This window comes from Croceicoccus hydrothermalis, from assembly GCF_022378335.1.
GTDB lineage: Bacteria > Pseudomonadota > Alphaproteobacteria > Sphingomonadales > Sphingomonadaceae > Croceicoccus > Croceicoccus hydrothermalis.
In genome coordinates this window covers 229233-285523 of record NZ_JAIQCI010000006.1, presented here as the reverse complement: position 1 = coordinate 285523, position 56291 = coordinate 229233, and the positions used below count along the sequence as shown (strand labels likewise).

The 56291-nt window shown below is 64.6% G+C and carries 55 protein-coding genes, 1 pseudogene and 2 riboswitches (1 of these 58 only partly in view); of the genes and pseudogenes, 31 read left to right on the top strand and 25 right to left on the bottom strand.

Features of this window, described 5'->3' with window-relative positions; all coding sequences use genetic code 11:
* From K4G67_RS06775 to K4G67_RS06765, 3 genes are all read left to right on the top strand, one after another.
* Window positions 1-1527: the 3' portion of an alpha-amylase family glycosyl hydrolase gene (locus tag K4G67_RS06775; protein WP_239805612.1), read on the top strand. The gene continues 87 nt to the left of window position 1, outside the view; only the last 1527 of its 1614 coding nucleotides appear in the window; the start codon falls outside the window, past its left edge; its stop codon occupies window positions 1525-1527.
* Window positions 1524-3587, top strand: coding sequence for a glycoside hydrolase family 97 protein (locus K4G67_RS06770; RefSeq protein WP_420830001.1), 2064 nt, complete (start codon window positions 1524-1526; stop codon window positions 3585-3587). The genes K4G67_RS06775 and K4G67_RS06770 overlap by 4 nt, the downstream gene beginning before the upstream one ends.
* Window positions 3588-4058: 471 nt before the next feature.
* Window positions 4059-4334, top strand: a complete 276-nt coding sequence (locus K4G67_RS06765) for a hypothetical protein (protein ID WP_239805611.1) — start codon at window positions 4059-4061, stop codon at window positions 4332-4334.
* A 115-nt stretch (window positions 4335-4449) separates the two neighbouring features.
* On the opposite strand, the gene K4G67_RS06760 is transcribed toward K4G67_RS06765, so the two are convergent.
* Together K4G67_RS06760 and K4G67_RS06755 are read right to left on the bottom strand one after the other, a co-directional pair.
* The gene (locus tag K4G67_RS06760) at window positions 4450-5547 is read right to left on the bottom strand and encodes a copper resistance protein B (RefSeq protein ID WP_239805610.1); all 1098 of its coding nucleotides are present in this window, start codon (window positions 5545-5547) and stop codon (window positions 4450-4452) included.
* On the bottom strand, window positions 5547-7355 hold the full coding sequence (locus K4G67_RS06755; RefSeq protein WP_239805609.1) for a copper resistance system multicopper oxidase: 1809 nt from the start codon (window positions 7353-7355) through the stop codon (window positions 5547-5549). Before K4G67_RS06755 ends, K4G67_RS06760 begins: the two co-directional genes overlap by 1 nt.
* Before the next feature lie 94 nt (window positions 7356-7449).
* Between K4G67_RS06755 and K4G67_RS06750 the strand changes: the two genes are divergently transcribed.
* The 6 genes from K4G67_RS06750 to K4G67_RS06725 all read left to right on the top strand — a co-directional run bounded on the left by K4G67_RS06750 (window position 7450) and on the right by K4G67_RS06725 (window position 10871).
* Window positions 7450-7725 (top strand): metal-sensitive transcriptional regulator, encoded by a 276-nt coding sequence (locus tag K4G67_RS06750; RefSeq protein WP_239805608.1) that lies wholly within the window; start codon window positions 7450-7452, stop codon window positions 7723-7725.
* Between the two features lie 47 nt (window positions 7726-7772).
* Window positions 7773-8243, top strand: a complete 471-nt coding sequence (locus tag K4G67_RS06745; protein WP_239805607.1) for a DUF411 domain-containing protein — start codon at window positions 7773-7775, stop codon at window positions 8241-8243.
* Between the two features lie 41 nt (window positions 8244-8284).
* On the top strand, window positions 8285-9010 hold the full coding sequence (locus K4G67_RS06740) for a MauE/DoxX family redox-associated membrane protein (protein ID WP_239805704.1): 726 nt from the start codon (window positions 8285-8287) through the stop codon (window positions 9008-9010).
* A 114-nt stretch (window positions 9011-9124) separates the two neighbouring features.
* Window positions 9125-9619 (top strand): DUF305 domain-containing protein, encoded by a 495-nt coding sequence (locus tag K4G67_RS06735; protein ID WP_239805703.1) that lies wholly within the window; start codon window positions 9125-9127, stop codon window positions 9617-9619.
* Window positions 9616-10101: a DUF6692 family protein gene (locus K4G67_RS06730; protein ID WP_239805606.1), complete on the top strand. Its 486-nt coding sequence runs from the start codon at window positions 9616-9618 to the stop codon at window positions 10099-10101. Before K4G67_RS06735 ends, K4G67_RS06730 begins: the two co-directional genes overlap by 4 nt.
* A 338-nt stretch (window positions 10102-10439) precedes the next feature.
* Entirely contained in the window at window positions 10440-10871 is a 432-nt protein-coding gene (locus K4G67_RS06725) for a response regulator transcription factor (protein WP_239805605.1), read from the top strand.
* A gap of 98 nt (window positions 10872-10969) precedes the next feature.
* Here the strand turns inward: K4G67_RS06725 and K4G67_RS06720 are convergent, their stop codons facing one another.
* The gene (locus tag K4G67_RS06720) at window positions 10970-11626 is read right to left on the bottom strand and encodes an alpha/beta hydrolase (protein ID WP_202083912.1); all 657 of its coding nucleotides are present in this window, start codon (window positions 11624-11626) and stop codon (window positions 10970-10972) included.
* A gap of 169 nt (window positions 11627-11795) precedes the next feature.
* Between K4G67_RS06720 and K4G67_RS06715 the strand changes: the two genes are divergently transcribed.
* Genes K4G67_RS06715 through K4G67_RS06705 form a run of 3 tightly spaced genes read left to right on the top strand, consistent with a single transcriptional unit; the run spans window position 11796 to window position 14282 of the window.
* A complete protein-coding gene (locus K4G67_RS06715; protein ID WP_239805604.1) occupies window positions 11796-12857 on the top strand; it encodes a cysteine desulfurase family protein in 1062 nt (353 codons plus the stop codon).
* The gene (locus K4G67_RS06710; RefSeq protein ID WP_239805603.1) at window positions 12854-13942 is read left to right on the top strand and encodes a cysteine desulfurase family protein; all 1089 of its coding nucleotides are present in this window, start codon (window positions 12854-12856) and stop codon (window positions 13940-13942) included. Before K4G67_RS06715 ends, K4G67_RS06710 begins: the two co-directional genes overlap by 4 nt.
* 4 nt (window positions 13943-13946) lie before the next feature.
* Window positions 13947-14282 (top strand): 2Fe-2S iron-sulfur cluster-binding protein, encoded by a 336-nt coding sequence (locus tag K4G67_RS06705; RefSeq protein WP_239805602.1) that lies wholly within the window; start codon window positions 13947-13949, stop codon window positions 14280-14282.
* A gap of 83 nt (window positions 14283-14365) precedes the next feature.
* Here K4G67_RS06705 and K4G67_RS06700 read toward each other — a convergent pair whose 3' ends face one another.
* Complete coding sequence (locus K4G67_RS06700; RefSeq protein ID WP_239805601.1) at window positions 14366-14911, bottom strand: type 1 glutamine amidotransferase domain-containing protein; 546 nt, start codon at window positions 14909-14911, stop codon at window positions 14366-14368.
* Window positions 14912-15022: 111 nt separating this feature from the next.
* Here K4G67_RS06700 and parC point away from each other — a divergent pair, with 111 nt between their 5' ends.
* A complete protein-coding gene (gene parC, locus K4G67_RS06695) occupies window positions 15023-17317 on the top strand; it encodes a DNA topoisomerase IV subunit A (protein WP_239805600.1) in 2295 nt (764 codons plus the stop codon).
* A gap of 74 nt (window positions 17318-17391) precedes the next feature.
* Here parC and K4G67_RS06690 read toward each other — a convergent pair whose 3' ends face one another.
* The 7 genes from K4G67_RS06690 to K4G67_RS06660 form a co-directional block, all read right to left on the bottom strand.
* Window positions 17392-18810, bottom strand: a complete 1419-nt coding sequence (locus K4G67_RS06690) for a DEAD/DEAH box helicase (protein WP_239805599.1) — start codon at window positions 18808-18810, stop codon at window positions 17392-17394.
* Window positions 18811-19078: 268 nt separating this feature from the next.
* Window positions 19079-19753: a retropepsin-like aspartic protease family protein gene (locus tag K4G67_RS06685; protein WP_239805598.1), complete on the bottom strand. Its 675-nt coding sequence runs from the start codon at window positions 19751-19753 to the stop codon at window positions 19079-19081.
* Window positions 19754-19863: 110 nt separating this feature from the next.
* Window positions 19864-21033: a CCA tRNA nucleotidyltransferase gene (locus K4G67_RS06680; RefSeq protein ID WP_420830000.1), complete on the bottom strand. Its 1170-nt coding sequence runs from the start codon at window positions 21031-21033 to the stop codon at window positions 19864-19866.
* Window positions 21030-21629 (bottom strand): CoA pyrophosphatase, encoded by a 600-nt coding sequence (locus K4G67_RS06675; RefSeq protein ID WP_239805597.1) that lies wholly within the window; start codon window positions 21627-21629, stop codon window positions 21030-21032. The genes K4G67_RS06680 and K4G67_RS06675 overlap by 4 nt, the downstream gene beginning before the upstream one ends.
* Window positions 21626-22186 carry a DUF1285 domain-containing protein gene (locus K4G67_RS06670; protein WP_239805596.1) on the bottom strand — a complete coding sequence of 187 codons (561 nt, stop codon included), beginning with the start codon at window positions 22184-22186 and terminating at the stop codon, window positions 21626-21628. The genes K4G67_RS06675 and K4G67_RS06670 overlap by 4 nt, the downstream gene beginning before the upstream one ends.
* Before the next feature lie 66 nt (window positions 22187-22252).
* Window positions 22253-22795, bottom strand: a complete 543-nt coding sequence (locus tag K4G67_RS06665) for a GNAT family N-acetyltransferase (RefSeq protein WP_239805595.1) — start codon at window positions 22793-22795, stop codon at window positions 22253-22255.
* A 109-nt stretch (window positions 22796-22904) separates the two neighbouring features.
* Complete coding sequence (locus K4G67_RS06660; protein WP_239805594.1) at window positions 22905-24098, bottom strand: PQQ-dependent sugar dehydrogenase; 1194 nt, start codon at window positions 24096-24098, stop codon at window positions 22905-22907.
* 45 nt (window positions 24099-24143) lie between these two features.
* Between K4G67_RS06660 and K4G67_RS06655 the strand changes: the two genes are divergently transcribed.
* The 4 genes from K4G67_RS06655 to K4G67_RS06640 all read left to right on the top strand — a co-directional run bounded on the left by K4G67_RS06655 (window position 24144) and on the right by K4G67_RS06640 (window position 27770).
* Window positions 24144-24728 (top strand): ribonuclease HII, encoded by a 585-nt coding sequence (locus K4G67_RS06655; RefSeq protein ID WP_239805593.1) that lies wholly within the window; start codon window positions 24144-24146, stop codon window positions 24726-24728.
* A gap of 199 nt (window positions 24729-24927) precedes the next feature.
* Window positions 24928-26085: a site-specific DNA-methyltransferase gene (locus K4G67_RS06650; protein ID WP_275588762.1), complete on the top strand. Its 1158-nt coding sequence runs from the start codon at window positions 24928-24930 to the stop codon at window positions 26083-26085.
* 18 nt (window positions 26086-26103) lie between these two features.
* Window positions 26104-27228, top strand: a complete 1125-nt coding sequence (gene folP, locus K4G67_RS06645; RefSeq protein WP_239805592.1) for a dihydropteroate synthase — start codon at window positions 26104-26106, stop codon at window positions 27226-27228.
* Window positions 27225-27770 carry a DUF1643 domain-containing protein gene (locus K4G67_RS06640; protein WP_239805591.1) on the top strand — a complete coding sequence of 182 codons (546 nt, stop codon included), beginning with the start codon at window positions 27225-27227 and terminating at the stop codon, window positions 27768-27770. Before folP ends, K4G67_RS06640 begins: the two co-directional genes overlap by 4 nt.
* 7 nt (window positions 27771-27777) lie before the next feature.
* Here the strand turns inward: K4G67_RS06640 and K4G67_RS06635 are convergent, their stop codons facing one another.
* Entirely contained in the window at window positions 27778-29190 is a 1413-nt protein-coding gene (locus K4G67_RS06635) for a sigma-54-dependent transcriptional regulator (RefSeq protein WP_239805590.1), read from the bottom strand.
* A 376-nt stretch (window positions 29191-29566) separates the two neighbouring features.
* Here K4G67_RS06635 and K4G67_RS06630 point away from each other — a divergent pair, with 376 nt between their 5' ends.
* From K4G67_RS06630 to K4G67_RS06575, 12 genes are all read left to right on the top strand, one after another.
* Window positions 29567-29689 (top strand): aa3-type cytochrome c oxidase subunit IV, encoded by a 123-nt coding sequence (locus K4G67_RS06630; protein WP_239805589.1) that lies wholly within the window; start codon window positions 29567-29569, stop codon window positions 29687-29689.
* A 43-nt stretch (window positions 29690-29732) separates the two neighbouring features.
* Window positions 29733-30857 carry an NAD(P) transhydrogenase subunit alpha gene (locus K4G67_RS06625; RefSeq protein ID WP_239805588.1) on the top strand — a complete coding sequence of 375 codons (1125 nt, stop codon included), beginning with the start codon at window positions 29733-29735 and terminating at the stop codon, window positions 30855-30857.
* Window positions 30858-30964: 107 nt separating this feature from the next.
* Window positions 30965-31276: an NAD(P) transhydrogenase subunit alpha part 2 gene (locus K4G67_RS06620; RefSeq protein ID WP_239805587.1), complete on the top strand. Its 312-nt coding sequence runs from the start codon at window positions 30965-30967 to the stop codon at window positions 31274-31276.
* A 40-nt stretch (window positions 31277-31316) separates the two neighbouring features.
* Window positions 31317-32741 (top strand): NAD(P)(+) transhydrogenase (Re/Si-specific) subunit beta, encoded by a 1425-nt coding sequence (locus K4G67_RS06615; RefSeq protein ID WP_239805700.1) that lies wholly within the window; start codon window positions 31317-31319, stop codon window positions 32739-32741.
* A 121-nt stretch (window positions 32742-32862) separates the two neighbouring features.
* Window positions 32863-33558 (top strand): aspartate/glutamate racemase family protein, encoded by a 696-nt coding sequence (locus K4G67_RS06610; RefSeq protein ID WP_239805586.1) that lies wholly within the window; start codon window positions 32863-32865, stop codon window positions 33556-33558.
* Window positions 33559-33627: 69 nt separating this feature from the next.
* On the top strand, window positions 33628-34830 hold the full coding sequence (locus K4G67_RS06605) for a deoxyguanosinetriphosphate triphosphohydrolase (protein WP_239805585.1): 1203 nt from the start codon (window positions 33628-33630) through the stop codon (window positions 34828-34830).
* On the top strand, window positions 34823-35497 hold the full coding sequence (locus K4G67_RS06600; RefSeq protein WP_239805584.1) for an NAD(P)H-binding protein: 675 nt from the start codon (window positions 34823-34825) through the stop codon (window positions 35495-35497). Before K4G67_RS06605 ends, K4G67_RS06600 begins: the two co-directional genes overlap by 8 nt.
* A 37-nt stretch (window positions 35498-35534) precedes the next feature.
* A riboswitch (glycine riboswitch) is annotated at window positions 35535-35648 on the top strand.
* Window positions 35649-35755: riboswitch (glycine riboswitch) on the top strand.
* Between the two features lie 47 nt (window positions 35756-35802).
* The gene (gene gcvT / locus K4G67_RS06595) at window positions 35803-36939 is read left to right on the top strand and encodes a glycine cleavage system aminomethyltransferase GcvT (protein WP_239805583.1); all 1137 of its coding nucleotides are present in this window, start codon (window positions 35803-35805) and stop codon (window positions 36937-36939) included.
* Window position 36940: 1 nt separating this feature from the next.
* Entirely contained in the window at window positions 36941-37312 is a 372-nt protein-coding gene (gcvH, locus tag K4G67_RS06590) for a glycine cleavage system protein GcvH (RefSeq protein ID WP_239805582.1), read from the top strand.
* 29 nt (window positions 37313-37341) lie between these two features.
* Window positions 37342-38712 carry an aminomethyl-transferring glycine dehydrogenase subunit GcvPA gene (gcvPA, locus tag K4G67_RS06585; RefSeq protein ID WP_239805581.1) on the top strand — a complete coding sequence of 457 codons (1371 nt, stop codon included), beginning with the start codon at window positions 37342-37344 and terminating at the stop codon, window positions 38710-38712.
* Window positions 38709-40307: an aminomethyl-transferring glycine dehydrogenase subunit GcvPB gene (gcvPB, locus tag K4G67_RS06580; protein ID WP_239805580.1), complete on the top strand. Its 1599-nt coding sequence runs from the start codon at window positions 38709-38711 to the stop codon at window positions 40305-40307. Before gcvPA ends, gcvPB begins: the two co-directional genes overlap by 4 nt.
* Window positions 40304-40954 (top strand): DUF938 domain-containing protein, encoded by a 651-nt coding sequence (locus K4G67_RS06575; protein WP_239805579.1) that lies wholly within the window; start codon window positions 40304-40306, stop codon window positions 40952-40954. Before gcvPB ends, K4G67_RS06575 begins: the two co-directional genes overlap by 4 nt.
* Window positions 40955-41028: 74 nt before the next feature.
* Here the strand turns inward: K4G67_RS06575 and K4G67_RS06570 are convergent, their stop codons facing one another.
* On the bottom strand, window positions 41029-41157 hold the full coding sequence (locus tag K4G67_RS06570) for an entericidin A/B family lipoprotein (RefSeq protein WP_239805578.1): 129 nt from the start codon (window positions 41155-41157) through the stop codon (window positions 41029-41031).
* A gap of 67 nt (window positions 41158-41224) precedes the next feature.
* The gene (locus K4G67_RS06565; protein ID WP_239805577.1) at window positions 41225-42184 is read right to left on the bottom strand and encodes a DMT family transporter; all 960 of its coding nucleotides are present in this window, start codon (window positions 42182-42184) and stop codon (window positions 41225-41227) included.
* Between K4G67_RS06565 and K4G67_RS06560 the strand changes: the two genes are divergently transcribed.
* Window positions 42185-42487: a hypothetical protein gene (locus tag K4G67_RS06560; protein WP_239805576.1), complete on the top strand. Its 303-nt coding sequence runs from the start codon at window positions 42185-42187 to the stop codon at window positions 42485-42487. It abuts the gene before it with no gap.
* 16 nt (window positions 42488-42503) lie between these two features.
* On the opposite strand, the gene K4G67_RS06555 is transcribed toward K4G67_RS06560, so the two are convergent.
* The 8 genes from K4G67_RS06555 to K4G67_RS06520 all read right to left on the bottom strand — a co-directional run bounded on the left by K4G67_RS06555 (window position 42504) and on the right by K4G67_RS06520 (window position 51107).
* Window positions 42504-44009 carry a TadA family conjugal transfer-associated ATPase gene (locus tag K4G67_RS06555; RefSeq protein WP_239805575.1) on the bottom strand — a complete coding sequence of 502 codons (1506 nt, stop codon included), beginning with the start codon at window positions 44007-44009 and terminating at the stop codon, window positions 42504-42506.
* A 132-nt stretch (window positions 44010-44141) separates the two neighbouring features.
* On the bottom strand, window positions 44142-44369 hold the full coding sequence (locus K4G67_RS17745; RefSeq protein ID WP_420829999.1) for a hypothetical protein: 228 nt from the start codon (window positions 44367-44369) through the stop codon (window positions 44142-44144).
* A gap of 119 nt (window positions 44370-44488) precedes the next feature.
* Window positions 44489-44746 (bottom strand): ATP synthase F1 subunit epsilon, encoded by a 258-nt coding sequence (locus K4G67_RS06545; protein ID WP_202083961.1) that lies wholly within the window; start codon window positions 44744-44746, stop codon window positions 44489-44491.
* A 5-nt stretch (window positions 44747-44751) separates the two neighbouring features.
* A complete protein-coding gene (atpD, locus tag K4G67_RS06540) occupies window positions 44752-46227 on the bottom strand; it encodes a F0F1 ATP synthase subunit beta (RefSeq protein WP_239805573.1) in 1476 nt (491 codons plus the stop codon).
* 26 nt (window positions 46228-46253) lie between these two features.
* Window positions 46254-47141 carry a F0F1 ATP synthase subunit gamma gene (locus K4G67_RS06535; RefSeq protein WP_239805572.1) on the bottom strand — a complete coding sequence of 296 codons (888 nt, stop codon included), beginning with the start codon at window positions 47139-47141 and terminating at the stop codon, window positions 46254-46256.
* A 28-nt stretch (window positions 47142-47169) separates the two neighbouring features.
* On the bottom strand, window positions 47170-48696 hold the full coding sequence (atpA, locus tag K4G67_RS06530; protein ID WP_239805571.1) for a F0F1 ATP synthase subunit alpha: 1527 nt from the start codon (window positions 48694-48696) through the stop codon (window positions 47170-47172).
* A gap of 13 nt (window positions 48697-48709) precedes the next feature.
* Entirely contained in the window at window positions 48710-49264 is a 555-nt protein-coding gene (locus K4G67_RS06525) for a F0F1 ATP synthase subunit delta (RefSeq protein WP_239805570.1), read from the bottom strand.
* A 208-nt stretch (window positions 49265-49472) separates the two neighbouring features.
* On the bottom strand, window positions 49473-51107 hold the full coding sequence (locus K4G67_RS06520; protein WP_239805569.1) for a S1 family peptidase: 1635 nt from the start codon (window positions 51105-51107) through the stop codon (window positions 49473-49475).
* A 124-nt stretch (window positions 51108-51231) separates the two neighbouring features.
* On the opposite strand from K4G67_RS06520, the pseudogene K4G67_RS06515 reads away from it, so the two are divergent.
* Window positions 51232-51756: pseudogene (locus K4G67_RS06515) on the top strand (methylated-DNA--[protein]-cysteine S-methyltransferase); the annotation flags it as partial.
* Here the strand turns inward: K4G67_RS06515 and K4G67_RS06510 are convergent.
* Genes K4G67_RS06510 through K4G67_RS06500 form a run of 3 tightly spaced genes read right to left on the bottom strand, consistent with a single transcriptional unit; the run spans window position 51753 to window position 56195 of the window.
* Entirely contained in the window at window positions 51753-53327 is a 1575-nt protein-coding gene (locus K4G67_RS06510; RefSeq protein WP_239805568.1) for a cryptochrome/photolyase family protein, read from the bottom strand. The pseudogene K4G67_RS06515 and the gene K4G67_RS06510 overlap by 4 nt on opposite strands.
* An 8-nt stretch (window positions 53328-53335) precedes the next feature.
* Window positions 53336-53968, bottom strand: a complete 633-nt coding sequence (locus K4G67_RS06505; protein WP_239805567.1) for a glutathione S-transferase family protein — start codon at window positions 53966-53968, stop codon at window positions 53336-53338.
* Between the two features lie 16 nt (window positions 53969-53984).
* Window positions 53985-56195 (bottom strand): primosomal protein N', encoded by a 2211-nt coding sequence (locus tag K4G67_RS06500; RefSeq protein WP_239805566.1) that lies wholly within the window; start codon window positions 56193-56195, stop codon window positions 53985-53987.
* Between the last annotated feature and the right edge of the window lie 96 nt (window positions 56196-56291).

Sequence of the window (56291 nt, the reverse complement as noted above, 5' to 3'; positions counted from 1 at the left end):
CCGCGCAGCTTCATGGATGCGAACGGCGACGGGATCGGCGATCTTCGGGGGATCACCAGCCGCATGGAGCATGTCGCCTCGCTCGGTGTCGATGCGATCTGGATCTCGCCCTTCTTCACCAGCCCGATGAAGGATTTCGGCTATGACGTCGCCGATTATCGGGATGTCGATCCGATCTTCGGGACGCTTGCGGATTTCGATGCGCTCGTCACGCGCGCGCATGGCCTGCGGCTCAAGGTGCTGATCGATCAGGTTTATTCGCATACGTCGGACGAACATCCCTGGTTCACGGAGAGCCGGGCGAGCCGCGATAATCCGCGCAGCGATTGGTACGTTTGGGCGGATGCAAAGCCCGACGGCACGCCGCCCTCCAACTGGCAATCGGTGTTCGGCGGCCCCGCCTGGACGTGGGATGCGCGGCGGGGGCAATATTACCTGCACAATTTCCTGAGCTGTCAGCCGCAGCTCAACGGGCACAATCCCGCCGTGCAGGACGCCATTCTGGATGTGGCGCGGTTCTGGCTCGACCGCGGTGTCGACGGGTTCCGTATCGACGCGCTCAATTTCGCGATGCACGATCCGCAATTGCGCGACAATCCGCCGGCCCCGCCGAGCGATCGCCCCCGCACGCGCCCGTTCGATTTTCAGCGCAAGATCCACAACATGTCGCATCCCGACATTCCCGGCTTCATCGAACGGATCCGTGCCGTCACCGATGCCTATGACGCGATCTTTACCGTCGCGGAGGTCGGCGGCGACGAGGCCGAAACCGAGATGAAGGCCTTTACGCAGGGCGATGGCCGGCTGAATTCCGCCTATGGCTTCAACTTCCTCTATGCCGATCGCCTGACGCCCGGCCTTGTGAGTGCAGCATTGGCCGAATGGCCGGAGACAGGCGGGACGGGCTGGCCAAGCTGGGCCTTCGAAAATCACGATGCGCCGCGCGCCGTCTCGCGCTGGTGCGCGCCGGAGTACCGGGAGCGGTTCGCGCGGATGAAGATGATGCTGCTCGCCTCGCTGCGCGGTAATATCATCCTTTATCAGGGCGAGGAACTGGGCCTCACCCAGGTCGATATTCCGTTCGAACAATTGCAGGATCCAGAGGCGATCGCGAACTGGCCGCTGACCTTGTCGCGCGATGGTGCGCGCACGCCGATGCCATGGCACGGCGGTGAAGACGGCGGGTTCGGATCCGACACCCCCTGGCTCCCCCATGGCGAAGAGAACCTTGCCCGGTCCGTCGCGCAACAGGACGCGGACCCGGCCTCTCTCCTTGCGCTGACCCGCGAACTTGTCGGCTTGCGCAAGACGTCGCCTGCGTTGCGGCATGGCGCTGCGGTCTGCGAGGCGACGGGCGCGCTGCTGCGGCTCGAACGCTTTACGGCCGACGAACGGGTGGTGTGCCTGTTCAACATGTCGCCCGACACGCTCCACCATATTTCCATCCCCCAAGGAGACACCCTATGCAGCGTCAATTCGGTTTCGGACAGTCTCGGACCTTATGCCGCGGTCATGGTGCGGGTATGATGCGCGTCGCAATCAGGGCCGCGGTGGGCATGCTGCTCGCGTCGAGTGCGGTGCCCGCCTTTGCCGGCGATGTTTCCTCCCCGGACGGGCGCACCGTCGTGACGCTCGATGTGGATGGGGACGGCGTCGCCTTCTACCGTGTGACGCGCGACGGAAAGCCGTTGATCGCGGACAGCGATCTGGGCTTTCTGTTCACCGATGCGGAGCCGATGCGCCGCAATTTCACGATACAAAGCGAGGGCCGCGCCACCCACGACGAAACGTGGGAGCAACCGTGGGGCGAACGCCGCTTCGTGCGCGACCATCACAACGAGCTGTCGGTCACGTTCCGCGAGGCGCGCGAAACCAGCACGCGCGCGCTGACCGTGCGGATGCGCGTGTTCGACGACGGCATCGGCTTTCGCTACGAATTTCCCGAAAGCGCCGAAATGCCGGTCGCGAACATTGCGGAGGAGCTGACCGAATTCGCCATCGCGCCCGAGGCGGCGGCAGACGGCAAGGCGTGGTGGATCCCCGGCGGAGACTTCAACCGATACGAATATCTCTATAACGAAACGCCGATCGCGGAGGTCGGCATTGCGCACACGCCGATCACCATGCGGCTTTCGGACGGGACGCATCTGTCGTTCCACGAAGCGGCATTGGTCGATTATTCGGGCATGTGGCTGCGGCGCATGGAAGGCTCGCGCTTTCGCGCGACGCTCGCCCCGTCGAGTCGCGGCGCCAAGGTCGTGCGCGAAGGGGCCTTCACCACCCCCTGGCGCACCATCCGTATCAGCGACGGGCCGGCGGGCCTTGTCCAAAGCGACCTCGAACTGAACCTCAACGAACCGAACAAGCTCGGTGATGTAAGCTGGGTCGAACCGGGCAAATATATCGGCATCTGGTGGGGCATGATCTCCAACCGCTGGAGCTGGGCGTCGGGCGAGCGGCATGGCGCCACGACCGAACGCACGAAGCGATATATCGATTTCGCCGCCGAACACGGCTTTCGCGGCGTGCTCGTCGAAGGGTGGAACGTGGGTTGGGACGGCAACTGGTTCGGCAACGGACGCGATTACAGCTTTACCGAAGCCTATCCCGATTTCGACCTTCAGGCGGTCGCCGATTACGCGCGGAAAAAAGGCGTGCGTCTGATCGGCCATCACGAAACGGGCGGCAATATCAAGGTTTACGAGGAACAGCTTGCCGATGCGATGGCGCTCTACGGCACATTGGGCGTGGACTGGGTAAAGACCGGATATGTCGCCGATGCGGGCGGGATCACGTCGTGCAATGCCGATATTGCCGATCCATGCGCCGGCGATGCCGAAACGTTCGAATGGCACGATGGGCAGCGGCAGGTGCAGCATCACCTTCGCGTGGTGGAGGAAGCGGCGAAGAACCATGTCGCGGTGAACGCGCACGAACCGGTCAAGGATACAGGACTGCGCCGTACCTATCCCAACTGGGTCGCGCGCGAAGGGGCGCGGGGGCAGGAATACAATGCCTGGGCGCCCTTTGCCAACGGGCCGGACCACGAACCGACGCTGGTGTACACGCGCATGCTTTCCGGGCCGATGGATTACACGCCGGGCGTGCTCAGCCTCGTGGGGGATCGGGATTATCCGATCGCCAGCACTCTGGCGAAACAGCTTGGTTTGTATCTCGCGATCTATTCCCCGATCCAGATGGCGGCGGATTTCACCGAAAGCCTGGCCGCGCATCCGCGCGAACTCGAATTCATCGAGACTGTGCCCACCAACTGGTCCGAAAGCCGCCTCATCGCCGGTGCGGTGGGCGATTATGCCATTTTCGCGCGCAAGGATCGCGCGAGCGAGGATTGGTATGTCGGCGGCGTCAACGACGCGACCGAGCGTGCGCTGACGCTCGATTTCGACTTTCTCGAAGAGGGCGGAACCTACACCGCGAAGGTGTGGAAGGACGGACCCGATGCCACTTTTCTGACCGAAAGGCGGCACGACATCGCCTATGATACGGTGACGGTGCGCAAGGGCGACAGCTACGCCGTGCGGCTGGCGCCGGGTGGCGGGCTGGCGATCCGGCTCGTGCCACGCTGAGCGTTATTGCTCGCCGTATGCCGGAAAGATGGGCGGCGGCATCGCGCGTCCGGGTTCAGCATGCGGAGCGGGCCGAGCCACGCGATCCGATCGCATCGGCGATGATACTGCCTTCGCATCGATGGCGGTCACCGGCATCGCGATTGCCCCCTCGGCATCGGGCAGGAGCAATGCCGTATTTCGGGTCGCCAGCCGAGATGGACAGAGTGCCTCGCCATGCCTTCCGCCGCCATCGTCATGCGGCGCCCCGCCAATGCGAAGAGGGGCAGGCCGCCTCGAATCTGCCAATTGCGGCCCCGCAGCACACGCGAAATACATGGGTTCGCCCAACATCTTTTGGAGGGCACCATCTCTCGCAGACCGCTGGCGGCCAAGCCGCGCGCGCAGAGCAATCGCGCCCGCCGGACAGGATCGCGCGAATAATCAAACGAAGCTGAAGCACACGGCGGCGTCGGGACGAGCAAGGGCGAGATGCTGGCCGAATTGGGGTGGATCGAGGAGAATTTCGCCTGCGGGCACGCCATTGTTTCCGATGCGCTGAGAAGCTTCCGAAAGAGGGGTCTGCGGGCGTTTTGGATTCCATGCAGAAGCCCGCTGACCCTTTCAACGATACGCGGGCTTTCGCCGATGGCACCGCTTTCGTCGATCCGGCGGTCCTGGCAGTTCCCGGCCCCCGGTTTCGGCGATTACATGAACAGACTGAAAAATCGCGCCATGAGGGAGAAACCTCGAAGGGGCATCGTCTAAGGCGCCACGCCTGCACGGGTTTGCGTTCGGGCACCGCTCATGATGCATCGGTTTCGTGCCGACGAGACCGCCGTGGGCATGATGATACGGGCGCGCCTGATCCTTACCCGCGGCCTCAGAACCAGAAGCGCACGCCTATGACGTAGTGCGTTACGTGCGGATCCTCGCCGTCGAGGCGGGTCCGGTCCGCGCTTTCGCCAAGCTGCCATTCCTGCTCGACCCCGATATAGGGCGCGAATTCGCGGACAAACTCGTATCGCAGCCTTACGCCCACCTCGGCGGAGGTGACGCCGGTGCCGAGCGCGCGTTCCGGCACGTCTTGCGCCGAAAGGTTCACTTCCCCGCGTGGTTGCAGGATCAGCCGCTGTGTTATCCGCTGATCCAGCTCGGCCTCCACACGCGCGGTCAGATCGCCTTCATTCGACAGGAATGCCGCCGCGTCGACTTCGAACAGATAAGGTGCAAGCCCCTGCACGCCGAGTACGGCATGCGTGCGCTCCGGCCCGGTAAGGTCCTGCCGGATGCCAGCCTGTACATCCCACCACGGGCCGATGGCATGGCTCCACAACCCCTGGATTTCGGCATCCTCGGGCCGCGCGCCAAAAGAGCCTTCGCCCTCGCTCTTGAACCAGAACTTGTCGAGATCGCCGCCGTAGTAACCCTGCACGTCCCAGAGATAGCCATCGCCGCCCTTGCGCGCGCGATATTCGGCGCGCTCGCCCTGAAACCAGAAATAGCGCATGCCGCCGATCTCCGTTCGCAAGGCCGCGCGCGAGGCACGCATCGCATCGGCGCCCCAGATCGCATCGGCCGCGCGCGCCGGACCGCTTCCAGCAGCAGCGGGCGGCGCGGTTCGAGGCACAGGCATCGCAGAATGGTCCATTGCCACGTGATCCATTGCTTCGTGGTCCATGGCCCCATGATCCATTGCGCCGTGGTTGATGGAACCACGGTTCCTTCCATGGTCCATTCCGGAATGTTCGGCATGGCGCCCGGCATGGCCTTCTTCAGGCGACGGTTCCGGCATATCGTCCGGGGCCGATTTGCACGCCCCGTCGGGCACCGCGTGCCCCATCGCCCGGTGGCGGGCGGCCTCCTCCTCGCATGTCGTCGGGGCGGGGCCATCTCCACCGTGCGCCCCATGGCCCATGTGTGTCTGGGCGAATGCGGGCGAGGCGGCAGCGCTCAGGACAATGGCGACGAACGGGCGCATCAATCCTCTCCCACCCGTTCGACATCGGGGTGTTCCCCTTGCGGCGCGACCGTGACGATCTGAAACATGCCCATGTGCATGTGGTAGAGGAGGTGACAATGAAACGCCCAGTCTCCTTCCTCGTCCGCGGTCAGGTCGAAGGTGGCGCTACCGCCCGGTTGCACGATGACGGTGTGCTTCTGCGGCTGGCGATCGGCGGGCGCGCCATTGACCAGTTCGAAGAAATGGCCGTGCAGGTGGATCGGATGCGCCATCATCGTGTCGTTGACGAGCTTTACGCGCACCCGCTCGTTATAGGCGAAACGGATCGGATCCTCGCTTACGGAGGAGAATTTCTTCCCGTCGAAGGACCACATATACCGTTCCATATTGCCGGTAAGGTGGATTTCCATGTGCCGCGACGGGGGCCGCAAATCGTCATTGGGCAATAGCGCAACCAAATCCTTGTAGGACAGCACGCGGTGCCCGACCGCGGCGAGCCCGATGCCCGGGTCGCCCATGCGATCGACAGGGTTCATCGACACCATGTCGATCCCCGGTCCGACCTTTACATCGGGCGGAAGCAGCGACGTATCGCGCATATCCATGCCGCCCATCGCATGCGCGCCGGTCGTGTCCGCCGGCATGGCATGGCCCATCGCCGCATGGTCCATACGGCCCATGTCACCGGCCATGTCCGCACCGGGGCCCTGTCCGGCCCGATGGTTCATCCCCATGTCCGCCATGGTCAGCAGCGGCGGATCGCGCAGCGCCGGCACATCGGCCCTTGCTCCGGGGCGCGAGGCCAGCATGGCAACCGCCATGCCCGACCGGTCCATGCTTTCGGCGATAATCGCATGCGCCTCGCCCAAAGGTTCGACGAGGATGTCGTAGGTTTCCGCCGTGCCGATCTGAAACTCCTCGACCTCCACCGGGCGCACGTCCTGCCCATCGGCGGCGACGACGTGGAACTTCGCGCCGGGAATGCGGATATTGAAGAAGGTCATCGCGCTGCCATTGATGATGCGAAGGCGAACGCGCTCCCCCAGATTGAACGTGAATTCGGGCGCTTCGTCAGGCCCGCGCCCGTTAGCGAGATAGGTATAGGTGGAGCCGGTGACGTCGGCGATATCGGTCGGCATCATGCGCATGTTCGCCCACATGCGCCGCGCCTCTCCCGATAAAGGGTAATCGCCGGTCCAGCTCGTCTTCTGATAATTGAAGTATTCCTCGCCCTTTTTAAGCTTGTCCATGATCGTGTGCGGGTGGAGCGGGGTGAATTCGCTGAGCAGCAGGACGTAATCCCGGTCCGCTTCGACCGCATCGCGGCGGGCGGGCTCCACCACGATCGGGCCGTAATGCCCCGCCTGTTCCTGCATGCCGGAATGGCTATGCCACCAGTAGGTGCCGTGCTGACGCAGGGCGGGAATGTCGTAGACGAAGGTTTCGCCCGGCGCGATGCCGGGAAAGCTGACACCGGGCACGCCGTCGAACTGAAACGGGAGGAGGAGCCCGTGCCAATGGATCGAACTGTCCTCGTCGAGCATGTTGGTGACCGCAATCCGCACAGGCTCGCCCTCGCGAAGGCGGACGAGCGGGCCGGGCACGCTTCCGTTGACGGCAACGGCATGGCCGCGCCGTCCCTGAACCATGCGTACGCCCTTTCCGATGGTCAGCGCGATGTCGCGGCCCGACACCTCGTCAAAACCGGGGCGGATCATCCCGCCATGCAGATCGCCGCCGCGCGCCCATGCCGGAAGGGCGAGCGCGCCCGCGCCCAGGGTTCCGGCGGCCAGCAGACCGCGGCGTGAAACATTCAATCGAGACATCGACCTTGCAACTCCTTCGCGGCGCGACATATATACCCCACCAGAGTATAGCAAGATACCCCGGTGGGTATGAGCTAAGATCGGAGAAGATGAAGTGGCGACACCGCACGGCACCCGCATCGTCAACCGCTTCCGCCGGATCGAGGGGCAGGTGCGCGGCGTGGCGCAAATGGTCGAGGATGACCGGTATTGCATCGACATCCTGACGCAGGTGCAGGCGATCAAGGCCGCGCTGGGCCGGGCGGAAAGCGAGATCCTGAAACGTCATGCCGCCTGCTGCGTCGCCGATGCCATCGCGAGCGGCGACCCGGATGAGCAGGCGGTGAAATTCGGCGAGCTGATCGACCTTTTCGAGAAGGCGAAGCGATGATCGCAAGCCGCGCTCCCTGCCTGAAACCAGACGAAAGGAATCTGACGATGACAGACCGAACCCGTAAAGGCGCGCGCCGCATGCTCGCCTCGTCCGCCGCGATATTCGTCGCGGCCTGCGCCGGTGTCGCGCAGGCGGCAAGCTTCACCATGTATCGCGATCGCGATTGCGGATGCTGCCTCGATTGGGCCGACCATGTGGAGCAGGCCGGCAAGCACGATGTGAAGGCCGTCGACCATCCCGGCATGGCCGCGGTAAAGGCCGGCGTCCCGGCGGACCTCATCTCCTGCCACACCGCCATCATGGCCGGCTATGTCATCGAGGGGCACGTGCCCGCCGCCGATGTCGAACGGCTTTTGTCCGAACGCCCGGCGGGGGTCACCGGCCTTGCGGTTGCGGGCATGCCGATGGGTTCGCCCGGCATGGAGCATGGCCATCATCGCCAGGCGTACAAGGTCGTCGCCTTCGGGCCGGACGGCCGCAGCGTATGGGCCAGCCATAACGGGAGCACATCGTGAAACACGCCGACGCGCACGAAAAGACCGCCACCGTCTACCGGATGGTCATGCCCGATCATGTCTGCCCCTACGGTTTGAAGACGGTTGACCTGCTCGAACGCGAAGGCTTCGCGGTGGACGACCATTACCTTGAAACGCGGGAGGAAACCGACGCGTTCAAGGAAAAGCACGGGGTCAAGACCACGCCGCAGACCTTCATCGGTGGTAAGCGGATCGGCGGCTATGACGATTTGCGCGAATATTTCGGCAAGTCGGTGCAGAAGGAAGGCGAAACCAGCTATCAACCGGTCATCGCCATTTTCGGCGTCGCGTTCCTGCTCGCCCTCGCGATCAGCTGGTACGTGTTCGGCACGATTCTTACGGTGCCGGCGATCGAATGGTTCGTCAGCCTGTCGATGGCGCTCCTCGCCATACAGAAACTGCAGGATATCCGCAGCTTCTCGACCATGTTCCTGAATTACGACCTGCTGGCGCGGCGGTGGGTGCGATATGGCTTCATCTACCCGTTCGGGGAGGCACTGGCCGGCATATTGATGGTGGCGCATGCGTTGCCGATCGTGTCGGTGCCGGTGTCGCTCTTCATCGGAACCGTTGGCGCGATCAGCGTGTTTAAGGCGGTGTATATCGACAGGCGCGAGCTGAAATGCGCCTGCGTCGGCGGGGGGAGCAACGTTCCGCTGGGCTTCGTCTCGCTGACCGAAAACCTGTTCATGATCGGCATGGGGCTATGGATGGGAGCGAAGGCGCTGGGCTGGGTCGTTCTGTAACCTGCAGCCCATCCGCGGCGAGACATTCGAAGCATTCGAGGGAAGACCAACATGACGAAAGACCCATCCGGCAATAGGTCGCACGGCGGCGGCAATTACTGGCGTTTCATGGCGATGGTGTCGACCTCCACCGTCATCATGTTCGGGCTCATGTATGCCAACACATTCGATGCCGATCACCTATTCTGGAGCGAGACGCGTTTCTGGATGATGTTCGTGATGGGGGCGATGATGATGGTCGTCATGCTGCTTTTCATGTGGGGCATGTACAAGGACCGGACCCGAAATTTCATCATTCTCGGCGTCGGGGTCGTGGTATTCGCGCTTTCGCTCTGGCTCGTGAGGAGCCAGGCGACGGTCGACGACACCGAATACATGTCCGCGATGATCCCGCATCATTCGATCGCCATCATGACGAGCGAGCGTGCCCATCTCAGGGATCCGCGCGTGCGCAAGCTGGCGCATGACATCATCCTCGCGCAGCGGCGCGAAATTGCGCAGATGAAATATCTGATCGCCGATATCGAGGAGAACGGTATCCGTACGGAGGAACGCCTCCCCGAAGGCATGAACGTGCGGTCCGACGAAAGAGCGGGGGCAGGTCGATGAAACAGCTCGCCATTGTTGCCGCTCTGTCGGCGCTCGCGCTTGCCGGGTGCAACCGCAATACGGCCATCGGCAACGATCGCGAAGCCGACCGTGATCCGCCCTCCCATGCCGCGCCGATCAGACCGGCGGGCACTGCGTTACAGAACGTGTCGACGGCCCTTGTAAAGCCCGAAACGATGAGCGATGCCGACGTGGCCGCGATCGGCGGGACCGGCGGGCGATGCGTTTTCACCCTGACCGAGGTGAGTTTCCCGGCCTTCGTCTATGCGCCGGGAGATCGTGGTTTCATCAAGCTCAATGGCACTCTCGTTCCGCTCGACGCGGTGGGTGCCGACCGGTTCGAGAACGGGGGTCTGGTCGTTACCACCCGCCTGCTTGATACACGGGGCAATGCCGGATTGCGGGGCCTTGAGATGATCGTGGTTCCGCCCGGCGCCAGGGACGAGCTTGGTTATCGCGGCTATACCAGTTGTGACGGTTGAGCGGGCGACGCGCCTTTTCGCTAGCCGTTTGCTAACCGTCTCCATCGCGTCACGGCGATGCGCTTCTGGTACTGCGCTGCGTAACGCGCGGCAATCCGGGGAAGAGCGTGTTGCCACCAATTTCGATCCATCGGTATATGGATGCATCCGGATCGGACCGGCCTTCGATTGCTGCGATCCGTCCTGCGGAATAACCCCTAGGGCGTTGCAGACGGCGATTTTACGCAATGCGAGGTAACTCCTGTCCGGATGCAATGGATGGATCGAAAACCTTCCCGTTTTTCGACATTCCTTGATCGCTTGTCGATCACTGGGTACGGGGAGGACAGGAGTAGTAAATGGCGCGCATCATTCTGGCCGAAGACGATGAGATCGTCGGTGAAATCGTCCGCGATACGCTGATGGATGCAGGCCATGCCGTCGGCTGGTGCAAAGATGGGCGTTCGGCGCTCGACGCCATTCGTTTTCGTCCGCCGCATCTTGCCATCCTCGATCAACGCATGCCTGAAATGTCGGGGATCGAAGTGTTGCGCTCCATGCGGATCAGCAAGGAACTCGCCATGGTTCCGGTCCTCATGCTCACCGCGGTGCGCACCGATGCGGATCAGTCGATCGCCTATTATGACGGGGCGGACGATTACATCACGAAACCCTGCAACATGGAACAATTGCTGTTCCGTGCCGACCGGCTGATCAAGGGAGCGATGCGTCGCACTTCAGGGATGGAAGGCATGCCGCAGCTCAGCAAGATGGTTTCGCGCCCGGTCTGATCGCCCATCCATACCGGGGCGCCGCATGCGATATACGGTCGATGCGTCGTATCGGCCGCCGCGTTACCGGCGGCCGGTGGATCACAATCCCCGCACGATCACCGGATCTGGCAATCGGGCGACAGGCGGAAATCGAGGTAATTGTCGACAGAGCGCATGAGCTCGTCGAACTCATGCTCGAAAAAATGGTTCGCGCGCGGAATTTCGTCGTGATGAATGGTGATGTGCTTCTGCGTACGAAGCTTGTCGACGAGCTTTTGCACCGACGACGGCGTCACCACCGTATCGGCGGCACCCTGGATCATGATGCCGGACGCGGGGCAGGGCGCGAGGAACGAAAAATCATACATGTTCGCGGGCGGCGCGATAGAAATGAAGCCGCGGATTTCCGGGCGCCGCATCATAAGCTGCATCCCGATGAGCGCGCCGAAACTGACACCCGCGATCCAGGTGACCTGCGCCTCGGGATGGACCGACTGCACCCAGTCGAGCGCGCTGGCCGCATCGGACAATTCGCCGACCCCATTGTCGAAACTGCCTTGGCTGCGACCGACGCCGCGAAAGTTGAAGCGCAGGACGGCGAAACCGCGCGCGGCAAAATCCTTGAACAAGGCCTGTGTGATGCGCTCGTTCATGGTGCCGCCGCCCTGCGGATGCGGATGCAATATCATGGCGAGCGGCGCGCGCGGACGCGGTGCGGGGTGATAACGGCCTTCTAGGCGGCCTTCGGGACCGGGAAAAATAACGGCTGGCATGGGGTGATGTCGTTACCTGATGCTGGCCCCGTGCCGCGGCTTTGTGGCGAAGCGCGCACGGGGGTGTGATTTGTTGACGCAGCCTATATAGATGCGTTGACAAAAAGAACAATGCGAACCGTCACCCGTTCCGCTTCCCCTCGCGCGGTGGCCGGCGCATCATGAACCGGTGGAAACCTTTCTGAATACGATTACCTATCTCGACCATGCGGCGAGCGCGCCGATCCTGCCGCAGGCGCGCGATGCGTTGTTGCGCGGCATGATGCTGAACGCCAATGCGAGCAGCCCGCATGCGCCGGGTCGCGCGGCGCGTGCCGCTCTCGAACAGGCGCGTGCCGACGTGGCCGATGCGCTTGGCTGGAAAGGCGAGGTCGTCTTTACCAGCGGGGCGAGCGAGGCCCTGTCGATTGCGCTGCATCGTTCGCACGCGACGCGGCGGATCGTGAGCCAAGTCGAACATGATGCCGTCACGCGCCATGCGACGGGCGCCGCGCGTATTCCGGTCGGCGTGGCGGGCATGATCGCACCGGGCGATCTTCCCGATGTTGATGGCGCGCTCGTCGCGATACAGCAGGTCAACAATGAAACGGGCGTCATTCAACCTCTCGACGCGCTGGGCCAGGCGATCCGCGCGGGCGGCGGCCTGTTGCTCGCCGATTGTTCGCAAGGGGCGGGGAAGATCCCGATGCCGGCGGTGGATATGTCGGTGATTTCGGCGCACAAGTTCGGCGGGCCGACGGGCATCGGCGCGCTGCTGCTGCGCGATTTCGGTTTGATCGCACCCGATGGGGGGCAGGAACGCGGCTATCGCGGGGGGACGGAGAATGTTCCCGGCGCGATGGCGATGGCCGCGGCATTGCAGGCCGGACACGGCTGGATGAACGATGCCCTGCGTTTGCGCAGCATGCTTGAAAATGCGATCATCGATCTGGGCGGCGAGGTCGTTGCTGATCGCAGCCCGCGCATTGCTACCATCGGTTCCTACCGCCTGCCGGGTGTTGCCGCGGCGGTGCAGCTCATCCGGCTCGACAGCGCGGGCATTGCGGTTTCGGCAGGAAGCGCGTGTTCCTCCGGTTCGCTGCGGACGAGCCATGTGCTTTCGGCGATGGGGATGGATGACAAAAGCGCGGGCGAGGTTATCCGCGTCTCCATCGGCCCCGATACGCGGGATGCCGATATCGAGCGTTTTCTGGACGTGTGGGGCGATATCGCCCGCGGGCGGCGCCCGTGATCTATCTCGATTACCAGGCGACGACACCCCTGGCGCCCGAAGCGCGGGAGGCGATGCTGCGCTGGCTGGACGGGCCGGATGGCACCGGATTCGGCAATCCGCACAGCCCGCATCGCATGGGAAGGGCGGCGGCGGCGGCAGTGGACATCGCGCGCGAACAGGTCGCGGCGCTCTTCCCGCCCGGCGGACGGGTCATTTTCACATCCGGCGCGACCGAGGCGATCAACCTCGCCATGCGGGGCACGGCGCGGGCGGGCGATGAACGGCCCGTCGCGATCAGCGCGATCGAGCATGCCGCCGTGCGCGATACCGCCGCCGCACTTCGCGTGCCGGTGCATGAATTGCCGGTCGATGGCGACGGGGTGATCGCCGCCGATGCGACCTGGCCGGACGAAACCCGCCTCGTCGCGGTCATGCAGGTCAACAACGAAATCGGCACGGTGCAACCGGTTGATGCCATAGCGCGGCGGGCGCGGGCTGGCGGTGCGTTGATGCTGTGCGATGCGGTGCAGGCGGCGGGGCGGATGAAATTCGCACACGCCGACATGATCGCGGTTTCGGCGCACAAGCTGCACGGGCCGAAGGGTATCGGCGCGCTATGGGTGCGGGACGGGGTGACGCTCGATCCGCAGATCACCGGCGGGGGGCAGCAGGACGGCATGCGTTCCGGCACGCTCAGCCCCGCATTATGCGCAGGGTTCGGGGCGGCGGCGGCGCTGGCCATGACGCGGATGGAGGAGGACGCCGCGCATGTCCGGCATCTTTTCGACAGGGCGCGCGAATGGTTTGCAGGCTGGACGCTGAACGGGAGCGAGGCGCTGCGCTGGCATGGAAATCTCAACCTGCGGCGGGATGGGCTCGACGTGGCCCGGCTCATGTCCGAGGTGCGCGAGGTCGCTTTTTCGGCCGGTTCGGCATGCGCGTCGGGGTCGGGCCGGCCCAGCCATGTCTTGCAGGCCATCGGATTGACTGACACAAAGGCGAAACAATCGATCCGGCTCGGGTTCGGACGCTACACACGGGAAGAGGATCTGGAACATGCCGCGGCCTCGATACGGGCGGCGGCGAAACAACAGGGAATCTGAACCGATGGTCTGCGTCAAAATCACCACCGCCAAGGGCGAGACCGTCAAGGCCGAGGGCGAGGACGGCGCGAGCCTCCTCGAAACGGCGCAGGCGGCGGGCATGCCGCTCGAAGGGACGTGCGAAGGGCAGATGGCCTGTTCCACCTGCCACGTCATCGTCGCGCCCGAATGGTTCGACCGGCTCCTGCCCGCGACCGAGGATGAGGAGGACATGCTCGACCTCGCAGCAGGAGTGCAGCGCACGAGCCGCCTGTCGTGTCAGATCGTTCTCGATTCTGCGCTCGACGGTCTGGCCATTTCCATCCCGCTCGATTCTCACGACATGCGCGGCGTGGGATAGGAGCGAGGCACCGCGATACGCATGAAAAAGCCCGCCGCGGCGCGATGCCGGGCGGGCCTTTTTCCATGATCGCGCGTTTTCGCTTATGCCATGGCGGACGATTTGGCGTTTTCGACCGCATCGATGACGGCCTTGGAAAAGGCAGGGATGTCATCCGGGTTGCGGCTGGTGATGAGATTGCCGTCGACGGCGACTTCCTTGTCCACCACGTTGGCGCCTGCATTTCTAAGGTCGGTGCGAACCGAGGGCCAGCTCGTCACGGTCTTGCCCTTCACCACATCGGCCTCGACCAGCATCCACGGACCGTGGCAGATCGCGGCGACGGGCTTGCCCGCATTGGCGAAATCCTTGACGATCTTCACGGCCTTATCCTCGAGCCGAAGAACGTCGGGATTGATCTGCCCGCCGGGAAGAACCAGCGCGTCATAATCGGCGAAATTCACCTGGTCGAGCGTCTTGTCCACCTTGACCGTGTCGCCCCAATCGCCCTGGTCCCAACCCTTGATCTCGCCGCTTTCGGGGCTGGCGACGACGACCGTCATGCCGGCATCCTCGAAATTGGCCTTGGGCTTCATAAGCTCGCTCTGCTCGAACCCGTCGGTCGCCATGATGAGAATCTGTTTGGCCATGATTGTAACTCCTTGAATCGCTTTCTTGCGTGTTGCCCATAAAACGGATGGGGGACGGGATGCGTTCCGCCATTTGCCTCGGCCCGTCGTGCTGCTAAGCCGGTTCGTGCGATGCCCAGCGATACGACAGAAAAAACCGAACCCGACCCGTTCGATCGCCTGATCGACGCCCCCTTCGACGCCGCCTTGTCGGAGCGTTATCTCGTCTATGCGCTGTCCACGATCACGGCGCGTTCGCTGCCCGATCTGCGCGACGGGTTGAAACCCGTGCACCGGCGACTGTTGTGGGCAATGCGGCAATTGCGGCTCGATCCAGGGCAGGCGTTCAAGAAATCGGCCCGCGTCGTCGGCGACGTCATCGGCAAGTATCACCCCCATGGCGATGCCTCTGTCTATGACGCGATGGTGCGTCTGGCGCAGGATTTCGCGCTGCGCTACCCGCTGGTCGAGGGGCAGGGGAACTTCGGCAATATCGACGGCGATAATGCCGCGGCCTATCGTTATACGGAGGCGCGGCTGACGCGCACGGCGATGCTGTTGATGGCGGGGCTGGACGAGGGCACCGTCGATTTCATCCCGACCTATAACGGGGAGGAGCAGGAGCCGGAGATTTTTCCCGGCATCTTCCCCAACCTGCTGGCCAACGGGGCGAGCGGGATCGCCGTCGGCATGGCGACCTCCATCCCCAGTCACAATGTCGCGGAGGTGATCGACGCGACGCTGAAACTGATCGACAACCCGCGCGCCGAACATGGCGAATTGATGGAGGTGTTCCGCGGTCCCGATTTCGCCACCGGCGGCCTTGTCGTGGACAGCGCGGAGGCGATCTCCCATGCGTATGAAACGGGGCGCGGCTCGTTCCGCATGCGGGGCCGTTTCCATGCGAGCGAGGCGGCAAGCGAAGCCGACCGCGATGCCGGGATCGAGCGACTGGGCGGGGGGCAGTGGCAACTCGTCATCTCCGAAATCCCGTATCAGGTGGCCAAGGGCAAGCTGATCGAGCAGATCGCCAATCTGATCGCCGACCGCAAATTGCCGATCCTCGAGGATGTGCGCGACGAAAGCGACGAGACGATCCGCATCGTGCTCGAACCAAAAAGCCGCAAGGTCGACCCCGAACTGCTCAAGGAAAGCCTTTACAGGCTGACCGATCTGGAAAGCCGGTTCTCGCTCAACCTCAACGTGCTGGACGCGACGCGCACGCCGGTCGTCATGGGGCTGGGTGAATTGCTGCGCCACTGGATCGCGGCGCAGATCGACATTCTCCTGCGCCGCAGCCGCCACCGCCTGGACAAGATCGCTGCGCGGCTGGAGCTTGTCGAAGGGTATATCGCCGCTTTCCTCAACCTCGACCGGGTGATCGAGATCATCCGCACCGAGGACGAGCCGAAGCCGATCATGATGGCGGAGTTCGAGCTGACCGACAGGCAGGCCGAGGCGATCCTCAACATGCGGCTGCGCAGTCTGCGCAAGCTGGAGGAGATGGAGCTTCGCCGCGAGCGCGATGCCCTGCTCGCCGAACGTGCCGAGCTGGAGCAGCTTATCGAAAGCCCGGCCCGCCAACGCACGCGTATCAAGCGCGATCTCAAGGCGTTGCGCAAGGAATATGGCGAGGATACGCCGCTCGGCGCGCGCCGCACGACCATTGCCGAGGCGGAACCCACCGTCGAATTCAGCATGGACGCCATGATCGAGAAGGAGCCGGTCACCGTCATCCTGTCGCAGCGCGGCTGGATCCGCGGGATGAAGGGGCATGTCGACCTTTCGGGCGAATTCAAGTTCAAGGAAGGCGACGGCCCCGCCTTCGCCATGCATGCGCAGACGACGGACAAGGTGCTGATCGCGTGTGACAATGGCCGGTTCTATACCATGGGGTGCGACGGCTTGCCCGGCGGCCGCGGTTTCGGAGAGCCGGTGCGCTCGATGGTTGACATCGACCCGGAGGTCGCGATCGTCGGCGTCCAGATCTACCGGCCAAAGGGGCAATTGCTGCTGGCCGCCGACAACGGGCGCGGTTTCGCGGCGGAAATGGATGAATTGCTCGCCGAAACGCGAAAGGGGCGCCAGGTCGTGAACCTGAAGAAGGGCAGCACGCTGCGCGTCGTCCATGCCATTGCGCCGGAGCATGACCATGTCGCGGTGGTGGGCGACAATCGCAAGCTCGTCATCTTCAACCTCGAAGAATTGCCGGTGATGACGCGCGGGCAGGGCGTGCAGCTGCAACGGTACCGCGACGGCGGCCTGTCCGATGCGACGACGCTGACCCTGGACGAAGGGTTGAGCTGGACCATGGGCGGGGAAACCGGGCGCACCCGCACGGAAAAGGACATGTGGCAATGGAAAGTCGCGCGCGGCGCGGCCGGGCGTCTGCCACCGACCGGTTTCCCCCGCGACAATCGCTTTTAAGCGGCACGCAGGAAAAACGGCGCGGAAGCCGAAGGTTCCGCGCCGTCGTTTCGCTCCCCTGTAAAAAGTGGGGCTCAGTTCGATCCACCGGCCCGTGCAGGCTTCGGCCCGCGGGGACGGCGGTTGCGCTGCCCCTCGGCGCCGTCGCGGCGTTCGCCGCCCTGACGCTGGCCTTCGGGCTTGGGACCACGCCCGCCGCCCTTGCCGCGACCGCGTCCACCGCCGCCGCCGCCGCCGCCGTTGCCGCGGCCACGCCCGCCGCCGCCATTGCCGCGACGTTCGCCCTGCGGCGCGCGTTCGGCACCTGCGGGTGCGCGGCTCGGCTTGGGCAGGGTTGCGGCCTGCAGCGTGAAATCATCGGGAAGCGGCATGGCGGTGAGCTTCACCCGCGTCAGCTTCTCGATATCGCGGATATAGGGTTTCTCATCCGGCGCGACATAGCTGATGGCGACGCCATCGGCCCCGGCGCGCGCGGTGCGCCCGATGCGGTGCACATATTGTTCGGCGACGTTCGGGATTTCGAAGTTGAAGACATGGCTGACGCCCGTCACGTCGATACCGCGCGCGGCAATATCCGTCGCGACCAGCACCGGCACGCGGCCTTCGCGGAACCCGTCCAGTGCGCGGGTGCGTTGCGCCTGCGACTTGTTGCCGTGGATGGCGGCGGCGACGATCCCGGCGGCGGCGAGATGGCGCACCACCTTGTCCGCGCCATGTTTGGTGCGGGTAAAGACGAGGCAGCGTTCGATCTCGCCATTGTCCAGCCCGGCCTTGAGCGAAAGCGTGAGAAGCGCCTGCTTTTCGGCCTGATTGACGAAGGTCGCATATTGCTCGACCCGTTCCGCCGTGGTGGATTGGGGCGCGATCTCGACCTTCACCGGATTGGTGATGAACCGCTTGCCGAGCTGCTGAATCGCTTGCGGCATGGTGGCGGAGAAGAACAGCGACTGACGCTTTTCAGGCAGCATCGCGGCAACCCGCGTCAAAGGCTTGATGAACCCCAGGTCCATCATCTGGTCCGCCTCGTCGAGCACGAAGATTTCGACATCGCGCAAGGTCAGAGCGCGCTGATCGATGAGGTCGAGCAGGCGGCCCGGCGTCGCGACGAGCACGTCGGTGCCGTGCGTCAGCTTGCGCGCCTGCTTGTTCGCAGGGACGCCGCCGAAAATACACTGAATCGATAGATCGAGATTCTTTGCATAATAGCCCATGTTGTCGGCAATCTGCGCGGCCAGTTCGCGCGTCGGCGACAGGACGAGCATGCGGCACGAAGCCGGTTTGGGCGAACCGCCGCTGTGCGCGAGACGGTGCAGCGAGGGCAGCGAGAACGCCGCCGTCTTGCCAGTGCCGGTCTGCGCGATGCCCAGCAGGTCGCGCCCTTCCATGAGCGAGGGGATGGACTTGCGCTGAATCGGGGTCGGCTCTTCGTAGCCTTTGGCCGAAAGCGCGCGCAGGATGGGTTCGGCAAGGCCGAGTTCTTTGAAATAGGACATGATGGTCACTCGTATACAGGCGCATTCCCGCCGCCGGGCGCAATTGCAAAGCGCAGCGGCGCGCGAAATGCGCGGGGTCAAGATCGCGACCCTAGCGTGAATGGGGAAGCTTTAGCGGTGCGAACCGTAAATCGGGTGCGGACATCTGCCGATTTGTCCCGGCAGCGTTCACGCTTGCATCCGATGCCGCGGGTGGTCCCGCGCTGTCACATCGCGGCAGATAGGCGCACCTCGCCAACTATGCAAACCTTATTTCGCCTTGCCCTAATTATATTTCGTCCGCGTCCGCTTCCTGCGCCGGGGCAGGGGTCAGGATGAGCGTCCCGTCCTCCACCCGCCAGCCATCGAGCCGTGAGAGGAAATTCATGCCCAGCACGTTCATCCCGCCCATCGACGGCGCGACCACCACGTCGAGATCGCGGGCCACGATATTGCCCGCACGCAGCTCCGAAATCGACGCCATCTGCCCCGGTGCCGCGCCATTGGCGGTGCGCAGCGCAATCGTCCCGCGCAGCGCCTCCCGCTCGATCCCGCCCGCCTGCGCGGTTTCGGGCGCGATGGCGGTGAGCGAGGCGCCAGTATCGATCAAGAACCGTTCGGGATGACCATTGATGGTCGCCTCGACCCAGTAATGCCCGTCGCGGCCGAGCGGCACGCGCGTTTCGTCGCCCTCGACCACCTGTTTCGGCATGCCCAGTTGGGGAAGCGCAAAATCGACATCCGGGTTCATGCGCGCCACGTCGATGACGGTGAGGATCAGTACTCCGGCCAGCCCCACGCTGCCGAGCGAGCGCAATGCGGCGCCGGGGGCAGGCGCCACCCGCGCGACCATCGACCCGATGATCGACACGAGCAAGGCAAACAGCGCGAGTGCGAGCAAAGGCTGTGCCTCGAGCACATCGCCGAAAGGAAGCGCGTCGAACGGGATGAAGGAAAGATCCATGACCCGGTCCTAGCAGCCTGCTGCTTTCCCGATGCTGACCGCGCCCATGCAAAAAGGGGCGATGCCGACCGGCGCGATCATGCGCCGCATGGTGACAGTCGCCTTTCGCGTCATCCGACCTCCTCGCGCAGGATGGCATGGGTGCGCTCGGCGCCGGGAAATCCCTCGTCGATCCATCGGGCCTGCACCCTGTGCAACATGGCTGCGACCGCCGGGCCCTTGTCGACGCCCGCCGCTATCACCGCCCGCCCGTCGATGGCAAAGGGCGGCGGTTCCCACCCCGCGATCGGATCGAGCGAGGCGCCGAGCAGCAAAAGCCGATCCTCCGACCGTTCACGCCCAATCTGGAACAGCAGGCCGCGCGGATTGGCGGTATCGCCGGCCTCCCGCTCCGCCGCGCTGATCAACCGTTTCTTCTGCGCATTGGAAAGACGCAGGCGCGCCGCGACCTGTGCCGCGACATCGCGCCGCGCGGGCAGCAGAGCGGCAAGCCGGCGCAAGGCATCGGGTGCGATACCGGCCGCATCCTCCGCCTCGATCAGCCGGCTCAAAGTGTCGAGCTCATCCGTCCCGCATTCGGGGAGGATCACGCGCAGCACGCCAAGCTCCGCCATGTGCCGCACCGTCGACGCAGGATCCGGCAGCGCGAGCAACCGGCGCAGCTCCTGACCGATCCGTTCGCGTGAAAGCCCCATCAATGTCGGCGCACATTCCCGGCAGGCCGCGACCGCCTCCGCATCGGGAGCACCGGTGCCGAAACGCGCCTCGAACCGGAAATAGCGCAGGATGCGCAAGTGATCCTCCGCAATCCGGGTGCGCGCATCACCGATGAAGCGCACGGTCCCGGACTTCAGATCGTCCAGCCCGCCGAAATAATCGTCAATGACCAACGTTGCGGGGTGGGCATAGAGCGCGTTGATCGTGAAATCGCGGCGCGCCGCATCCTCTCGCCAATCGTCGGTGAATGCGATCGTGGCATGCCGCCCGTCGGTCGCCACGTCGCGCCGCAATGTCGTAATCTCCACCGAGGCTTCGGGCAGGAGCGCGGTGACCGTGCCATGGTCGATCCCGGTCGGAATGGTGCGAATGCCCGCATCGTTCAGTGCGCGCATCACATCATCGGGTGCATGGCGGGTGGCGATGTCGATGTCCTGCGCCGCCACGTCCAACAACGCATCGCGCACGCACCCCCCGACATAGCGGCAATCATCGGCGCCGAGCGCATCGACCAGCGTGCGCAGACCGGCCCATCGCGTCCAGGGCAGGGCGGGAAGCATCATCGCCCCGCCCACCGCAGGCGCCGGGACAGGTTGTCGAGTATCGCCGCCGTCACGCCCCAGATCCGGTGCCCGTCCCAATGCATCTCGATGAAATGGCGTTTGCGCCCGTTCCACATCGCGCTGCACGCGACATGGTTCGCCGGATCGAGCGCGAAGGACAGCGGTACCTCGAACCATTCGTCGACCTCTGCCGGATTGGCGCGCAGCGGCAGATCGGGCGGCACGGTGGCGAGCACGGGCGTGATGGCAAAGCCGGTGGCGGTGCGATAGCCGTCGGTGCGGCCGATGACATGAACCCGGCTCGATGGAAGGGCGATCTCTTCGCGCGCTTCGCGGAGCGCGGCCTGCTCCGCCGTTTCGCCCGCGTCGATGCCGCCGCCGGGAAAGGCGACCTGGCCTGCGTGGGTGCGCATCTTCGCCGGCCGTTCGATCAGCAGCACGCCCGGTTCGTCCTTCCGCTCCGTCACCGCGATCAGCACGGCGGCGGGGCGCGCGACATTGTCTTCCATGAAATCGGCATCGTCGCGAAGGTCGGCCAGCGGGCGGGCATGGCCGCGACGGTGCATGGCGGTCAACGCATCGCGGATCGTGCTCATCCCGGGGTCAGCGGGAACACCGCACCCCTGCTTTCCACGGCGAGCGGTTCGCCGCCGCGCGCGATGGCGATCTCGGCCAGTTGCGCATAGGTCGACCGGTCGAGCCGGGCGAGCAGTCCGTCGCGCATCTCGACATAAAGCGCCGGCGTATCGGGGTCGCCGCGCGCGATGATGGGATGGTCGGCATCGGCCGTGACCAGATCGTCGGTATTGCTGCGAAAGGCGAGCACGGGGACGCCGTCATCCTCATGCCGCGTCACGTCGACGGCGATGAATGGCGCATCTTCCACCGCGATCGACAATTTCTGATACGGGACGACGAGCCAGTAGGTGTCGCCTTCGCGGCGCAGCAGGCTGGAGAAAGCGCGGACCATCGCCTGTCGCGTGATTTTGGAGCCTTGGTGATACCACGTGCCGTCGGCGGCGATGCGCATTTCGCTGTCGCCGGTGTTTTGAGGGTTCCAGCGCGATACCGGGGGCAGCTTGCGCGCCGCGACGGCATCGGCAACCTCGGCAAGGGACATGGAGGCGAGGTCGGGGTTCGGTTCGTAAGGCACGGATCCTATCTGGCACCGGCGCGCGCAAACGCCAAGACCCGGACCCCCGCTTTTATCGCGGCGACGCTATCCGGCGGCGGCGCGGGCGGCGGCGCCCCATGGGCCCAGCACGCCCTTTTCCGGCAGGACCGCCGGGTTTTCCGCACGGCACAACAGGCGCGCCGGTTCCCACTCCCCCGGGAGCACCCAGCCGCCCGTATGCGCCGCGGTAAAGCCGAAGAAGCGCCCGTAATATTCGGGATCGCCGATCAACACCTGCGGCAACGGTCCCTGCGGACCCGATATGTCGCGCAGCGCCTGAAGCGCGGAGACCATCAGCATCTTGCCGAAACCTTCGTTCTGCATCGCTGGCAGCACCGCGACCGGCCCCACCATGATGAGCGGGACGGCGCGCCCCTCCGGCGTGTTGAGCGCAACCGGCCAGCACTGTATCGTGCCGCACAGCATGTCCTCGTCATCGAGCGCGGCGAAGGACAGCGCCGGCAGCCATTCCATCCCCTCCCGTACGACATAGGCGGTACGGCGGTGCCGCTCCGGCTCGAACGCGCGGTCCAGCAATTGCTCGATCATGGCGGGATCGACATTGGCAAGGGGGATGATCGTGGACATGGGCGCGCGGATACGGCGTGAGACGCGCGGTGTCGATTGCGAAAAAGCGCGTGGGGGCGATAGAAACGCTATCTTCGCCCGCGGATTTGCGGCACCCGGCCGCGGGCGATCAGCTTTCCGGCGTCAGACGCCAGAGCCGCGCGCCGCCCTCGTCCTCCACGGCCCAGATGGCGCCGTCCGGCCCCTGCGCCACTTCGCGGATGCGGCGGTCCATCGGGTGGCGGGCAAGCTCGGTCGGCGTGGTCCCGTCGAAACCGACGCGGATGATCGCCTTTGTCTTCAGCCCTGCGATGATCGCCTGCCCCTTCAACGCGGGGAACATGTCGCCTGTGTAGAAGATGAAATTGCCCGGCGCGATCACAGGGGTCCACCCGATGCGCGGCTTGATGAATTGCGGGCGCGTATCGTTGTCGGGAATGGGGCTGCCATCGTAATCCACCCCGTTCGAGACGATCGGCCAGCCGTAATTGCCGCCCTTCTCGACAAGGTTCAGCTCATCGCCGCCCTTGGGCCCGTGTTCGAGCACCCAGAGCCGCCCCTCGGGATCGAAATCGATGCCGAGCATGTTGCGATGGCCATAGGACCAAATCTGTGCCGAAACGCCGCCGCGATCCGCGAACGGATTGCCGGGGGCCGGCGTGCCGTCGGGAAGCAGGCGGACGATGGTGCCGAGCGTATTCGAAAGATCCTGCGCAGGATCCTTCTTCTGCCGATCGCCGCTGGTGATGAAGAGATATTGCCCGTCCGGCGAAAAGGCGATGCGATGCGAGTAATGGCCGCGGCCCGAAACCTTGGGCGTTTGCCGCCAGATCGTTTCCAATCCGTCGAGCGTGCAGTTCACGCCACTCTCCTCACAGATCAGCCGCGCGCGTCCCACGACCGCGCCGCGCGTATCGCCGTCGCCCGCCTCGACCCAGCTCAGATACACATGCCCGGTGCGCGCATAGTCGGGGCCGAACACGAAATCGCCAAGGCCGCCCTGACCGCCGTAATCGACGCGGGGCACGCCGCTGACGCTGCCCATGGCGCCATTGGGTTGGCGGATGCGGATGTTGCCCTTTTTCTCGGTGACGAAGAGGCGGTCCGTGCCCGGCTCGAACGCGAGCGCCCACGGTTCGTCGAACGTGCCCATTTCGGTCAGCGCAAACCCGGGAAAACCGTCCGTATCGGACGATGGCGCGGTCGCCACGGGTGCATCGCGCGCTTCGGAGGCATTGCCCTGCGGCGCGGGCGCACAGCTTGCAACAAGAACGCCGACAAGCGAAAGGGGGGCGGTGATGGATATCGGGCGCGAAATGATCATGAACATACCAATTCGAATGCGGGGCCAAAGGTTCCGCAGGCCCTCATGATTGTCGGCGTGGACGAGGCGGGGCGCGGCCCGCTTGCCGGGCCGGTGGTCGCGGCGGCGGTTCTGCTGTGCAAACCGCGCCCGTCGGGCCTGGGCGATTCGAAAGTGTTGTCGCGCACGGCGCGCGAACGGCTGGACGAGGCGATCCGCCGCCGCTGCGTCTTTGGCGTCGGCGTGATCGAGGTGGACGAGATCGACCGGCTCAACATCTTTGGCGCGACGATGCTGGCGATGAGCGTCGCGGTGGAACAATTATGCGCCAAGATCGGCTGCGATCCCGTGGAGGTGCTGGTCGACGGCAATCTGACGCCCGCGGGCAGGCGCCCCGAATGGCGGTGGAAGGCCCGCGCCATCGTGAAGGGCGATGCGAAGGAGCCATGCATTTCCGCCGCGAGCATCGTGGCGAAAGAACATCGCGACCGCATGATGCGCGATGCGGCGCTGCGCCACCCGCAATATGGCTGGGACCGGAACATGGGGTACGGGACGAAGGACCATCTTGAGGCGCTGCGCCGTCATGGCCCGACCCCGCTGCACCGGCGCAGCTTCGCACCTGTCGCGCAGGCCGATCTGTTCGGTTGATCCTTCGCGCGCGCTGCTGAGTCTTTCGCGTCACACCGCAACATGTCGAGTCCGTGGAGCGGGGCGGGACTCCATATCATGTGGCGGCGCCCTGACATGCGCCTGGCCCGTCCGCGCGATGATGAACGGGCCGAAAAATCGGCGCTTGACGGCGAGTCGCTATGGATTCATCACGGTTGTCCACAGGGGAAAACGAACGATGGCAACCATGCTCAAAACGCGCGCGAAGGCCGCGCCGACGACTCGCGAAACGGCACAGGAGCTGCGCGCGCGCCTGCCGCTCGGCCGCATTCTGGACGGGGATTGCATCGCCGCGATGCGCACCATTCCGGACAACAGCATCGACATGGTGTTCGCCGACCCGCCCTATAATCTGCAACTTGGCGGCGATCTTTCCCGGCCCGACGGCAGCGCGGTCGACGCCGTTACTGACGATTGGGACAAGTTCGCCAGCTTTGCGACCTATGACCGCTTTACGCACGAATGGCTGGCCGAGGCGCGCCGTATCCTGAAGCCGGATGGCTCGCTCTGGGTTATTGGCAGCTATCACAATATCTTCCGCGTGGGTGCCGCGTTGCAGGATGCAGGGTTCTGGATCCTGAACGACGTGGTGTGGCGCAAATCGAACCCCATGCCCAATTTCAAGGGCACGCGTTTCACCAATGCGCATGAAACCTTGATCTGGGCCTCGATGGGGGAGAAGGCGAAATACACCTTCAACTATCGCGCGATGAAGACATTGAACGATGAGTTGCAGATGCGGTCCGACTGGGTCCTGCCGATCTGTTCAGGCGGCGAACGATTGAAGCAGGACGGGGCGAAGGTGCACCCGACGCAAAAGCCGGAGGCGCTGCTCTACCGCGTCATGCTCGCGACGACGAACCCCGGCGATGTCGTGCTGGACCCGTTTTTCGGAACCGGGACCACCGGGGCGGTGGCGAAACGGCTGGGCCGCGAATGGATTGGGTGCGAGCGGGAGGAACGCTATCGCGGCGCGGCGATGGAGCGGATCGAGATGGCGCTCCCGCTCGACGAAAGCGCGTTGAAGACGATGCAGTCGAAGCGCAGCGCGCCTCGCGTCGCATTCGGCGCCCTGGTGGAAAATGGTTATATCGCGCCGGGTACCGTGCTGACCGACAAGAAACGCCGCTATCGCGCGGTGGTGCGCGCGGACGGCTCGCTTCAGGCCGATGGCGCCTCGGCGAAGGGGGCGATCGGCTCGATCCATTCGCTGGGTGCCGAAATGCATGGTGCGCCGTCGTGCAATGGCTGGACGTTCTGGCATACCGACGGGGCGGACGGGCTTGCGCCCATCGATGCGGCGCGCAATCTCTATCGTCTGGCGACGGAAGACTGACCCCGCTACAGGCGGGCGATGGAAAAGCTTTATCTCAGCCCGATTAGCTTCGTCGACGCGCCGCAGGCGGTCGGCGGAGACGCGGTGCGGCTTGCCGGATCGATGGTCTATGCCCGCGAATTCGCGCTTATCCGGCGCGGGGCGGATGGAACCATCACGGCACGCGACATCGTGGCCGCGCCGGACATGGCGTCGGCCATCGCGCCCCTGCCGGATACCCTTGGCGCAGAGGCGGAGCGGCAATGGGCGAACCTGCGCATGGCGCACCCGGCACTGAACCTCGAAACGCCGGGCGGCGCGCGGACGATCCGCCTCGATCAGCCGCAGATCATGGGCATCCTCAACATCACCCCTGACAGCTTTTCGGACGGGGGGCGCCTTGCCGCAGGTACCGATGCGGCGGTGGACCACGGTGTGGCCATGCTGGAGGCGGGTGCGGCGATCATCGACGTTGGCGGCGAATCGACGCGCCCGAACGCGGAGCCGGTGCATGAAGGCGAGGAACTGCGCCGGGTGATCCCGGTGATCGAACGGCTGGCGCGCGGGGGGGCGGCGGTGTCGGTCGATACGCGCAATGGCACGGTCATGGCCGAGGCGATCGCGGCGGGGGCCGGCATCATCAATGACGTGTCCGCCCTCCGCCACGATCCACGCGCGATGGATATCGTCGCGCAGGCAAAAGTGCCGGTCGTCGCGATGCATGCACCCGGAAACGGCGGCGATCTGCATGGAGACGCCGCGTATGGCGATGTGGTTCTGGACGTGTTCGACTGGTTGGCGGCGCGGCGCGACGCGATGATCGCAGGGGGTGTCGCGCGCGGGCGCATCGTGCTCGACCCCGGTATCGGCTTCGGCAAGACGCTGGCCGAAAATCTCGCTCTCATCAATGCGTTGCCGCTGTTCCACGCGCTGGGACAGCCGCTTTTGCTGGGCGCCAGTCGCAAGCGGTTCATCGGCGCGCTGGCAAAGGAAGTGCCGCCGCCGCAACGCATGCCGGGCTCGCTTGCCATCGCGTTGAAGGGGATGGATGCCGGCATGGCGCTGCTGCGGGTGCATGATGCCGCCGAAACGGTGCAGGCGATGCGGGTGTGGCGCGGTCTGCGCGATGCGGCGCTGACCGATTTTGCCCATCTCGCGGAATGAATGCCGACCGAATCGCGCGCATCCGTCACTGGGCCGGGGAAGCGATGCTCGATTTCCGCCATGACGCGCAGAGCGGACATGGCGCGGTATTCAGCCGATGCGGCCGCTATCGTTATCTCCTCTGGCGCGATGCGCATGGTGACGCGCCTTTTTATGCGATTGCGATGTTGAACCCGTCGAAGGCCGATCATCTGAGCAACGATCCGACTATCGCGCGCTGTCACAACCGGGCGCGCGATGCGGGTGCGGCGCTGCTGGTGTGGAACCTGTTTGCGCTGCGCGAAACCGACCCGGCAAAGCTGAAACGGCGGAGCGGGCCGGTGGGGCGTCACAACGACGATGCCGCGCGATTGGCGCTCGCGCTGGCCGATCGGACCGTGGCGGCGTGGGGCGTGCACGGCGCCCATCGCGGGCGCGGGGACGCTGTGCTCGCGCTATGCCGGGAGGAGGGCGGGGCGCTTCATCATTTCGGGCTTACGAAACACGGCCATCCGCGCCATCCGCTCTACCTCCCGCGCGATGTGGCCATGCGCGAATGGTAGCGCGCCCTTACGTCGCGCTGTCGATGCCGAGTTCGGCGAGCTTGCGATAAAGCGTCGACCGCCCGATGCCGAGCCGCCGCGCGACCTCGCTCATCCTGCCGCGATAATGGCCGATGGCGAGCCGGATCACGTCCGATTCGATATCCTGAAGCGAGCGAATGTGACCATCGTTACCGAACAGGGTGATCCCGGCCGCTTGCGGTGCGGCGCTGGGCGTATGGTCGCCGACGATGTCGAGCAATTGCGGAAAATCGCTGGGGCACAGGGTTTCGACGTCGCAGAATACGACCGCACGAAACAACACGGCCTGCAATTGTCGAAGGTTGCCGGGCCAGTCATATCCCTCGAGCAGGGCCAGCGCCTCGTCCGAAATGCTCAGCTTGCGCAGGCCCGGCTGCTCCCCGATGAGCGTCAGGAAATGACGGCACAGCGGCGGAATATCGCCGGACCGCTCGCGCAGGGGCGGCAGGCTGACCTCGTTCGGGGCCAGCAGGTCGCAGAGGCGGTCGTCAAGGATATGCGTGTCGCGCATGTGCGGGGCGGGATGGCTGGCGGCAGCGAGGATCCGCACGTCGACGCGAAAGCCGTGCGCCGCGCCGACCGGCTTTACGTCGCCGCGCTCCATCGTGCTGGCGAGTCGGGCCTGAAGCGCGGGGTGCAGCCGTTCGATATCGTCGATGAACAAGGTCGCGCCATCCGCCTTTTCCAGAAGGCCGACATGGCGCTCGAACGCGCCGGCAAATGCCCCTTTTTCATGGCCGTAAAGCGCCGATTCCATATGGCCGGGCGCGACGCCCGCGAGATGCACGGCGTGGATCGGCTGCTTGCTGCGCGGGCTGGCAGAATGGATCGCGCGGGCGAGCAGTTCCTTGCCGGTTCCCGATTCTCCCGACACGAGTACCGGGGCGTGTCCGCGCGCCAGCTTTGCCGCACGGGCGAGCGCGGCGCGCAATTCCGGCGCGGAGCCGATCATCATGTCGAAGCCGAGATCGCGCCCGATCTTCTCTGCAAGCGGGGCGAGTTCGTCCTTCTGGCGCCGCCCCTGAAGGCTGCTTTCCAATGCGTAGAGGAGCCGTTCCGAACCGATCGGTTTGACGAGGTAATCGACGGCGCCGGCACGCATCGCCTGCACCGCGAGCAGCGACGACGACGCCTCTGTCAAAAGCAGGACGGGGAGGTCGGGCAGGATGGAGCGGACATCGCCGATCAGTTGGGATGTCTTCTCGCCCGTGACGCGATCGTCGACGAGAAGCGCGTTGGGCGGCACGATATCGTCCTGCGACAGCCAGGCGAGCGCCGCGGTCGCACTCGCAATCGGGGTCGTGCGCCATCCCGCGCGCGCGGCCATCGCGCCGATCTGCCGCGTCTGCTCGGCCTTGTCATCGACCAGCATGAGATGCCGGTTCTGCTCATCCGCCATACATACCCCGGAACGTTACGACCCACCCCACATCAACGACCTCTTGCATACGCGAAAACCTGACGCCGTATCGGCGAATCCCTTTGTTTTTCGTTCCGGCGAGAATGCTCGGGTCGAATGCCGGACGGACATGCCATGCCGCCGGCTGCACCCTATTACCATACCAAAGCGTTATGATTTTCATAAGTGCGGCAAAGGTTTTTCGAATTTTGCGCAATAATCGCAATAGTAATGCCCATTCCGGCGCGCGGCGACGGCTTGTGCGGTGCGCACAGCCGCGATACAGGCAGGTAATGGAAGGACAAACGCCGGCACGCCTGGACGATGGACCTCTCCGAAAGAGCAGCTTACGATACAGGAAACGGGTTTTACGAAAATGGCGAAGCGTAACGATATCAATGCAGCCAGGGAAACATACGAAGGTTTCATCGGCTATGCCAAATGGGGCACGATTGCAGTTGCCATTCTTGCCGCTATCGTGGTGTGGATCATAGCCTGACCGGAGCATAATCCGGCATTTGATTGGGGAGGGGCTGCCGGACATGACGCGCATTGCGATATTGAGGGAGCGGGCCGCGGGCGAAACGCGCGTGGCCGCAACGCCGGAAACGGTCGCGAAGCTTGTAAAGCTGGGCGCGACGGTGCGGGTCGAGGCCGGCGCAGGGCAATCGGCGTCGATCAGGGATGAGGATTTCGCCGAAGCCGGGGCATCGGTCGGCGATCTTTTGCAAACCGTGAACGGGGCGGATATCGTGCTGGGCGTGGCGGCGCCGGAGCCGGCCTCCCTCGACGGTGCGAAGCCGGGTGCGATGGTCGCCGCGATCTGCGATCCGTTCGGCCGCCGCGACAATGTCGATGCGCTGGCGCATGCGGGCTACGAAGTGCTCGCCATGGAATTCATGCCGCGCATCACCCGCGCGCAATCCATGGATGTCCTCTCCAGCCAGTCGAACCTTGCCGGGTACAAGGCGGTTCTGGCCTGCGCCGATAATTTCGGGCGCGCCTTTCCGATGATGATGACGGCGGCGGGCACGATTCCTGCGGCGCGTGCTTTCGTCATGGGCGTGGGCGTCGCCGGATTGCAGGCGATCGCCACGGCAAAGCGTCTGGGCGCGCAGGTGTCGGCAACCGATGTGCGCTCCGCCACGCGCGAACAGATCGAATCGCTCGGTGCAAAACCGATCTTCGTCGACACGGTCGAGGGGATAGAGGGCGAGGGCAGCGGCGGTTACGCAACGGAAATGAGCGACGAGTACAAGGCCGCACAGGCAGAGCTCGTCTCCTCCCACATCGCCCGGCAGGATATCGTCATCACCACGGCGCTGATCCCCGGCCGGGCGGCGCCGCGCCTCATCACCGACGAACAGATCGCCACGATGAAGAACGGCAGCGTCATCTTCGACCTTGCCGTCGCCCAGGGCGGCAATGTGGAAGGATCGGTGGCCGACACCACGGTCGAACGCCACGGTGTGAAGATCATCGGCTATGCCAACACGCCCGCGCATCTTCCCGCCGATGCATCGGCCCTGCTGGCGCGCAATTTCTACAACTTCCTCTCCGCGTTCTGGGACGAGGAGAAGGGCGAGCCGGTCCTCGACGAGGAGATCGGCGATGCCATCCGCCTGACGAAGGGCGGCAAGGTCGTGCACGAACGCCTGTCAAGCTGAGCCGAACAAAGGGGGGATGCCATGGGATTGTTCGACACAATACCCGCCGATCCGGGCTTCCTCACCGGGCTGCTTGCCGAAAAACCGGATTGTTAGGGAGAGGACCTATGGATTTCATCGCGATCCTGTCGATTTTCGTGCTGGCGTGTTTCGTCGGCTATTATGTCGTATGGTCGGTGACGCCCGCGCTGCACACGCCGTTGATGGCGGTAACCAATGCGATTTCGTCGGTCATCATCGTCGGCGCGCTGATCGCGTCCGCGGAGGCGGGATCGGTCGCGTCCAAATGGCTTGGCCTCGCCGCCGTCGTCATGGCGAGCATCAATATCTTCGGCGGGTTCGCCGTGACCGAACGGATGCTGGCCATGTACAAAAAGAAGGAACGGCCCAAACCCGCCGCCAAGGGGGAGGGACGCTAGGATGGATATTGCAAACACGCTTTCCATCGCCGCCGACCCCATGCTGCCGCAGGCCGCCCATGCGGTGAACCCGTGGGTGGCGCTTGCCTACCTTGCCGCCGGGGTATGCTTCATCTTCGCGCTGCGCGGCCTGTCCTCGCCCGCGACATCGCGCAAGGGCAATCGCTACGGCATGGCCGGCATGCTGATCGCGGTGGTGACGACGCTGGTCACGCATGACATCGCCAGCCTGCTCGAAATCGTGATCGCCATTGCCATCGGCGGCGGTATCGGGTTCGTCATCGCGCGCAAGATCGCGATGACCGACATGCCGCAACTCGTCGCCGCGTTTCACAGCCTCGTCGGCATGGCCGCGGTGCTGGTGGGCTGGGCGGCCTATCTCAATCCCGCCGCGTTCGACATTCTGATCGACGGCGTCATCAGCCCGGTCAGCCGCGTCGAAATGGGGCTGGGCATCGCGATCGGGGCCATCACCTTTTCAGGGTCGGTCATCGCCTTCCTGAAACTTGCGGGGAAGATGAGCGGCGCGCCGATCATGCTGCCCGGGCGCCATGTCATCAACCTCGGCACGCTGGCGGCGATCCTCGCGCTCACCGTGTATTTCACGGCGGATCAATCGATCTGGATCATTGCGGTCATCACCGTGCTGGCGTTCGTCATCGGCTTCCTGCTCATCATCCCCATCGGCGGGGCGGACATGCCGGTCGTGGTGTCCATGCTCAACAGCTACTCCGGCTGGGCCGCGGCGGCGATGGGCTTTACCCTGCACAATACGGCGATGATCATCACCGGTGCGCTTGTCGGCGCATCGGGGGCGATCCTGTCCTATATCATGTGCCGCGCGATGAACCGCAGCTTCGTTTCCGTGATCGCCGGCGGTTTCGGCGCCGATGGCGGCGGCGATGCGGGCGATGGCGCGGCCAAGGTCGACCGCCCGTGGAAACGCGGCAGCGCCGAGGATGCGGCGTTCCTGATGAAGGAGGCCGGCCAAGTCATCATCATCCCCGGCTACGGCATGGCCGTCGCGCAGGCGCAGCATGTCCTCCGCGAGATGGGCGACCTGTTGAAGGAAGCGGGCGTGACGGTCAAATATGCCATCCACCCGGTCGCAGGCCGTATGCCGGGGCACATGAACGTGCTGCTGGCCGAGGCGAACGTCCCCTATGACGAAGTGTTCGAGCTGGAGGACATCAACGGCGAATTCAGCCAGACCGACGTTGCCTTCGTCATCGGCGCCAATGACGTGGTGAACCCCGCCGCCCGCACGGACAAGAGCAGCCCGATCTATGGCATGCCGGTGTTCGACGTCGAAAAGGCCAAGACGATCTTCTTCATCAAGCGTTCGATGGGGGGCGTCGGCTATTCCGGGGTCGATAACGATGTGTTCTACATGGATCAGACGATGATGCTGCTGTCGGATGCGAAGAAGATGGTGGAGCAGATCAACAAGGCCCTCGCCGAATAGCGTGGCAATCGCGCCTTTCGCGACAAAAGGGGCGGTGCGTCGCTGGACGGGCCGCCCCTTTTGTTTCTAAGGATGGGATGGCACCGGAACTGGATCGAATTGTAAAGCGAGGACGCGAGTGTTGCGCAAACTTGGCCTGATCGGCGGGATGAGCTGGGTCTCCACCCGCGCCTATTACGAAGACATCAACCGCATCGTGCAGCGTCACGCCGGCCCGGAAAGCAGCGCGCCGATGTTGATCGAGAGCCTGAATTTCCGCCCGCTCTATCGCATCGGGGAAAAGGCGGAATGGGACAAGGCGGCCGATGTGCTGATCGAATCGGCGCGGCGGCTCGAATTGGCAGGCGCCGAAGGGCTCGTCATCGCGGCCAATTCGATGCACCATGTCTATGACAAGGTGGCCGCGGCGGTATCGGTCCCCATCATCCACATCGCCGATTGCGTCGCGAAGGCCATGCAGGAGGAGCGGGTCGATCGTGCCGCCCTTTTGGGATCGCGCAATGTCATGATGCAGGATTTCTACCGCGAGCGGCTCGTCGCGCAGGGAATCGAAATTCTCCCCCCGGACGAGGAGATCGCCGATCGTCTGGATGCCATCATCTATGACGAGCTCATGATCGGGAAGGTGACACGATCGTCGGAACGGGAGTTGAAGACGATCCTGACCAATCTTTCCAAGGATGGGGCGGAAGCCGTCGTGCTGGGCTGTACCGAGCTTGAGCTGATCGTGGATACCGACGCCAATGTCCTGCCGGTGTTCGACGGGGCGCATATCCATGCCAAGGCGGCGGCGGAATTCATCCTCGGCGCGGGGTAGACCTTCGCGCGCAGGTTCCCGATTTGATCCCGTTTCCGCGACACCGGCGATCTGGCATCAGGCCGGATCATGAATTCCCCGTTCCGCCCCGAACTCGCCCCGCGCGCCCGTTACGCCAGCGATCCCGACCATAGCCGGGGGCGCGAATTCGGCCCGCCTGACAATGCGGTGCGCGGTCCCCGCGGCCCGTTTCAGCGCGACCGCGACCGGATCATCCATTCCATCGCCTTTCGCCGCCTGCGTCACAAGGCGCAGGTTTTCGTCGCACCCGACGGCGATCATTACCGCACGCGCCTCACCCACAGCCTGGAGGTGGCGCAGATCGGGCGGGTCATCGCCCGCGCGCTCGGCCTCGACGAGGATCTGACCGAGGCGCTGTGCCTGTCGCACGACATCGGCCATCCCCCCTTCGGCCACGCAGGCGAGCGCGCACTCGATCAGGCGCTCGCCGCGCATGGCGGGTTCGATCACAATGCCAATACGCTGCGCGTGCTGATGCGGCTGGAAAGCCCGTATTGCACGCATGACGGGTTGAACCTGAGCTGGGAAGTGCTCGAGGGGCTGGCGAAGCATAATGGCCCGGTCGCACAGGATGCCCCGCTGCCATGGGCGCTTCGCGAGCTGAATGCGGCATTTGATTTCGACCTTGCGCGCTGGCCCTCGCTGGAGGCGCAGGTTGCCGCGATCGCCGACGACATCGCCTATGACAATCACGACATCGACGATGGGCTGCGCGCCGGGTTCCTGTCGATGGAGCAATTGCTGAGCCTGGATTTCATCGCGGATCAGTGGCGCGGGATCGAGGCGCGCTTTCCCCACGCCCCGCGCGACCGGTTGCAGCGTGAGCTGGTGCGCGGGCAGATCGGCTGGATGGTCAACGACGTCATCGCCGAAACGCAGGCGCGCATCACCGACCACGCGATCGTCACCGCGGACGATGTCCGTGCGGCGGGGGCTGCCATTTGCGGCTTTTCCGAAAGCACCGCGGCTGAGGAACGCCGGCTGAAACGGTTCATGTACGACAATCTCTATTTCCACCCGGCACAGCTGCGCACGGCCGATCTTGCCAATGATCTGCTGTCAAAGCTGTTCGGCGCCTATGACGCGCAGCCCGATCTCCTGCCCGATGAGTGGCGCGGGGCGATGCCGAAGGACGAACCGAGCCGTAGCCGTCACATCGCCGATTTCCTTTCGGGGATGACCGACCTTTATGCCATTCGCCGCTACACCGCGATATTCGGCCCGCCCCCTGCGGAATTGAGCAATGTCTGAACCCTTCGTCCTTGTCGGTGCGACCGGGCTCGTCGGCGGGTCGGTCCTGCAACAGGCGGAGGCGCGTGGCGACGCCAGAATCGTCGCCCTTTCACGGCGCGGAATACCCGCTGCTGCCGACCCTTCGCGCGGCATCGTCGCGCCGCCCGACGCGTGGCCGGCCATCATCGCGGATGCAAAACCCGCCGGGCTGATCTGCGCGCTGGGCACGACATGGCGCAAGGCGGGGCGGTCGCAGGAACGCTTTCGCAGCGTGGATCAGCATCTCGTGCTGAATTGCGCGCGTGCGGCCCATGACGCGGGCGCGCGCCGGATGATCGTGGTGAGCGCGGTTGGCGCCGATGCCCGCTCGCGCAATTTCTATATTTCGGTGAAGGGCGAGGTCGAAGATACGCTCAAGACCATCGGTTTTGCCCGGCTCGACATCCTGCGCCCCGGTCTCCTTCGCGGATCGCGCGGCGGCGATCGGCGGGTGAAGGAAAGGCTCGCCATTGCCTTCGCGCCGGTTTTCGACCGGTTGCTGCACGGGCGGATGCGGGCGATGCGTTCGATTTGCGGCGAAACGGTGGCACGCGCCATTCTCGCCCTGTCACAGGCGGCGGGGGAGGGCGTTTTCATCCACGACAACGATGCGATTCGCGCCTGTGCCGATACGCTCGCCGATTGACTTGCGCGCCGGCCGTGCGCATGGCTGCAACCCTATCGCTGACCGCGCGGGAGAGTGTCGCCGCGATTCGTTCATGCCGAACGCGTCGTGTCGTCCGCCGAAGGAGCAACCGCCCCGGAAACTCTCAGGCACAAGGGACCGCGCCGGTCGATAGCGATGCTCTGGAAAGAGTCCTGCCCCCACCGGGCCGGGCCACCGACGGTGTAACCTCGCGCCTCGCGGGGAAGGCTCTCAGGTTTCCGTGACAGAGGGGGCGTTGCGGGTCATCATGGCCCGACGCGACCTTTTTGAACGGAACCGAACGCATGAACGACAATGTGGAAGACAGCGACGCGGTGGAGGTGATGACCCTTCCGCTCGACCAATGGCACCGTGACGCAGGCGCGCGCATGGTGGAATTCGCTGGATACCACATGCCGATCCAGTATGATGGCATCATCGCCGAACATGGCTGGACCCGCGAACATGCGGGCCTGTTCGATGTCAGCCACATGGGGCAGCTCATGGTGACGGGGCCGGATGTGGCCGACGCGCTGGAACGCGTGTTGCCCGGCGATATTTCCGCGCTGAAGGAAGGGCGGGTGCGTTACTCGCTTTTGCTCAATGAGGATGGCGGAATTCTCGACGATCTCATGGTGACCAACACGGGCGAGGGTTATCATCTCGTCGTGAATGGCGCGACGAAATGGGACGATATTGCCTGGCTCCATGAAAACCTGCCCGAAACGGTCACGCTGACCCATCTCGACGAATCCGCATTGCTGGCGTTGCAGGGGCCGGAGGCGGCGACCGCGCTGGCCCGGCTTGTCCCCGGCGTGACGGATCTGTCCTTCATGCAGGCGACGGTCGCCGACTGGAACGGGCACAGGCTCGGCATTTCACGGTCGGGCTATACCGGCGAGGATGGCTTTGAAATTTCCGTTCCTGCCGAAGCGGCGGCGGCGCTGGCCGATGCACTGCTCGCGATGGAAGAGGTGAAACCGGTCGGGCTCGGCGCGCGCGATTCGCTGCGGCTGGAGGCCGGGCTGCCGCTCTACGGGCACGACATGACCGAAACCGTGGACCCGGTAACGGCCGATCTCGCCTTCGCCATATCGAAGCGGCGGCGGAGCGAGGGCGGCTTCATCGGCGCCGATGCGGTGTTGCCCCTGCTCGAACGCGGGGCCGGGGCGCGGCGCGTCGGGCTCATGATCGAAGGCCGCATGGCCGCGCGCGAAGGGGCCGACGTCTTTGCCGGCGACGCCCGCATCGGCACGGTGACGAGCGGCGGTTTCGCGCCCTCCGTCGGACAGCCCATCGCCATGGCCACCATTGCCACCGGCCACGACCTGCCCGGCACGCGCGTCACGATCGAGATGCGCGGACGCCAGATCGAGGCGGCCGTGCGCGAATTGCCGTTCGTCCCCCACCGCTATCATCGCAAAGACAAGACAGGAGCCTGACATGACGACCTATTTCACCACGGACCACGAATGGATCGCCGTCGAAGGCGACACCGGCACCGTCGGCATCACCGAATATGCGCAGGAACAGCTTGGCGACATCACCTTTGTCGAACTGCCCAATGCGGGCGACACGGTGAAGAAAGGCGATGCGGTGTCCGTCGTCGATTCGGTGAAGGCCGCGTCCGACGTCTACACCCCCGTCTCGGGCGAGGTGACGGCCAATAATGATGCGCTGGAGGAAGCGCCCGAAACGGTCAATTCCAATCCCGAAACGTCGGGCTGGCTGTTTAAGGTGACGCTGTCCGATCCGTCCGAACTCGACGGCTTGATGGATGAGAGCGCCTACAAGGATTACGTCGCCAGCCTGTAATCTGCGCTGGACAGAGGAAAGACCCGCACATGCGTTACCTGCCGCTGACCCCCGACGACCGGACCGCCATGCTGGCGAAGATCGGCGCCGACAATATCGATGCCCTGTTTGCCGACGTGCCGGAGGGCGCGCGCCTGTCCGGCCCGATCGACGGCCTGCCGACCCATGCCAGCGAAATGGCGGTCGAACGGCATATGCGCAACCTCGCCGCGCAAAACCTGTCGGCGGCCGATGCGCCGTTCTTCCTGGGGGCAGGGGCGTATCGCCATCATATCCCGGCGAGCGTCGATCATCTCATTCAGCGCGGCGAATTCCTTACCGCCTACACCCCGTATCAACCCGAAATCGCGCAGGGCACCTTGCAGGTCCTGTTCGAGTTTCAGACGCAGGTTGCGCGCCTTTTCGGCACCGACATCGCCAATGCGTCGATGTATGACGGCTCCACCGCATGCTGGGAGGCGATTGCGATGGCCGGGCGCATCACCCGTCGCGACCATGCCGTGCTGTCGTCGGGCCTGCATCCGCATTACGTGTCGGTCGCACAGACCATGGCGAAATATACCGGCGATACGCTGGACACGGCGGTGCCCGAACTGATCGCGGCGACCGACGACGATCGCGTGATCGCGGGCATCACCGACACGACATCCTGCGTGGTGGTGCAATATCCCGATCTTCTGGGGCGCATCCCCGATCTTTCGCGCATTGCCGATGCCGCGCATGACAAGGGCGCGTTGCTGGTGGCTGTCGTGACGGAGCCGGTTGCGCTTGGGCTTATCGAAAGTCCGGGCGCGCTGGGTGCCGATATCGTGGTGGGTGAGGGGCAATCGCTCGGCGTCGGGCTGCAATTCGGGGGGCCGTATCTCGGCCTGTTCGGCGCGCGGGAGAAATATGCGCGGCAGATGCCGGGTCGCCTGTGCGGCGAAACCGTGGATGCGGATGGAAAGCGCGGCTTCGTGCTGACCCTTTCGACGCGGGAGCAGCATATCCGGCGTGAAAAGGCGACGAGCAATATCTGCACCAATTCGGGGCTGTGCGCGCTGGCATTCTCGATCCACATGACATTGCTTGGCGGGGTCGGGCTGGACCGGATGGCCCGCATCAACCATGCCCGCGCGGCAAAGGCGGCGGGGCGGCTGGCGGAGATTCCGGGCGTCAGTATCGTCAACGACGCGTTCTTCAACGAATTCACCATCCGGATCGGCTGCGACGCGCGCGAAGCCGCGCTGCGCATGGCGAAGAACGGCGTGCTGGCCGGCGTGACGATGGGGCGGTTGTTTCCAGGCGCGGACGCGCTTTCGGACGGTTTGATCGTCGCCGTCACCGAAACGGTCAGCGACGAGGATATCGAGGCGCTCGCCAACGCGCTCGCGCAGGAAATTTCGGGAGAAGCCGCATGAACGCCCCCAACGCATCGGGCTGGAAACCGCAGATGGGCCCCGCCGGCAGCAGCGAAACCCCGACGAGCAGCGGCGACATGGCACTGAACCTCGAAGAGCCGCTGATCTTCGAGCTGGCCAATCGCGGCAATTGCGGTGTCGATTTCGACGAGGAACCGGGCGAAATCACGCCCGCACTCGCCCGATTCGCGCGCAAGACGCCGGTCGATCTGCCCGGTCTGGCCGAGCCGGAGGCGGTACGACATTACACGCGGCTTTCGCGGCAGAACTATGCCATCGACCTTGGTCCGTTCCCGCTCGGATCGTGCACGATGAAGCACAATCCCCGGCTTAACGAAGCCGTGGCCCGCATGCCCGGCTTTGCCGACGTTCACCCGCTGCAACCGATGGACACGGTGCAGGGCGCCTTCGCCGTTATCGAGCAGCTGGCCGAATGGCTCGTGACGCTCACCGGGATGAGCGCCGTCGCGATGAGCCCGAAGGCCGGCGCCCATGGCGAGCTGTGCGGTATTCTCGCCATTCGTGCCGCACTGGAGGCGCGCGGCGACAAGCGCGCGGTGATCCTCGTCCCTGAAAGCGCGCATGGCACCAATCCGGCCACTGCGGCCTTTGCGGGTTACGCGGTCGAGAACATCCCCGCGACGAAGGACGGGCGCGTCGATCTCGAAGCGTTGAAGGCGCGGCTCGGCCCCGATGTCGCGGGGGTGATGATCACCAATCCCAACACATGCGGCCTGTTCGAGCGGGAGATGAAGGCGATTTCGGACGCCGTGCACGATGCGGGCGGGCTGGTGTATTGCGATGGCGCAAATTTCAACGCCATCGTCGGGCGGGTGCGCCCCGGCGATCTGGGCGTGGATGCCATGCACATCAACCTGCACAAGACGTTCAGCACGCCCCACGGCGGCGGCGGGCCGGGGTCCGGTCCGGTCGTCCTGTCGGAGGCGCTTGCCCCCTATGCGCCCATTCCTTTCGTCCGCCGCGACGACACGGGCCGCCTGCGCATGGTGGAGGAGCGCGGCGCGGCGGACCTGCTGCCCGACAGCTTTGGCCGCATGGTCGCCTTTCATGGACAGATGGGCATGTTCACGCGGGCGCTCACCTATATGCTCAGCCACGGGGTCGACGGCCTGCGCCAAGTCGCGGAGGACGCGGTGCTCAACGCCAATTACGTGCTGCGCAGCCTCGACGACATTCTCGACGCGCCGTTCGGCGGCAGCGGCCCGTGCATGCATGAGGCGCTGTTTTCCGATGCCGGGCTGGCCGACGGGTTCACCACGCTCGACATTGCGAAGGGGCTGATCGACGAAGGGTTCCACCCGATGACGGTCTATTTCCCGCTGGTCGTGCATGGCGCCATGCTGATCGAACCGACCGAAACGGAAAGTCGGGCTGGTCTCGACCGCTTGATCGCGAGCCTGCGCGCGGTCGTCACCCGCGCGAAGGACGGGGACGAGGCGCTGAAATCCGCGCCGCATTACGCCCCGCGTCGCCGGCTCGACGAAACGCGGGCCGCGCGCAAACCGGTGCTGGTATGGAAGGGCGATCCCGCCCCGGCGGGCAAACCGGCGCGAAGCGAGATCGGCGGACGTTGAGCAACGCCGGGCACGAAGGCACCGTCGGGCCGCAACCCTTCGTGTTCGGGGGCGAGGCACGCGGCGACGCCCCCGCGACCCATCGCAATCGCGATGGCATCGCGGCGGTGCTGCGCGACGTGCTTCCCGCAGGCGGAACCGTGCTCGAAATCGCATCCGGCACGGGACAGCACGCGGCGTATTTCGCATCATTGTTCCCGGAGCTGGTCTGGCAGCCGAGCGATACCGATCGTCAGGCGCTTTCGTCCATAGCGGCATGGGGGGAAGCGAGCGCGTCGCATAATCTTCGCCCGCCGGTCCGTCTCGACGCGAGCGCGGACGAATGGCCCGTGGCGCGCGCCGACGGGATCCTTTGCATCAACATGGCACATATCAGCCCGTGGTCCGCGACGCAGGGGCTTTTTACCGGCGCCGCACGCCTGTTGCCGGAGGGCGGCCCGCTCGTCATCTATGGCCCGTTCGTTCGCAGCGGCGTCGAAACCGCGGCATCGAACCTTGCCTTTGACGAGAATCTGAAGGCACGCGACCCGCGGTGGGGCTTGCGGCGGGTGGAGGCGCTTGACGCTCTGGCCCAGGAAAATGGCCTGTCGGCAGCGGAGCCGGTGCCGATGCCCGCCAATAATCTGATGCTGATCTACCGACGATAGGACGCACGAAAAAGGCCCGCCGGACATGCAGTCCCGCGGGCCTTTTCAAAACGGGCATCACCGCCCGCCGTGTATCAGATGGCGCGATCCGCCGCTTCGCCAACGGATTCGATATCCTCACCGGCACCCTGGACGGTGTTGCAGGCGGCGGCGGCAAGAGCCAGGCTGCCGACGGCAGCGGCGAGTGCGATACGACGGATCATGGGATGCTCCTTGGTGGTTGTTCCGCGTGAAAACGAAGCGATGCGGATGTTGTTCCCCAAATTTCGTTCAAGAATCGCTAGTCTCGTGCCGCATTTTCGACAGGCGATGTTCGCGCCACACGATGATGGCGCCCGCCACGATCACGAGAGGCGCGCCGAACCACAGCATGACGGACGGCAGATTGTCGAAAACCAGCCACCCGTAAAGCGTTGCCCAGATCAGCATGGCGTAATCCATGACGATCACGCTCGACACCGTGCCATAGCGTAGCGAATTGGTCAGAAACAGCTGTGCCGCGGTGCCGAACCCGCCGACCAGCAGAAGGAGCGCATAATCGGTCGCCTCGGTCGGCCAGGGAAAGAACATTGCGATGATGAAAAGCACCGGCGTGGAAAACACCGCGAAATAGACGACGATCGAGATACTGTCCTCGGTCCGCGAAAGATCGCGTATCTGGATTGAGATCAACGCGACCATGAATGCCGCCGCGATGCCGACTGCCGCACCGAGCGGATCGATGTCCGTCCCCCCGGGCCCGGCGATGATCGCGATGCCCGCAAAACCCAGCAACACGGCGGACCAGCGCCAGCGTCCGACCTTTTCACGCAGCAGCAGGGCAGACAGCACCACGGCAAAAATCGGGGAGGTAAAGCCCAGTGTCGTCGAAACCGCGAGCGGCAGGAGGATCGGCGCCGCGAAGGTCAGCGCCATGCCGGTCGCACCTGTCATCGCGCGGATACCGTGCGACACCAGCCTGTCGCTGCGAAGGCGGCCAAGTTCCCCCCGCACGAGCAGAAAACCCAGCAATACCGGCACCGACACGGCCTGTCGGAACAGCAGGATATGCGGCAGATCGACGCCGCGCGCCGACACCAGTTTCACCAGCATGAGCATCGTCGCCAGCGTCACGCCCGCGCCGAGCCGTAGCAGCAGGGCATACATCGGACGCTGCACCGGGCCGTCGCGCGGCGGAATTTGCGAGCCGGGCAGGCGCGACGAAGACGAGGAACCGGGGGAAGAAGGCATGTGGCCCTACTGCGCCCCGCCGCCGGTGCGATCAACCTTCGATTGCGCGGTCACGCCGGTTCGGGCAGGGATCTGTCCGTCATGCCGAATTTCTGGGATAGCGAAGCGGGAATGCTGGCCGCCGTTGCGGCAGGTGCGCTGTTGCTCGCGGCGATTGCGTGGGTGGGTGATCTGCGCCGGACGCGGCGGCAACGACCCGACGATGTCGGCATCGTGCCATGGGGGCCGCTGTTTCTCGCCGCGCTCGGCATCGCGGGGCTGTCGGGGTTTGTCGCGCTGCAATACTGGCTCGCAAGCGTTTGACGCGCGATGCACAGGCTCAGAGGCAGGCTTGCAGATACGCCTTGTCGAAGCCGAATTGCCGCGCTTTTTCAAGCGTGTAGGGGCGCAGACCCGATGATTTGAAATCGCCGACGATCTTGCCGTCCGATCCTTCGTCGAGATATTCGAACTTGAACAATTCCTGCGTCACGATGACATCGCCTTCCATGCCGATGACTTCGGTGATGTTGGTGGTGCGGCGCGACCCGTCGCGAAGGCGCTTCACCTGCACGATGAGATCGACGGATTCGGCGATCTGCCGGCTGATGGCTTCCTTGGGTATCTTGATGTCGCCCATCAGGATCATGTTCTCCATCCGGCCGAGACATTCGCGCGGGCTGTTGGCATGGAGCGTACACATCGACCCATCGTGGCCGGTGTTCATCGCGGCGAGCAGATCGAAACATTCCGCCCCGCGAATTTCGCCCAGAATGATCCGGTCGGGACGCATGCGCAAGGCGTTCTTGACGAGATCGCCGATCGTGATCGCGCCTTCACCCTCAAGGTTGGGGGGGCGCGTTTCGAGCGGCAGCCAGTGCGGCTGTTGCAGGCGCAGCTCGGCCGCATCCTCGATCGTGAGCACGCGCTCGCCCGGATCGATCATTTTCGACAGGGCGTTGAGCATCGTCGTCTTGCCCGATCCGGTACCGCCCGAAATGACGATGTTCATCTGGCACGCGCCCGCGATCTTGAGCACCGTCGCCATCTTTTCGCTCATACTGCCGAATTCGCGCAGCATATCGATGGTAATGGGCTTTTCCGAAAACTTGCGAATGGAAATTGCCGTTCCGCGCAGCGAGAGGGGCGGAACGATGACGTTGACGCGGCTGCCATCCTTCAAGCGCGCATCGGCGAGTGGCGTGGTCTGATCGACGCGGCGGCCGACCTGGTTCACGATACGCTGGGCGATCTGAAACAGATGCTGCTCATCGCGGAACTGTATCTTGGCAAGCTCGAGCTTGCCCTTGCGTTCGACGTAAGTCTGCTGCGGCCCGTTGACCATGATGTCGGAAATATCCGGATCGGACAGCAATTCCTCCAGCGGGCCAAAGCCGAGCAGCTCGTCGATGAGCACCTTTTCCAGAGCGAATTGTTCGCGCCGGTTCAAGGTAATCTTCAATTCTGTCAGCACTTCGAGGATGATCGGCCGGAATTCCTCCGACAGTTCATCCTTGGTCAGGGTGGCTGCGGCCTCCGGATCGACGCGTTCGAGCAGGCGCGGCAGGACCTGCTCCTTGATCCGGTGGACGGATACCTCGAAACCTTCGGCGTGGTAATTTCCCTCGGCAAACGAATTGGCACGTTCGGCAAGCCGGGCGAGCGCGTCATCCTCCGGATCGACCGCGACTTCGGGGATGGGGGGGAACGGCTCCGGTTCGGGTGGGCTGGGGAGCGTTTGCGCGCCCGACGCGGCGCCGGTGCCCTTCATCGGCCGGGCCACGCCAAAGCTGGCACGCTGGTTCGACTTGGAGGCCAATCCATCCTTTCGGCCGAAAGCACTCATAAATTCAGACCTTTGTCGCGCGCATCTTCCTGTGCCAGACGAAAACGGTGTGACGCTTCGTGTGGTGGGTTCTCTATGGCTGAAAATGGTGAACAACTCGCTAACCATGGGCCCGCGCCGACCCGGTGCTGGCTATGTAAGAGACCGCTCGGCGGCCGGGTCGAGCACCATCACACGGTGCCGAAAAGCCGCAAGGGCCGCGAAACGGTCGCGGTGCATCCGATCTGCCACCGCACGCTCCACGCACAATTCACGAATGCGGAACTGGCCCGGTTCGGGAAGGATGTCGAATTCCTGCGACGCAACGATGGCGTTGCGAAATTCCTGCGCTGGATTGCGAAGCGTCCACCGGATTTTCACGCAAAGACGCGCGGGCCGCGCAAATAACAACGGAGCCATCGGGGAGGGGAACGCCGTCGGCGCCACGCAAAACGCCGCCGGAACGTGTCCGGCGGCGTCGTTGTGCGATCAATCGCGGTTCAGCCCGCGACGTGTTCGGCCAGAACAGTCAGCCTGCCGTCGGCAACTTCGGCGAAGCCGCCCGCGACCTCGATTTCATCGGGCGTCGCACCCTGCGATGCGAAGATCTGGATCTTGCCATCGCGAATGGTCGACATGAACGGGGCGTGCCCCTCCAGAACGCCGAACTCACCGTTGCTGCCGGGAACGACCACCATGTGGACCTCCTCCGACCGCACCAGCTTTGCCGGGGTGACGAGTTCGAAATGCAGCGGCATGGCGATCAGGAATCCTCGGCCAGCTTTTTCGCCTTGGCGACCGCTTCCTCGATCCCGCCGACCATGTAGAAGGCAGCCTCGGGAAGGTGGTCGTATTCGCCTTCGACGACGGCCTTGAACGACTTGATCGTGTCTTCGATCGCGACGAACTTGCCGGGAATGCCGGTGAAGACTTCGGCGACGTGGAAAGGCTGCGACAGGAACTTCTGGATCTTGCGTGCGCGCTGCACGGTCAGCTTGTCCTCTTCCGACAGCTCGTCCATGCCCAGAATCGCGATGATATCCTGCAGCGACTTGTACTTCTGAAGCGTTTCCTGAACCTTACGCGCGGTTTCGTAGTGCTCCTGCCCGACGACCCGCGGTTCGAGCACGCGGCTGGTGGAATCGAGCGGATCGACCGCCGGATAGATGCCAAGTTCCGAGATCGCACGGTTCAGCGTCGTCGTCGCGTCGAGGTGGGCGAACGAGGTCGCAGGCGCCGGGTCGGTCAAATCGTCGGCCGGCACGTAGATCGCCTGCACCGAGGTGATCGAACCCTTGTTGGTGGAGGTGATGCGTTCCTGAAGCGCGCCCATGTCGGTCGACAGGGTCGGCTGATACCCCACGGCCGAGGGAATACGGCCGAGCAGTGCCGACACTTCCGAACCGGCCTGCGTGAAGCGGAAGATATTGTCGACGAAGAACAGCACGTCCTGGCCTTCCTCGTCACGGAAATATTCTGCCATGGTGAGGCCCGACAGCGCCACGCGGCTACGCGCACCCGGCGGTTCGTTCATCTGACCGAACACCAGCGCGACCTTCGATCCCTCGGAGGTGGCATTGCCATTCTCGTCCTTGGCAATGACGCCCGCGTCAAGGAATTCGTGATAGAGGTCATTGCCCTCGCGCGTACGCTCGCCGACGCCCGCGAATACGGACACGCCGCCGTGGCCCTTCGCGATATTGTTGATGAGCTCCTGAATGAGCACGGTCTTGCCGACGCCCGCGCCGCCGAACAGGCCGATCTTGCCGCCCTTCGCATAGGGGGCGAGCAGATCGATGACCTTGATGCCGGTCACGAGGATGGCCGCTTCGGTCGACTGGTCCACGAATTCGGGGGCCTTGGCGTGGATCGGGGCGGTGTTCATCGCGCCGATGGGGCCCATTTCATCGATCGGTTCGCCGATCACGTTCATGATACGGCCCAGCGTCTTGGGCCCAACCGGAACCTCGATCTGCGAACCGGTGTTGCGCACGCTCTGCCCGCGGGTCAGACCGTCGGTGCCGTCCATCGCGATGGTGCGCACGGCGTTCTCGCCAAGATGCTGCGCCACTTCGAGGACGAGGCGGTTGCCGTTGTTGTCGGTTTCCAGCGCGGCCATGATCGGGGGCAGCTCGCCTTCGAAGACCACGTCGACGACGGCGCCGATGACCTGGCTGATCTTGCCCTGCGCGGGAATGTTCGATGTGCCCGTATTGTCGAGCGTGGGTGCGGTGGCCATGATATCGTATCCTTGCCGTCTATGCCTTAGAGCGCTTCCGCGCCGGCGATGATTTCAATGAGTTCGGTGGTGATCGCGGCCTGGCGGCTGCGGTTGTACTGAATGGTCAGCTTTTCGATCAGATCGCCGGCGTTGCGCGTGGCATTGTCCATCGCGGTCATCGAGGCGCCCTGTTCCGACGCATTGTTTTCAAGCAGCGCGCCGAACAATTGCGTTTTCAGATAGCGCGGCAGCAGTTCTTCAAGGATTTCCTCCTCGCTCGGTTCGTAATCGACGACGGCGCCGGTGGGGGCGGAATTGTCGGTCGTTGCCGCATCGGGCGCGGGAACAGGGATGATCTGCTGACGCGTCGGCGTCTGGGTCAGGGCGGACTTGAACCTGGAATAGAACAGATGCGCGACGTCGAAACGGCCATCCTCGTACATGCCAATTAGCTCCTCGGCGATCTTCTCGGCCTCGGCATAGCCGGGTTCGCGCACTTCGGTCGTGTCGAAATTGACGCCGACCCGGTCGGGATATGCGCGCCGGATCGGGGCGCGTCCCTTGCGGCCGATGAGGTAGAATTCCACCTCCTTGTCCTCGGCGATCAATTCCTTCGCCTTGGCCAGGGCGGCGCGCACGATGTTCGAATTGAACGCGCCGGCCAGCCCCTTGTCCGAATTGGCGACGACCAGCAGGTGACGCTTCGTCGATCCCGTGCCGGTGAGCAGGCGCGGCGCATTGTCGCTGTCGCCTGCACGCCCGGCGAGGCTCGCCATGACCGAGGCCAGACGCTCGGCATAGGGCCGCGCCTCTTCGGCGGCGGCCTGTGCCTTGCGCAGCTTCGCCGCGGCGACCATCTGCTTGGCCTTGGTGATCTTCTGGGTCGACTTGACCGAGTTGATCCGACCCTTGAGTTCCTTGAGGCTAGCCATTTCGGCTCCCTATCTGGTGTGGATCGGCTCAGCCGAACTGCTTGGCAAAGCTGTCGAGCGCGGCGACGACCTTGTCCTTCGACGGGTCGAAGGCCTTGCTCTCGCGAATCTCGGCCAGCACGCCGGGATGTTCGGCGCGCATGTAGCCCAGCATCGCCGCCTCGTATTCGGTGACGCGGTCGACCGGCACGCTGTCGAGATAGCCATTGGTGCCGGCGAAGATCGACACGGTCTGCTCCTCGAACGGCATGGGCGAGAACTGCGGCTGTTTCAGCAGCTCGGTCAGGCGCGCACCGCGGTTCAGAAGCTTCTGCGTCGAGGCGTCGAGGTCCGAGCCGAACTGTGCGAAGGCCGCCATTTCGCGGTACTGCGCCAGCTCCAGCTTGATCGAGCCGGACACCTTCTTCATCGCCTTGGTCTGGGCGGCACCGCCCACGCGCGACACCGACAGGCCGACGTTGATGGCCGGACGCACGCCCTGATAGAACAGGCCGGTTTCAAGGAAGATCTGACCGTCGGTGATCGAGATCACATTGGTCGGAATATAGGCAGAAACGTCGCCCGCCTGCGTCTCGATGATGGGAAGGGCGGTCAGCGAACCGGCGCCGTTTTCCTCGTTCATCTTCGCCGCACGCTCGAGCAGGCGGCTGTGCAGGTAGAACACGTCGCCCGGATAGGCTTCGCGGCCCGGAGGACGACGCAGCAGGAGCGACATCTGACGATAGGCATTCGCCTGCTTCGACAGATCGTCATAGACGATGACGGCGTGCATGCCGTTGTCGCGGAAGAATTCGCCCATCGCACAGCCAGTGTAGGGTGCGAGGAACTGAAGCGGGGCCGGTTCCGAGGCGGTCGCGGCCACGACGATGGTATATTCCATCGCGCCGTTTTCCTCGAGGCTCTTCACGATCTGCGCGACGGTCGAACGCTTCTGACCGACGGCGACATAGATGCAGTAAAGCTTCTTCGTCTCGTCGTCGCCCGCGTTCGCTTCCTTCTGATTGATGAAGGTGTCGATCGCGACTGCGGACTTGCCGGTCTGACGGTCGCCGATGATCAGCTCGCGCTGTCCGCGGCCGACGGGAACCAGCGCGTCGATGGCCTTCAGGCCGGTCTGCACCGGTTCGTGAACCGATTTGCGCGGGATGATGCCCGGTGCCTTCGTTTCGACGCGACGGCGTTCGGTGCTCTCGATCGGGCCCTTGCCGTCGATCGGATTGCCGAGCGCGTCGACCACGCGGCCGAGCAGGCCCTTGCCGACCGGCACGTCGACGATGGTGCCGGTCCGCTTGACCTGGTCGCCTTCCTTGATGGCGCTGTCCGAACCGAAGATCACGACGCCGACATTGTCCGCCTCGAGGTTGAGGGCCATGCCCTGCACCCCGTCGGAGAATTCGACCATTTCGCCGGCCTGCACCTTGTCGAGGCCGTGGATGCGGGCGATGCCGTCACCGACCGACAGCACGGTGCCCACTTCGGTGACCTGTGCTTCGGTGCCGAAGCTGGCGATCTGGTCCTTGATGACCTTGGAGATTTCTGCGGCGCGGATTTCCATGTTCAGCCTTTCATCAGCCCTTCATCGCCGAGGCGAGGGTATTCAAACGGGTGCGGATCGAACCGTCGATCTGGCGGCTGCCGATCTTCACGATCAGCCCGCCGAGAATGTCGGGATCGACTTCGGTACGGATTTTCACATCGCGGCCTTCGCGCGCGGTCAGTTTCTGCGTGAGCGTGGCGATCTGCCCCTGATCGAGCGGGTGCGCGCTCGTCACCTCGGCGGTGACCTCGCCGCGCTGTGCCGAGGCGATGGCGTGAAACGCGCGGATCATCGCAGGCAGTTCGCCCAGACGCCGGTTCTGCGCCAGCACGCCGAGGAAATTACGCGTCAGCGGCGCAAGCTCGAGATGGCGGCCGATGCCGTCCATCGCGGCGCCGGCCTGTCCGCGCGAAATCTCGGGATTGCGAATCAGCGAGCGCATGTCGTCCGACGCCGAAAGAGCCTGACGCAGCGAATCCAGATCGTTCTCGACCGCGGTCACCTGATTGTGCTCGACCGCGAGGTCGAACAGGGCCGAGGCGTACCGCCCTGCTAGACTGGCCTTGATGCCGCCCGAAATATCCACGCGCGTAATGCCCCTTGTTCAATATCGTAAAAGGTTATGTCCGTTCGAAGACGGTTTTCAAACTCATGCGCCACCAGACGGGGCGCGTTCGCGTCCTTCACGCTGGCGCGCCTAGCAATACGCTTCGCAAATGACAACCGCTTCGCGTCGCTTCATCGCGCCCGCGGAGCAAATGCACGAGAAGGGGACGTTCCCCGGTCCCTTCGGTTCAATCGGTCACGTCCTGGCCCTCGCCAAGGATGGCGTCCGCCGACGGTTCGCAGATATAGGTCAGGCGTTCGTTCGGCATGTCGGGCAACATGGCGCGAATCGCATCCTGATTGTCGCCAAGCGCGCGGGACGCCTCTTCTCCGCCGCCGCATGCCGGGGCCTGATACTGTCGGCGCGCATCGCGCGCCGCGTTCATCACCGACAGATCGACGAGGAAACGATCGGTGGTGAAAATCCGCTTTTCGGGATCGTAGCGATTGACCGACACGGTCTGCTCCGAATTGGGGACCAGCACGCGCGACCATTCCCCGTTCGACAGGCCATATTGCGTTCGCCCGTTGACACACCCCCCCGCGTCCCAGCCGAGCAAGATATCGCTCGCATCGGACACGGTCACGCGGCTGCGTTCGGGCAGGAGGCGGCAGGTAAACCGGCCTTTCTGCATGTCGGCGGAAACGGGCGCGCGGTCGGCAGGCCGCTCGAGCGCGGCCTGCTGCGCCGCTTCGCCGCGTCGTTCGATCTCGGCAATACCGGGGCGCGAGAACCACGCGACGAGCGCGCCGATCAACGCGACGCCCGCGAACACGCCGCAGGCGAGCGCGGCCTCCTGCCGGTCGCGATCGTAAAGAACGACGGTGCCGATCACGGCAAGCACCATCACGGCCAGCAATGCGCCCCCCAGCGCCATCATCGTCTCGCGCTGATCCAGCGCCTCGAGCTCGGCACGGCGGCCGGCACGTTCGGCCTCGTCGCGCAGGCGGGCGGCGGCGGCGGCCTGCCGCGCCTGCATCGCGCTCGCCTCGCGCATGGCGCGGGCGTCCTGCTGCGCGTCATATTCCCCCATGGAACGGCAGGGCTGCGCGTTGAAGCGTGCATTCACCCCGGCCTTGCGCAGGAAGGGGGCGATTTCGCGCATGGATACGGCAAAGTAGAACTCCGAATCGCTGCCGTTGTCGCTGATCGTGCCGAAGCTGTTGACGCCGACGACGCGGCCGCACGGGTCGAGCAGGGGCCCGCCCGAATTGCCGACTCCGATGGGCGCCGTGTGCAGGATCGTGTCGTACTGGCTCGCCGTCCGGCCGCCCGAAACCTGTCCACGCGATTTGACGGGAGCCTGCGGCGAGGTCAGCGCGCCGAGGCCAAGCCCGATGGCCTGGTCCACATTCGCGGGATAACCGACCGCGAACACGTCCGATCCATCGCCGACCGCCCCGGAATACAGCGTCGCCACCGGCAGCGTCGCATCCTCGGTCAATTCGATAAGCGCGAGATCCACATCGGACGCCACGCGCACGATCCGCGCGAAATAGCCGCTCTTCCCCTGCGCGGGCACCACGCCGAGCTGAAGCCGTTCATCCTCCAGCAGCGGGGCTAGCACGTGCGCGTTGGTCACGATCAGCTTCGGCGTCACGGCAAAGCCTGTGCCATGACCGATCACGTCATAGCCGGCCGAATCGCGCTGCACGATGACGACGCGCACCACGCTGCGCGCCGCCGCGTTGATGTCGGCGGTATCGGCCCGCGCGGTCGCGGCCGGCCATAGCGCGAGGCAGGCCACGATAAGCGCGATGATTCCCATAAGCGCCCGCATGGGGGCCATCATGTCATGTGCTGTCGGCGCGGTGTGTCGCATGGGCAGCGCCTTTAACGCGGTTTCGCGCCCTTGGGCAGGGGGCAATCGCCCGCGCGGCGCTTTCACCTTTTACCCGTGCATCCGTTGCGCGTAAGGTCGGCGCTATCGACGAAGGAGCGTAACGATGACTCGATCGGCATGGATGGATGGCGGCGCGGGCGTGACCGTTCGCTGGGGCGTGGCGCAGACTGCGCTCGGTGCGGTGCTGGTCGCTGCGAGCGATTCGGGCGTGTGCCGTGTGGCGTTCGGCAAGGGGCGGGACGATCTTTCCATGCTGTTTCCCCATGCCGATCTTGTCGAAGGGGGGGAGGATTTCGCCCCGCTTCTGGCCCGCGTGGCAGCGGCGATCGAATCGCCGGGCGATGGGGCGGATATTCCGCTCGACATTGGCGGGACGGGTTTTCAAAAGCGCGTGTGGCAGGCGCTTCGCGATATTCCGGCGGGCGAGACGCGGTCCTATGGCGCCCTTGCCGCCGGGTTGGGAAAGGTGGGGGCATCGCGCGCGGTCGGGCGGGCCAATGGCGCCAACCGCGTGGCGGTGCTGATCCCGTGTCACCGGGTCGTGCGTGCGGACGGGGCGCTGGGCGGGTACGAATATGGTCCGGCGATCAAGCGGGAACTGCTGCGCCGGGAGGGGCTGTCCTTCTAGCCCCGCGCCCATCCCTTGCGCGCGGGTGTGAGGGTTTCCAGAAACGCATCGGCGCTGGCCATATATTCGCCTCGCCGTTCCTCCTTCATCCGGTCCCATGTCGAATAGACGCGCGCCACGCGGTTGTTGCGTTCCAGCACGCGCCGGTTGCGCACCATGAAATGCCAGTAAAGCGCGTTGAACGGGCAGGCACCGTCGCCCGTTTTCTTCGACACCGAATAATGGCAATCGCGGCAATAATCCGACATCCTGTTGATGTAATTGCCCCCCGCGGCATAGGGTTTGGACGCAAGCCGCCCCTTGTCCGCCCAGAGCGCCATTGCCGCCACATTCGGCAATTCCACCCATTCATACGCATCGGCATAGACGACGAGGAACCAATCCTCGACATCCTGCGGCACGATCCCGGCGATGAGCGCGAAATTGCCGAGTATCATCAGCCGTTGAATATGGTGGGCATGGGCATTGTCGCGCGTCGAACGCACGCAATCGGCGAGGCAGCGCATGTCGGTTTCGCCGGTCCAGTAGAATTCGGGCAGCGGCCGATCCGCGTCCAATGCGTTCGCCTCGGCCAGCTCCGGCATTTCGAGCCAGTACATGCCACGGATATATTCGCGCCAGCCGATGATCTGCCGGATGAACCCTTCCACCGCGTTCAATGGCGCCTCGCCCGCGTCATACGCCGCTTCCGCCCGGCGGCACACCGCCACGGGGTCGAGCAGGCCAAGATTGATGGAGGTCGAGAGCAGCGAGTGGAACAGGTCGTCCTCGCCATGTACCATCGCGTCCTGATATTTTCCGAAAAGAGGCAGGCGATCCGCGACGAAGGCGTCGACGGCTTTCTCCGCCTCCTTCGCCGTGACCGGCCAGGCGAAGCCGTCGGTCGTGCCGAAATGGTCGGCAAATTCCCGCTCCACCATGGCGATCACCGCGCGGGTGCTTTCGTCAGGTGAGAATTTCGGGGCCGGCGGCGGGTCCATCGCATCGTCGGGACCGGCGCGGTTTTCACGGTCGTAATTCCATTGCCCACCCGCCGGTGCGGCCGCGGACCCGGTCTCTTCATCGGCTTTTGTCATGAGCAGGCCGGTATTGCGCCGCATCTCGCGATAGAAATATTCCATGCGCAACTCGCCGCGCCCCTGCGCCCAGCCGATGAATTCGGGGATGGAACACAGATAGCGGTCGTCGGGCACGATCTCCATGTCGCAGGGGAGGGCGCCCATCAATCCCTTCAACGCCTTGTCGAGCCGCCATTCCCCCGGCTCCACCACCCGCACCAGATCGGCATCGTGCCTTTGTGCCGCGCGCATGATCTCGCCGGTCAGGCTTCCAGTATTGTCGGGGTCGCACAATTCGATGTAATCCACGGTCCAGCCATCGTCGCGCAATTCTTCGGCGAAATGGCGCATGGCGGACAGGATCAGGGCGATCTTCTGCTTGTGATGCCTTACATAGGTGCACTCCTCGCGCACCTCCATCAACAGCACGACGGTGTCACTTTTGTCGCAATCGCGCAGCGAGGCGAGACCGAACGAAAGCTGATCGCCCAATACGGGAACGAGAACGGTCACCTCGCGGATCAGTCCAGCATGGGACGAAAGCCCGGCTCCGCCTTGGCCATGGCGGCGCGATAGGCGGGGCGTTCCCCGATCCGGCGCAGATAGGCGCGGGCATTGGGGCAGGCGTCGAGGTCGAAATTGATGAACATGCGACCCGTCGTAACGACGAACACGATCATGATGTCGGCCAGCGTCAGCCGCTCCCCCGCGAAGAACGGAACTTCGCCAAGGCGCTTTTCGAGCATGGACCATGAACGGCGCTTCCGGTCGACGAAGAAGAAGGGCGGCTCCTCCAGATCGCCCATCACCACCACCGCTTCCATGTACATGTTCGGCATCAGCGTGCCGCTGGCAAAGTGGAACCAGTAGAGAAAATCGACGTAATCGGGATCGCCCGGTTTCGGCGTCAGCCCGCCATCGTTGTAACGCGCGTCGATATATTCGCAGATTGCCGCACTTTCGCCGAGGATACGGCCATCATCTTCGATCACGGGGGCAAGCCCCATGGGATGCATGGCCTTGAGCGCTTCGGGGGCGAGGTTGTTGTCCTCCCGCCGTTCGTGGCGCACCATGCGATACGGGACGCCAATTTCCTCGCATAGCCACACGACACGCTCGGACTGGGACACGCCGAGATGATGGACAGTGAGCATTTGCGCCTTTCGCACTTCAGACAAAACTATACGGGTCGATGTCGATGCCGACCCGAACGCCCGATGGAAATGCGAGCGCGCCGAGCCAGTTCCGGAGCGTATCCTGCAATGCCGCACTCCGCCTTGCATTGATCAATAGGCGATAGCGGTAACGATTGCGTAAAAGCGACAGCGGCGCCGGTGCGGGGCCATAGACGGCGAGATCGTCCATGCGCGGCGCGGCGCCGCCGATGGCGCGTGCCGCATCGCGGGCTTCGGCTTCGTCCTCGCTCGATACGATGATCGCGGCCCATCGGCCAAAGGGCGGGGCGCCCGCATGGCGGCGCGCGTCCGTCTCCGCGGCGTAGAACGCATCGCGGTCGCCGGCCGCCAGCGCCGCGATGACGGGCGCTTCGGGGTGGCGGGTCTGAATGAGGACCTCGCCCGCCTTCTTCGCCCGGCCGGCCCGGCCAGCGACCTGCGCGATCTGCTGATACGATCGTTCGGCGGCGCGCAGGTCGCCCCCTTCGAGGCCGAGATCCGCGTCGATCACCCCGACGAGGGTGAGTTCGGGGAAATGATACCCCTTGGTGACAAGCTGCGTGCCGACGATCACGTCGATCGCACCGCCATGCGCCGCATCGACGAAGGCGCCGATCTTTTCCGGATTCGACAGCGTGTCCGACGTGACGACGGCGGTGCGCGCGTCGGGAAAGATTTCTGACACCTCGTCGGCGATCCGCTCCACGCCCGGACCGCAGGCGGTGAGGCAATCGCGCTCCCCGCACTCAGGACAGGCTTCGGGGCTGGGCACTTCGTGGCCGCAATGGTGACAGGCGAGCCGTGCCGACAGCCGATGTTCGACCAGCCACGCCGAACAGTTCGGGCATTGGAACCGATACCCGCAATTGCGGCACAGCGTCAGCGGCGCATAACCCCGCCGGTTGAGGAAGAGCAGCACCTGCTCCCCCCGGTTCAGCCGTTCGCGCATCGCCTCCACCAGCGGCGGGGCGATCCACCGGCCGCGCGGCGGCACCTGTTCGCGCAGGTCGACGATGGCGATGTCGGGCAGGTTCGCGCCGCCGAACCGCGCCGGCAGGTCGAGCTTTTCATAAACGCCCGCCTCCGCCATCTGCAGGCTTTCGAGCGCGGGCGTCGCACTGGCGAGGATGACGGGCGCACCTTCGAACCGGGCGCGCATCACGGCGACATCGCGCGCGTTGTAACGCACGCCATCGTCCTGCTTGAAGCTGATCTCGTGCGCTTCGTCGACGACGATGAGGCCGAGCCGCGCAAACGGCAGGAACAGCGCCGAACGCGCGCCCACCACCACCTGCGCCCCGCCGCTCGCCACCTGACGCCAGGCGCGGCGCCGTTCCGACGATTTCTGATTAGAGTGCCACACCACCGGGGCCACGCCAAAGCGCGCCTCGAACCGTTTGAGGAAATTTTCGGTCAGGGCGATTTCGGGGAGCAGGACCAGCACTTGCCGCCCGGTTCGGATCGCCTCTGCCACTGCTTCGAAATAGACCTCGGTCTTGCCCGATCCCGTCACCCCGTCGAGGAGGAAGGGCGCGAAGCGGCGCTCCGCCACCGCGGCGACGAAGCGATCGGCGACCGCCTGCTGCCCGTCGTTGAGCGCGGGCGGCGCATGGTCCGGATCGGCGGCGGGGTAGGGGCGGTCGATATCGACCTGCACCGGTTCCAGCGCGCCTGCATTCACCAGCCCGCGCAATACCGCCTCCGACACCTCGGACAGGGCGGACAGTTCGCGAATGGTGCCCTGTTCGCCCTGCAACGCGTCGAGCGCGCGTTCGCGCTGCGGCGTGATGCGGCCGGGATCCTCACCCGTCAGCCGGTATTCGGTAATGCTGCCCCCGCCGCGCAATGCCGCGCCCGACGACAGTGCCATGCGTGCGACGCTGCTCATCGCGGCGCAATAATAATCGGCGGTCCATTCGATCAGCCGTCGCAGCGACGCCGACAGTGGCGGCACCGGCATCACGGCGAGGATCGGCCGCAGCTTCGCAAACGGAACCGGCGCGCCGGGAAGGCGTTCTGTCTCCCACACGATCCCCGTGACCTGCCGGGGGCCGAGCGGCGCGACCACCACGCTTCCCGGCTCCACGACGAGCGACGGGGGCACGGTATAGTCGAGCGGACCGAGCGCCGCGTTCATCACGAGCAGGCGGACGCGCGCGCGCCCATCGGGCGGAGTTCGGGGGGAGGAGGTTTCGGTCTGGTTCATGGGCCGCGCCCCATATGGGACGCCGGAACGCACAACACAACGCGGCACCCGTGCGGCGTATCGGGCATGGGCAGGCCAGCGCGCCGCCCGACAGGC

Bases quoted from the DNA above. Each gene is read 5' to 3' on its own strand.
- K4G67_RS06770 (WP_420830001.1), top strand. From the start codon at position 1,524: ATGATGCGCGTCGCAATCAGGGCCGCGGTGGGCATGCTGCTCGCGTCG.
- K4G67_RS06765 (WP_239805611.1), top strand. From the start codon at position 4,059: ATGCTGGCCGAATTGGGGTGGATCGAGGAGAATTTCGCCTGCGGGCAC.
- K4G67_RS06760 (WP_239805610.1), bottom strand. From the start codon at position 5,547: ATGCGCCCGTTCGTCGCCATTGTCCTGAGCGCTGCCGCCTCGCCCGCA.
- K4G67_RS06755 (WP_239805609.1), bottom strand. From the start codon at position 7,355: ATGTCTCGATTGAATGTTTCACGCCGCGGTCTGCTGGCCGCCGGAACC.
- K4G67_RS06745 (WP_239805607.1), top strand. From the start codon at position 7,773: ATGACAGACCGAACCCGTAAAGGCGCGCGCCGCATGCTCGCCTCGTCC.
- K4G67_RS06740 (WP_239805704.1), top strand. From the start codon at position 8,285: ATGGTCATGCCCGATCATGTCTGCCCCTACGGTTTGAAGACGGTTGAC.
- K4G67_RS06735 (WP_239805703.1), top strand. From the start codon at position 9,125: ATGGTGTCGACCTCCACCGTCATCATGTTCGGGCTCATGTATGCCAAC.
- K4G67_RS06730 (WP_239805606.1), top strand. From the start codon at position 9,616: ATGAAACAGCTCGCCATTGTTGCCGCTCTGTCGGCGCTCGCGCTTGCC.
- K4G67_RS06725 (WP_239805605.1), top strand. From the start codon at position 10,440: ATGGCGCGCATCATTCTGGCCGAAGACGATGAGATCGTCGGTGAAATC.
- K4G67_RS06720 (WP_202083912.1), bottom strand. From the start codon at position 11,626: ATGCCAGCCGTTATTTTTCCCGGTCCCGAAGGCCGCCTAGAAGGCCGT.
- K4G67_RS06705 (WP_239805602.1), top strand. From the start codon at position 13,947: ATGGTCTGCGTCAAAATCACCACCGCCAAGGGCGAGACCGTCAAGGCC.
- K4G67_RS06700 (WP_239805601.1), bottom strand. From the start codon at position 14,911: ATGGCCAAACAGATTCTCATCATGGCGACCGACGGGTTCGAGCAGAGC.
- parC (WP_239805600.1), top strand. From the start codon at position 15,023: ATGCCCAGCGATACGACAGAAAAAACCGAACCCGACCCGTTCGATCGC.
- K4G67_RS06690 (WP_239805599.1), bottom strand. From the start codon at position 18,810: ATGTCCTATTTCAAAGAACTCGGCCTTGCCGAACCCATCCTGCGCGCG.
- K4G67_RS06685 (WP_239805598.1), bottom strand. From the start codon at position 19,753: ATGGATCTTTCCTTCATCCCGTTCGACGCGCTTCCTTTCGGCGATGTG.
- K4G67_RS06680 (WP_420830000.1), bottom strand. From the start codon at position 21,033: ATGATGCTTCCCGCCCTGCCCTGGACGCGATGGGCCGGTCTGCGCACG.
- K4G67_RS06675 (WP_239805597.1), bottom strand. From the start codon at position 21,629: ATGAGCACGATCCGCGATGCGTTGACCGCCATGCACCGTCGCGGCCAT.
- K4G67_RS06665 (WP_239805595.1), bottom strand. From the start codon at position 22,795: ATGTCCACGATCATCCCCCTTGCCAATGTCGATCCCGCCATGATCGAG.
- K4G67_RS06660 (WP_239805594.1), bottom strand. From the start codon at position 24,098: ATGATCATTTCGCGCCCGATATCCATCACCGCCCCCCTTTCGCTTGTC.
- K4G67_RS06655 (WP_239805593.1), top strand. From the start codon at position 24,144: ATGATTGTCGGCGTGGACGAGGCGGGGCGCGGCCCGCTTGCCGGGCCG.
- K4G67_RS06650 (WP_275588762.1), top strand. From the start codon at position 24,928: ATGGCAACCATGCTCAAAACGCGCGCGAAGGCCGCGCCGACGACTCGC.
- folP (WP_239805592.1), top strand. From the start codon at position 26,104: ATGGAAAAGCTTTATCTCAGCCCGATTAGCTTCGTCGACGCGCCGCAG.
- K4G67_RS06640 (WP_239805591.1), top strand. From the start codon at position 27,225: ATGAATGCCGACCGAATCGCGCGCATCCGTCACTGGGCCGGGGAAGCG.
- K4G67_RS06635 (WP_239805590.1), bottom strand. From the start codon at position 29,190: ATGGCGGATGAGCAGAACCGGCATCTCATGCTGGTCGATGACAAGGCC.
- K4G67_RS06630 (WP_239805589.1), top strand. From the start codon at position 29,567: ATGGCGAAGCGTAACGATATCAATGCAGCCAGGGAAACATACGAAGGT.
- K4G67_RS06625 (WP_239805588.1), top strand. From the start codon at position 29,733: ATGACGCGCATTGCGATATTGAGGGAGCGGGCCGCGGGCGAAACGCGC.
- K4G67_RS06620 (WP_239805587.1), top strand. From the start codon at position 30,965: ATGGATTTCATCGCGATCCTGTCGATTTTCGTGCTGGCGTGTTTCGTC.
- K4G67_RS06615 (WP_239805700.1), top strand. From the start codon at position 31,317: ATGCTGCCGCAGGCCGCCCATGCGGTGAACCCGTGGGTGGCGCTTGCC.
- K4G67_RS06605 (WP_239805585.1), top strand. From the start codon at position 33,628: ATGAATTCCCCGTTCCGCCCCGAACTCGCCCCGCGCGCCCGTTACGCC.
- K4G67_RS06600 (WP_239805584.1), top strand. From the start codon at position 34,823: ATGTCTGAACCCTTCGTCCTTGTCGGTGCGACCGGGCTCGTCGGCGGG.
- gcvT (WP_239805583.1), top strand. From the start codon at position 35,803: ATGAACGACAATGTGGAAGACAGCGACGCGGTGGAGGTGATGACCCTT.
- gcvH (WP_239805582.1), top strand. From the start codon at position 36,941: ATGACGACCTATTTCACCACGGACCACGAATGGATCGCCGTCGAAGGC.
- gcvPA (WP_239805581.1), top strand. From the start codon at position 37,342: ATGCGTTACCTGCCGCTGACCCCCGACGACCGGACCGCCATGCTGGCG.
- gcvPB (WP_239805580.1), top strand. From the start codon at position 38,709: ATGAACGCCCCCAACGCATCGGGCTGGAAACCGCAGATGGGCCCCGCC.
- K4G67_RS06570 (WP_239805578.1), bottom strand. From the start codon at position 41,157: ATGATCCGTCGTATCGCACTCGCCGCTGCCGTCGGCAGCCTGGCTCTT.
- K4G67_RS06565 (WP_239805577.1), bottom strand. From the start codon at position 42,184: ATGCCTTCTTCCCCCGGTTCCTCGTCTTCGTCGCGCCTGCCCGGCTCG.
- K4G67_RS06555 (WP_239805575.1), bottom strand. From the start codon at position 44,009: ATGAGTGCTTTCGGCCGAAAGGATGGATTGGCCTCCAAGTCGAACCAG.
- K4G67_RS06545 (WP_202083961.1), bottom strand. From the start codon at position 44,746: ATGCCGCTGCATTTCGAACTCGTCACCCCGGCAAAGCTGGTGCGGTCG.
- atpD (WP_239805573.1), bottom strand. From the start codon at position 46,227: ATGGCCACCGCACCCACGCTCGACAATACGGGCACATCGAACATTCCC.
- K4G67_RS06535 (WP_239805572.1), bottom strand. From the start codon at position 47,141: ATGGCTAGCCTCAAGGAACTCAAGGGTCGGATCAACTCGGTCAAGTCG.
- atpA (WP_239805571.1), bottom strand. From the start codon at position 48,696: ATGGAAATCCGCGCCGCAGAAATCTCCAAGGTCATCAAGGACCAGATC.
- K4G67_RS06520 (WP_239805569.1), bottom strand. From the start codon at position 51,107: ATGCGACACACCGCGCCGACAGCACATGACATGATGGCCCCCATGCGG.
- K4G67_RS06505 (WP_239805567.1), bottom strand. From the start codon at position 53,968: ATGCTCACTGTCCATCATCTCGGCGTGTCCCAGTCCGAGCGTGTCGTG.
- K4G67_RS06500 (WP_239805566.1), bottom strand. From the start codon at position 56,195: ATGAACCAGACCGAAACCTCCTCCCCCCGAACTCCGCCCGATGGGCGC.